The organism is Acinetobacter sp. ANC 5054 (assembly GCF_002135295.1).
Classification (GTDB): domain Bacteria; phylum Pseudomonadota; class Gammaproteobacteria; order Pseudomonadales; family Moraxellaceae; genus Acinetobacter.
Genome location: NZ_NEGG01000010.1, coordinates 57672 through 115342 on the forward strand (window position 1 = coordinate 57672; position 57671 = coordinate 115342).

Below are 57671 nucleotides of genomic sequence, written 5' to 3' on the forward strand. Positions count from 1 at the left end.
CATTCAGTCTTAAAAAACTGACATCTAAAATTACACCACTGATTTTTTGCTCAATCCTGTCAGTCAACCTTGCATCAAAGAATTCCTGCCAAAAGCGAATGACTTTTTCTGGCTTGCGTGAAGTCATTGCAACATGCCCCATGCCACTGGCATCGGTATAAAATCCGCTGACTTTTGCTTCTAAGGGCAGCTCAGTCCGTAGTTCATCGACGAAAATTTCTAATTGAATATCTTTGGGCCCACGTAAAGTCCAAAAAGCTTTTACACCCCGAAATTCAGCATCGACAGGGCTTCCCTGTTGATACTCAATACCACGGACATCAAAACGAGATAGCACTTCATTAAGCACAGCTTCATCTGCCAGTTGTACACCCAAATGCGTGACATCTTCTTGTGAGCCTTTTGTGATGATTAAGCGTTTTTGAAATTCATCAAGACGAAAACTCAAGCTTTGCTCAGTGTGTTCTGCTAAGCATAAACCCAAACATTTTTGTGCGAAGTCGATCCATTCATCGAACTTGTTGGACTCTGCCACCAAATAACCAATTTTCACTTTACCAAAGATATTCATAGGCTTACTCCTTAGCTAGTGGTCTGTGCAGGTGTATGAACAGCAAGGAAACTCGCAGTCACTGCATTAAATTGTTCAGCACGCTCCCACTGCACCCAATGTCCTGTTTGCGCAAAATAATACAAATCACAATGTTTCATGGTTTGACGTAAAGTTTCACCACCACTTGGTTTATTCACTTTGTCATTAGAACCCCACAGCACTAAGGTAGGAATATTACAACGCTTAAGACGTGGATCACGGCTAAAGTCCATTCGAATTGCTGCTTTTAAACTGTTCGGACGCTGTAAAGGTGGTGATGCAACCACTTCAGGGTCAATACTGGCTTGATAACGGAGTTCAATCAGATCTTCTGAAACTTGTGAGCCGTCATAAACCAAATATTCTCGAATAAACGTGCGAAGCTTTTCACGGGTTGGGCCTTCACCAGTGTAATAGTTCAGCAGTTGGTTTAAGCCTTTGGTGGGTAAACCACGTGTGGTATTGATTCCGCCCGGACCCATCAAGACCAAACCCGTTACACGCTCTGGTGCTTCAAGTGCCATGCGTAAAGCACATGCACCTCCCAGTGAATTGCCGACAATATGTGCTTTGTCAATTTTCAGTTGATCTAATAAACCCAGCATCACTTCAGCCAAATCTCCAAAGGGATCCGACCGTTTGACCCCTTTGCTTGACTGACCATAGCCCTGCATATCGGGCACGATGACACGAAAGTGCTGTGACAGCGCTTCAATATTTTTTGAATAATTTGATCGTCCAGTCGCACCTGCTCCACCACCATGCAACATCAACAGTGGAAAACCTTCACCAGCTTCACTGACAAAAACTTTACGTTGACCAAATTCGATAAAATAGCTTTGCATGCCATTTAAATGGACTTGCTGATTCATCTTAAATAACCTTATAAATACTCAATCCAAGATCATATTGAACATTAGTGTTCAATAAATCAAGTGTTTCGTTTGTCATTTTTTATTGCAAATAGGATTGAGTCTGATCAAATTATTTTATACATTAGTGTTCAAATAAATCATTTAGAGTATAAAAACATGGCGCTAAATGTGGTGTGTTTCCAGCGAGAGGCTCAAGTATGTTGGGGAGTTCAACAGCAAAAAGAGATTTTTATTTTAAATTTTGAACAACCAGAAACTATAACGACGGAGCAATTAATTGATCTAGGTATTGAAAAAATCCGCGAACGAGTGAATTGGGAAAGCTCGATTAATTCCGATGAAGTGCAATTTTTAAGTCCTATTAGCGCCAATCAAAAAGTAATTTGTCAGGGTGCAAATTATGTACAACACATGATCGATTCGGGCATAGACCCTAAACAAAAGAACTTTAATATGTTCTTTACCAAATCGAGCGCATCGATACATCACCCTGTAGGTGAGATTATCAAACCCAAACATGTTCAACTGCTCGATTATGAAATTGAGCTTTGTTTGGTGATAAAACAAAAAATTGAACATGAAATCCACATCACTTCGTCCAACTTACATGAATATGTGGCTGGGATTTGTATTGGTAATGACGTATCGGCACGTGATATTCAAATTCCTGAGACACAATTTTTTAAAGGCAAAAGCTATCGGACTTTTTGCCCTTTAGGTCCAGTCCTGTGTTTATTGGAAAAAGATGAATTGCATTATCTAAATGCATTAGAGCTGACCTTAAAAGTCAATTCACAGATCCGTCAGCAGGATTCCACTCGCAATATGGTGTTTAAACCCGCAGAGACACTCTCTGAAATGTCACAACTCATTAACTTTGCACCGGGTGATGTCGTGATGACGGGTACGCCTTCAGGTTGTGCTTTATCCATACCCTCACCCATTTTAGTGAAAATATCTGCTCTTTTACCTGAACAAAAAAAATGGGAACTTTTTATTCACAAACAAAAATCCAATGGTCGTTATTTATGTGTAGATGATCGTTTAGAACTGAATATTCGCAGTGCAGATCAACATATCGATTTGGGTACACAGAAACATCAAATCAAATTTTAATGATATACACGCTTAGGTGCTCTTATGTCTGTGTCAAACAACCACAATTTTAATATTGATGTTCATCATCATTTGATTCCACCAGCATTCACGCAAGCAATGCAAAAATATGGCATAAACCAAGTCGCTGGCGCGCCATTGCCTCTATGGAATGCAGAACGCTCGCTGGAAGCCATGGATTTAATTGGTACACAGACAGCAATAACGTCCTTGTCAGCGCCCGGTGTATATTTTGGTGATTTAAAAGAGGCCTGTGATCTAGCTCGTGCTTGTAATGAATATTCAGCCGAAATTAAAATCAAGTATCCGGGTCGCTTTGGTTCTTTTGCTGTTTTACCCATGCCTTTTACCGAAGCGTCTTGCCGCGAAGCCGAATATGCATTGGACATGCTTAAAGCCGAAGGCATCGTGCTATTGGGTAGTACTGAAGGAATATTTTTGGGCGATGCACAACTTGAAGAACTGATGCATGTTCTCAATGAACGTCTGGCGACTGTATTTGTTCATCCCAATATCCATGCTTCAAGCAATCAAGTGAATTTAAATATACCCGGATTTATTTTAGAGTTTTTGTGCGATACCACACGCGCATCTGTCAATTTGGTTGCTTCAGGCGTGTTAGAACGATATCCAAAAATTAATTGGATCTTGGCACATGCAGGCGGCTTCCTGCCATATGTCGCTTGGCGTGTATCTTTAAGTAATATGATGCCTGAATTGGCAGAGAAAATCCCCGAAGGTTTTTTACATTATATTCGTCGTTTTTACTTTGACACGGCACTATCACCTTCGCCTTATGCGATGGCTGCATTGAATGAACTGGTTGACCCAAGTCATATTCTTTTTGGCAGTGATTTTCCCTTTGCACCCAAACAATTATCAATCATACAAAAGCAAAATTTTGATAATTTGAAAGTCTTTAGTCCAGAAACTAAGCAAAATATTTTAGCGCATAATGCTTTGGCTTTATTTCCACAATTTCAAATCGATGAAAATCAATCGATTCCAGCATTACAACATTATTCATCAGCATCATTTTCAACACGTCTAAAACATCACTTAATGAAACCTATACTAAAAATAGGTGAAAATATTCGAAAACGATAAAGCTCGTTTGATTGTTTAAAACGGTTAAAAATGCAATCTACCATTAAACGATGCTGTTTTTTATTTCAACATTTCTTATTACTGAGGCAGTATTTAAAACGACTATTCCACAATAAACCTATTTCTATATGTAAATGTAGTCTTTGATTCTGAGTTAATCCGCTTTTTTGGCAGGCTCAGGTTCCTTAAACCTTTGCTGGGATGCTAAATAGGCAAGATATAAAATAGGTAAAATAAAAAATATGACGCTCCAAAAATCTAAGGAAACGTACAAGATTGCTCCAAGAAAGGCACCAGCGACAAACCCCATAACAATACTTAAGCTTTTCCACATTTTATGACGGTTGTCATGCGTTTTATTCCGCATATAGTTGGAGAGATCTATCCCAAATTGTGTGGTATTTCCAGTCATCATCGTACTGGGGCTCAGATGTTTAATCAGGGTTTTACTTGAAGTATTGCGAATCGCAAGCGCAATTAAACCTAAACCACCAGTAATACCGACTGTCCAGCTATTGGCATTTGCAAAGGGTTCAAAATATAAACCAGACAACATAAAGCCTGTCAAAAATAGCGCTTCAAATAGAAATAACATTGCTAATGTTTTATGTTTGCTATGAGTGGAATCGATGAGATATTTGGTAATTGCAACAGTTAAAATAAATAGCGGGATTGCTGCCAACTTTATCCATATCCCCTCACCATCTTTCACCCAAGCCGCACCTGCGAGAACTAAGTTTCCTGTCACATGCGCAGTAAAGAAACCAAACAAAGCAATAAAGCCAATGGTATCAATTGCACCACCAACCAGAGCTAAAACCACTGGATCACGGCATTCTTTCCATAAACTAAAAGTCCCATCATCATTATTCATTTTTATCTTCTCCTTATTTTGGGACTGGCTTTATTGGGTGTATTTACATATCTGAACGTTCTACCTAAATGCCAATCATTGAAATACTAGGAATATATAACGTTATAAAAAAATGTATATTTATTGGTTTAAGCAGCTCAAAACACCTAATTATTTTATTGCATGAAATCTCGCAGCAATGGTATGACTTTTTCACCAATAACCATTCCCAATAAACCAGTTAAAGCAACCAGTGGTGGCGCAGGTGATTTCACATTTAACAGGTAATATAAAATCCCTACCAATAATCCTACCGCAAGTGAGAGTAGATATAGTTTCATAGAAACCTCGGAACACGGTCATTGCGAACACAACAACCGTGTTGTCAAACAGGATGAATGCTTAAAATGCAAAACAAGAACAGCCTAGCGCTCCCCAAAATGACTTTTTATCTTTGTCATTAACAGGAACATCCATGAACCATGCATGATTATGTCCATGCATGCCGCAACTGGAGCTACATGCACAATCTGCAGATTGGCTTTGCAAAGGCTGTAATGAAGGCGCATTTCTATTTTCACTTAAACGCCAATGCCCCCGTAGCGTTTCACTGGTGACCAATCAGGTGATGCAGGCGGTAATGGTGGATCATCTTGCTTAAATTCAGCGCCTGCATAGACAACTTTTCCGCCTAAAATGGTATAAACTGATTCAATCCATTGTATGGATTCAGGCTCAACCGTAAAAAAGTCATCGGATAAAACCACCAGATCTGCCAATTCACCTGCTTGTAATGAACCTTTACTACTTTGCTCTCCAGAGAACCAAGCAGAGCCTTTGGTCCACAGTTCCAGTGCTTTTTGACGATCTAAAATATTTTTTTGGTCATATAACGGCATGCCACCCAGTGTTTTACCCGTGCTTAGCCAATATAAACACACCCAAGGGTTGTAAGAAGCAACACGTGTTGCATCTGTACCTGCACCTACGGGAACTCCAAGCTCTAACATTTTTTTCACAGGGGGTGTCGCTTTAGCAGCATCGACACCATAGCGCTGAACGAAGGTTTCACCCTGAAATGCCATACGGTGCTGAATTGCAATGCCTCCACCCAATGCACCAATCCTTTCGATATTTTTCTCAGAAACCGTTTCAGCATGATCAATAATGAAACGAGTCGCAAAAGGTTGTTTTTGATTAACACGCTCAAATACATTGAGCATGCGATCGATACTTTCATCATAGGTTGCATGAATTCGAAATGGCTATTTTTTTTCAGCCAACAATTCAACAATTTTTTCTAACTCAGCTTCCATTTTCTCCGGTAAATCTGGACGTGGTTCAGCAAAGTTTTCAAAATCTCCCGCAGACCACGTTAAATTTTCACCCGCACCATTCATTTTTAATAATGCATCACCATCACCAGGAAAGGTCATCTCCGTCCATTTTTCATAGTCTTGTAACTCTTCTCCAGCCTTTTGGGCAAACAAGTTATAAGCTATGCGTACAGTCATTTGGTCTTTGCCATGTAACTCATTAATCACTTCATAATCATCTGGATAGTTTTGTCCACCACCACCAGCATCAATTGCAGATGTAATGCCCAAACGGTTTAATTCACGCATAAAATGACGGGTCGAATTCACTTGATCGGACAACTCAAGTTTCGGGGTTTTACCTAGGGTTGAATACAAGATCGTGGCTGCGGGTGTTGCTAAGAGTAAACCTGTGGGTTCACCCTTTTCGTCACGCTGAATGGTGCCGCCCGGAGGGTCTGGTGTGTCTTTGTTGAAACCTAAAACGTTAAGTGCAGCACGGTTTAATAAAGCACGTGCATATAGATGTAAAACAAATACTGGAGTATCTGGAGCCGCTTTATTCAGTTCGTCCAATGTGGGCAGTCGCTTTTCGACAAACTGGAATTCTGACCAACCTCCCACTACTCGAACCCATTGCGGTGCAGGTGTATTGTCAGCTTGCTCTTTCAACAGCTTCAGTGCATCTGCTAGAGAAGGCACACCTTCCCAGCGCAATTCCATGTTGTAGTTCAATCCACCACGGATTATATGTAAATGGCTATCGTTGAGGCCTGGTATTACCCGTCGACCATTTAAATCCACTATTTTGGTTGCTGAATCAGCTAGACGCATGATTTCATCGGTGCTGCCTGTACGAAAAATCTTTCCATCTGCAATAGCGACGGCTTGTACTTCAGGAGACTTTGGGTCCAGCGTGGCTATTTTGCCATTTTTTAAAATGAGTGAAATGTTTTCCATGATCGACCTACCTCTATATGAATATGACTTAGTAGCGTTACCGAATGGTTGATGGAAGCTCTTGCGAAACTCGTGTGTTTTTGAAATTATTTTGCCGGAACTGGTGCTAAAACTTCATGCTTTGTTTTTGTACGTTCAGGTGCTTTATACACCATGGTATAAGCGTAATCCACACCCATGCCATAAGCGCCAGAGTGTTCACGTACAATATCCATCACTGCATCATAAGTATCTCGTTTCGCCCAATCACGCTGCCACTCCAGTAGAACCTGTTGCCACGTGACAGGGATCACACCAGCTTGAATCATGCGCTGCATGGCATAATCATGTGATTCTTTTGAAGTTCCGCCTGAAGCATCCGCGACCATGTAGATTTCATAGTTACCTTCAAGCATTGCGCTAAAGGAAAATGTGATATTGCAGACTTCGGTCCAAAGTCCTGACACAATGACTTTTTTCTGCTGATTTTTTTCTAATGCATCACGTACTTTTTGGTCATCCCATGAATTCATTGAGGTCCGTTCAAGTATGGGTGCATCGGGAAATACATCGAGTAGTTCTGGATAACTATGACCAGAGAAGCTTTCGGTTTCCACTGTTGTAATAGTGGTTGGTATATTGAATACCTTTGCTGCTTTGGCTAAAGCTACAACATTATTTTTCAGTGTTTGACGGTCGATAGACTGCACACCAAATGCCATCTGCGGTTGATGATCAATAAAAATAATTTGGCAATTGTCAGGGGTCAATAGTTCAAGCCGGGAAGGTTTCATTGTTTTTCCACCTTTATAAAATTGTTTTAATACATTTATAAAAGCATCGAAAATTGTAATGAAATAGACCCCAATACAAGGTATCTGTGTATTGAAAATGAATACAATCAGAAATAATTAGCTGACAATAATTCACATTATAAAATTGAATTTATCTGTTAAAACAACATAATAAAATGAAACTCTAAATGTAAAAAATAAAAATATGGACAGACTCGATTGTATAAAAACATTCTGTACTGTAGTGGAGAAAGGCAATTTCAGTTTGGCTGCGCGTGAAATGAAAATTAGCCGTGACTTGGTTGCAAAACGCATTGCTTATTTAGAGTATCATTTGCAAGCCACACTGTTCATACGTACTATACGCAAAATGAACTTGACGATGACAGGCGAAAAATTTTATCAACACAGTAAAATCATTTCGACAGAGTTTGATTGGGCAAAGCAGGAAATTAATAATGAACACTTTTATCCTGAAGGCGAATTAAAAATAAATGCGCCCCTTTCATTTACAGAAAATGTTTTAACCCCGATTTTCTCTAAATTTATTTGTCAGTACCCTGATATAAAAATTGATTTAGCACTTTCAGATCATTTTATTGATATTTATGAAAGTCAGTATGATTTAACTTTGCGAGTTGATGAAACGCCGATTGATGCCTTTGAAAACATTGTGATTAGTCAGCATTTACGCGGCTTTTATGCCACACCAAAGTACTTAAGTGAGCGAGGCAATATTTCAAACATGAATGATTTATTTGCTCTCAATATCTTAATTTATTCGCAGAATACAGATTCCAATAAAATTCAGCTAACACGACAAGGACAACCTACCTACCTGCAAGTATTCCCTAAATTTTGCTGTAATAATGGAAGCGTGCTGGTAGATTTAGCCTTAGACCATCATGGCATCATCTATCTACCTGATTTTTTAGTAGAAAAATACGTGAAGAATGGTCAATTGGTTGCATGTTTAGAAGAATATCGTTCGCCGCCACTGCATTTCTATGTGGCTTGTCCAAGTCGGCAAAAACTCGCAATTAAATCCAGACTTTTTATTAATTTTTTATGTGATCATTTGCATGCTAAATAATACATTTATTTTAAATTATAAAACTTAATAAAATACGTATAAACAACATGATTACGATTCTACGGCAATGCGTTAGGCAGTAATGATCATTTTTAAAAAATATGAAAGCCTCCTTAGAAGCTTTCATATTGAAGTTCAATTGAATGAATAAAACAAAATCATATTCGCTTTAGCTTGTTCCAGCGGGCATTATTCTTTTAAAGCAGAATTCACCGGCTTTTGCACATTGTTCAAGTTTTTCTTCGCCAAGACATCAGGTTTTAAGAAAGATGATGCAATGATAGCCAATACTGCAAAACCAGAAATATAAGCAATCACTAAATGTGTGCTACCACCACCAACACTTAATAATTTTGTTGCAATTAAAGGTGCTAAACCACCACCTAATACTCCAGCAAATTGAACCGAAATTGAAATACCGCTATAGCGAATTTCTGCTGGAAATTGACGTGCAAACAGTTGTGACTGCGGCGCATACATAATAGGGAAAACGACGCCAATTGCCAGAACAATTGCAGTCCAAACGAGCACTGGATCTTTGGTATCTAACATTGCAAAAAATGGATAACTATACAAAGCAAGGATGCAAAGTCCGAATCTGAACATATTGCGTTGACCGACTTTGTCCGATAAATGTCCACAAAGTGGTGTCATAATCATGATGACCCCAGCACCACAGATTGTGGCAAAAAGAATCTCTTGGCGTGCAATACCGAGCTGCGTTGTGGTGTAAGCCAGCGTAAATGTCGATGCTAAATAGAACCATGCATTTTCAGCTGCACGTGAGAAAATAATGGTCATTAATTCTTTAGGATGCTTTTTAAAAACTTGTAATGCTGGAACTTTAACTTCAACAGCCTTTTCTTTTACTTTTTCAAAATCTGGTGATTCAGGTACTTTGACACGGATATACCAGCCTACAGCAAGTAACACAATACTGGCTAAAAATGGAATACGCCAACCCCAGCTAAATAAGGCTTCATCAGGCAATAAAGACACCAGACCTAAAGCAATAGATGCCAGCATTAAACCGCCACCAGTACTGGCTTGTGGCAAACTGCCCCAAAAGCCTTTTTTACCTTCAGGCGCATGTTCAACAGCCATTAAAACTGCACCGCCCCATTCTCCGCCCATTGCCATCCCTTGAATGAAACGTAAAATAATGAGGCACACCGTTGCCCAGTAGCCAATACTTTCAAATGTTGGCAACAAGCCAATCATCACGGTTGGTATGCCCATCAGCATAAGCGTGACCAATAGCATGGATTTTCGACCAATTTTATCGCCGAAATGTCCAAATACAATTCCACCGAGTGGGCGACCAATAAAACCCACCGCGTAAGTTGCAAATGCTGCGAGTACACCCGTTAAAGGGTCAAGATTTGGGAAAAATAGTTTGTTAAAAATCAGCGCTGCGGCTGCACCGTAAATGAAAAAGTCATACCATTCGATGGTGGTTCCCACCATACTCGAAATACCCGCCAAGCGGTGTGAGGATTTCTTGTCCTCAGGACGTGTTCCTTGAATATCCTGCATCATTACATTCCTTATATAGATCTTTTTGAGTTCTAATCTGATCTATCCATGCTGGGTAAGATGGATTGATTTTGCTAACTTGCTGCTAACATCTCCCGATGAGTCAAAATGAGTGATTAATCATAGATAGAGGTAAAATAACTCCATGTCATTTCACCTCTAACCTTATGTAAATGCTTAAATGATCTCTGCTAAAATTTGATCTAAAGCTGGACTGTGCTGTTGCCATTTTGGCTGTTTGTCTTTATCGACAATCAGTGCTCGAACGCCCTCAATAATGTCGCCATGTTCAAACCAAACATCTTGTAAATGTCGCTCAACTTTCATGCATTGCTGTAAAGACATGCCGCGACCTGCATGCTGCAATTTAAAACTAATTTCTTTAGCAATCGGCGAGCGTTGTTTGAGGGTGTTTAGGATTTGATTTGCCCATCCTTGATGTTGCTCATCTTTCTCATTTTCAAGACTATTTTCAATCTGAGATAAATTTTCATACGCAAAATGTTTGCTGATGTTCTCTGCATTTTGACGTAAATGACTTTCAGCGGGATGCGTGATAAAACCAGCAATCAAGGTTTCAATATTGCGCTGATTTAAATCTGCGCTTTGGCTAAGGGCTTGTTCCAATGCCGACATTTTTTCACTCGGCACGTGGTAGTCAATCAAATCTAAATACAAAGCATCACTGCTACTCATTTGGTCGCCCGTAATTGCCAGATAAACGCCAATATCATCTAAACGCGACAAGAAATGTGTTGCCGCCACATCAGGGAAAAAACCGATGGCTGTTTCAGGCATGGCAAAACGTGATTTTTCGCTACTCACGAGTATGTGGCAAGCCTGCGCCAAACCGAAACCACCACCCAATACATAACCATCTAGCATGACAATCACGGGTTTGTTATAAGCACGTAATGCATTTAGCATCTCATACTCAGCCTGAAAATAAGCTTTATGATCTTCGGTGCCATTTTGATAACAATCGTAGAGATAGCGAATATCACCGCCTGCACAAAAGGCTTTCGGGCTATTTGACTTGATTAAGACTGCTTGAATAGTTTCATCGTTTTGCCATGCTTCTAACTGTGTACGGATGCCATTGATCATCTCTAAAGTGAGCGCATTTAAATGTGCAACCCGATCTAAAATAATCGTGCCTAACGCACCTTGGTTTTGAATAATTAAATTATTTTCATTGCTCATGAGCCACACCTCATTATTGATGTTTAAAGTTCGCAGCACGTTTCTCTACAAAGGCTTGCATGCCTTCTTTTTGGTCGAGCGTGGCAAAAATAGAGTGAAAAGTACGGCGTTCAAAGCGTAGGCCTTCAGCCAAACTGACTTCAAAAGCACGGTTAATGGACTCTTTAATCATCATGGTTGCTGCTCGTGATTTTTCAGCAATTTTTTCTGCAGCATCTAAGGTCTGTTGTAATAATTCTTCTTTGGCAAAAATGCGTGCCACCAAGCCACTTTGCTCTGCTTCTACTGCACCCATTTGCCGTGCAGTCAGGCACATTTCCATGGCTTTGGCTTTACCAATCGCAAGTGTTAAACGCTGTGTTCCCCCAATCCCCGGAATGACACCTAAGGTCACTTCAGGCAAGCCAAATTTGGCGTTGTCAGCACAATAAATAAAATCACACATCAACGCCAACTCACAACCACCACCAAGTGCATAACCACTGACAGCAGCGATTAATGGCTTACGACGTTGCGCAATTCGATCTGCAAGATGAAAAAAGTCATCAAAGTAAATATTAGGAAAGTTTAAGCCTGCCATTTCTTTAATGTCTGCACCTGCTGCAAAGGCTTTTTCAGCACCAGCAAGCACCATACAACCAATTTCATGGTCATGATCTAATTCATCCAAAGCACTGTTTATTTCATTGATGAGCTGCGAATTAAGTGCATTTAACGCTTTTGGTCGGTTCAGTGTGATGAGTCCTACACCATTTTTTTTCTCAAGTAATATTGTTTCAAATTGCATAATGAAATCCTTATTTATTTGTCTGTCGTATATTTGGTGATATTGATTTTTGGCTTCTGTTTATAAACTTCGTGCAATCACCAAACGTTGTATGTCACTCGTCCCTTCATAAATTTGACAAATACGTGCATCTCGATAAATACGTTCAATTGGAAAATCTTTTAAATAACCATAACCACCAAAGACTTGCAGTGCAGCTGAACAAACACGTTCAGCCATTTCGGATGAAAATAGCTTCGCCATAGAAGCTTCATTTAGGCAAGATTGCCCTGCTTCTTTTAAACGTGCTGCGTGGTGAACCAATTGGCGTGCCGCTTCAATTTCCGTCGCCATGCTGGCTAAGCGAAATGCCACTGCTTGATGCTCAAAAATAGGTTTGCCGAAAGTAATACGCTCTTTGGCATATTTCGTGGCTTCTTCTAAGGCTGCGCGCGCCAAGCCAACGGCTTGAGCAGCAATGCCAATGCGTCCACCTTCTAAATTAGATAAGGCAATTTTTAAACCATCGCCTTCTTTGCCAAGCATTAAACTTTGATGCACACGTACATCAGTCAATGCGATTTGGCAGGTATCCGATGCATGTAAACCCAATTTTTCTTCAGTACGGATAACCTCATAGCCAGCTGTGTCACGCGGAACAATAAAGGCACTCATCCCTTTCTTTCCAGCACTTGGGTCGGTCACTGCAAACACAATAATGACCCCTGCATTATTTCCAGAGGTGATAAATTGTTTAGCACCATTAATGACCCAATCTTCACCATCTTTAACTGCGCGGGTTTTGATGGCAGCAGCATCTGAGCCGGTATGTGGCTCAGTCAACGCAAATGCACCAATCATTTGTCCTTGTGCTAAAGGCACTAGATATTTTTGCTTTTGTTCTTCAGTCCCAAATTTTGCAATGGGCACACAACCAACTGAATTGTGCACGCTCATGATGGTGGATGTTGCCCCATCAGCAGCAGCGATTTCTTCTAGTGCTAAAACATAAGCTAAATTTCCTGTATTTGAACCGCCATATTCTTCAGAAACCAACATGCCAAGAAAGCCCAATTCACCCATTTGCGCCAATGCATTTTTTGGAAATGTGCCATGACGATCCCATTCACTCGCATGCGGTTTAACTTGTTCTTGGGCAAAACTTTTCGCCATGTCCTGAATGAGTAATTGTTCTTCTGTAAATTGCATTTCATATTCCTTTATATTTTATAGCTTTAGATCTGATTTTTTGGGTTTAGACCACGCCATACATTCAGTGATTTTTTAAATATATGCGATTGCACTTTTGTCTAAACCCAATACAAATACTTAATTAATTGATGGCAGCTTGCTGCTTCGCAATTTCTTGATTACGCAATAGGAAACGCTGAATTTTGCCGCTTGGTGTTTTAGGCAGTTCCGTTACGAATTTCACTTGACGTGGATAAGCATGAGCAGATAAGCGTTTTTTCACAAATTGGCTCAATTGTTCTGCCAATTCGTCAGAGGGTTGACTTCCTTCTGCTAAAATCACAAAAGCCTTCACAATTTCGGTTCGTTCAGGATCAGGAACGCCCACCACAGCCGCTTCAATTACGGTGTCATGTTCTAATAATGCGCTTTCCACATCAAATGGGCCGATGCGATAGCCTGATGTGGTAATGACATCATCACTTCGCCCAACAAAGCTCATACTACCGTCATCATTTAATTCAGCAGTATCGCCAGTTAAATAATAATGCTTCAAAAATGGTGATTTACGGCTTTCTTTATAACCGCCAAACCACATCATTGGAGATTGCTCAATATCAACGGCAAGAATCCCCGGTGTATTGGCAGCTAATTCATTTCCTTGATCATCTATGACCGCTACGCGATAGCCCGGACTTGCAAAGCCTGCTGCACCCGCACGAACTTCATGTGCTAAGCCATGATGATTACACACCACCATACCGACTTCCGTCTGTCCATAATGGTCAAAAATTGGGGCATCCAATACTTGCTTAAACCAACGGAAAACTTCTGGATTTAGTGGCTCGCCCGCACTACTCACAACGCGAAATTTTCCTTTCAAGGTTTCCATCTGCGCTTGGTCTGCTGCCATCATCATGCGGTATGCCGTTGGTGCGCCAGCCAGATTATTCACCTGATAATCGTTCACAATCTGACATAAACTGTCGATGCTAAAACCACCTTCATAAAATATGATGGCATGACCCAATAGCAATGGCCCAGTGATCCCGTAGTACAAGCCATATGCCCAGCCTGGATCAGCAATATTCCAAAAATTATCTTCTGGTTCTAAGCCAATCGCATCTTGCATGTAATTTCCAAATGCAATTAAGGCCTTCAGTGGGACTTCCAATGGTTTTGCAGCACCAGTTGTGCCTGAAGTAAACATCAACAAAAAAGGGGCTTGGATATTTTGCATGACCAATTCACATTGCTCAGCTTGTGTATTTAACACATCCCAAAAGTTTAAATCCTTGGCTTGTACGCCTAACCCATCAAGATCTGCAACTGTGACAATTTGAGGGCAATGCTCAACTTCATCCAGTTTGTGCCGATTGCCTACATCTGTAATGACCAGTTTACTTTTGGCCAGCTGAACACGATGTTCAATCGCTTTAGGTCCAAATGCAGTAAACAGTGGCTGATAAACTGCACCGATACGCCATGCAGCTAAAATCACTACTAATAGTTCAGGTGTTCTTGGCAGTAGACCTGAAACGCGATCTCCACGTTGTACACCTTGTGATTTAAGAAAATTGGCAAATTGGCTAGACCATTTTTTAAGTTGGCTGAAGGTATATTGCACTTTACGACCGTCTTTACCCTGCCAATAGATTGCAACCTTTTCACTGTCTGCTTCTGCATGACGATCACAGCATTCATAACAAGCATTTAACTGCTCTACTGAACCTGATAACATTTTTTTTGCAGCATGATTTAAATCAAATGCTGTTGCTACATCCTGATAGTTCAACATTTTGTGACCTCTGCCTAAATTTGTTCTTATTCATGACACGGTTTAAATTGCTTGCCCCATCCTTTGGGGCAAGTATTAAAGCAAAATCTATTTAGCCTCGTTGGGTAAATATTGTTGAATAATGCTCGAAAAATCCAAATTCCCATTGCCTTGTAAGCAAGATTGTTGGTACATCTGCTGCACCAATCCACCTAAAATAATGGGTTGTTTGGCTTGACCAGCGGCTTCAACTGCGAGTCCTAAGTCTTTCAGCATAAGTTGAGTGGCAAAACCATCGGTATAACCTCTACCTGCTGGAGCATTGGTCGAAATTTCTGGCCATGGGTTACAAATTTCAGAACTCCAGCAACGACCACTTGAACTGTTCACTACTCCTGCAAGTGCTTGTGGATCAATGCCAAGTTTTGCACCCAGTGCCATGCCTTCAGCAACGGCCGCCATAGAAATGCCCAAAATTAAGTTATTACAGATTTTTGCAATTTGACCTGCACCGACATCGCCACAATGCACGATGTTTTTGCCCATATGACTAAGCACGACTTTGGTCTTTTCAAAGGTGGCGTCATCTGAACCCACCATAAACGTCAGCGTTCCAGCTTGAGCACCAATTGTGCCGCCAGAAACAGGCGCATCACAAACGATAATATTTCGCTCACGCCCGGCTGCAGCAATCTCTTTAATAGTTTGTGGATCAATCGTACTGCTATCTATACACAGGCTTCCTACCTTCAGCACAGCGAGCACACCATTTTCACCTAAATAAACATCTTTCACATGTTTAGCAGCAGGCAACATGCTAATAACGATATCTGCATCTTTAGCTGCCTGTTGTGGACTGTCGCAGTGAATTCCTCCCGCTTCAGTAAAGTGCTGAATCGCAACTTCACTGAGGTCAAATCCATAAACCTTTAAACCTGCTTTGAGTAGATTTTGGGCCATTTTGCCGCCCATATTTCCTAAACCAATAAAAGCGATATTCATCCTTGAACTCCTAAATTAGCGTAAGTTAATTGTAGTGTTGACTTCACTTTTTTCTTGCGTGTCTTCAAACCAGCGGCTGGTAATGGTTTTGGTTTGGGTATAGAACTGGACTGCTTGTTTGCCGTATGGACCTAAATCCCCAAGTTTTGAACCACGAGAACCTGTAAAGCTAAAGAATGGAACAGGTACAGGAATTGGAATATTGATACCCACTTGACCAATATCAATCATGTTTTGGAAAGTACGCGCCGTTGCACCGCTTTGGGTAAATAGTCCTACGCCATTACCAAATGGATTGGCATTAATCAGTTCAATGGCTTCTTCTAAGGTATCCACATGGATGATTGCTAAAACTGGACCAAAAATTTCTTCTTTATAAATACGCATATCTGTACGTACTTGATTAAATACAGTTGCGCCGACAAAGTTGCCATTTTCATAGCCTTTCACCACAACATCACGACCATCAAGCAAAAGTTCAGCACCTTGTTCTACGCCGCTGTTGATAAGGTCTGTGACTCGTGCCTTAGCGCGTGGTGAAATGACTGGCCCGATATCGGTATTCGGTTCATGACCTGCATTTACTTTTAATGTTTTGGTTTTTTCCACCAATTCATCGACCCAATGTTTGGTCTCGCCAACAAGTACTGCAACTGACAAAGCCATGCAACGCTGACCCGCAGCACCAAAAGCTGCACCGACTAAGGCATTTAATGTTTGCTCTTTATTGGCATCTGGCATGACTACTACATGGTTTTTTGCCCCCATCATAGACTGCACACGTTTACCATGCTGACCTGCAAGATTGTAGACATGCGTGCCGACAGCTGTAGAGCCGACAAATGAAATCGCTTTAATGTCTTGGTGTGTACATAATCGGTCTACAACTTCTTTACCGCCATGTACGACATTGAGCACGCCTGCTGGAACACCTGCTTGTACAGCCAGTTCAACCAACATCATGGTCGATAAAGGATCTTGCTCTGAAGGTTTCAACACAAAGGTATTGCCACATGCGATCGCCATTGGGAACATCCACAATGGAATCATCGCAGGAAAGTTAAATGGCGTAATACCCGCACACACACCTAAAGGTTGCTGCAATGTGTAGGTATCAACGCCACGCGCAACACCTTCGGTATATTCACCCATTTGCAATGTGCCGATCGAACATGCATGTTCAACAACTTCAAGCCCACGCTGAATATCACCTTCTGCATCTGCCAAAGTCTTGCCCTGTTCAGCAGTGAGGACAGCCGCAATCTGTTTCATATTGTCACGAATCAAATCCTGCAACTTCAGCATAATGCGCATACGGGCTTGAATTGGCGTTAAGCGCCATGTTTTAAAAGCCTCTTGTGCTGCGGCAATCGCAGCATCAACTTCCTCTAAAGTTGCCATCGGTACACGACCTAAAACTTCTTGAGTTGCAGGATTAACAATATCTTGCCAATCTTGAGTTTTAGATTCTAAAAATTGACCGTTAATAAGTAACTTAGCCGTCGTTGACTGAATATTTGACATTGTGTTCATAACCACTCCATGGGCACTTTTATTGTTGTTGCAGTTTTTGAAAATATCTAAAAGTCGTATTTTCTGGATTTGTATTTAAACTCAGACTAGCAAAGAATTTTTTGACCACAAATAGAAAATCATGCACGATCAATGTGCAAATATGCACAAGGAAAAAAACTAAAATGAAAGTGGATTGGGATCATTTGCAATATTTTTTAGTTTTGGCTCGTGCTAAGACACTGACCAATGCTGCCCGTTTAATTGGCGTTGAACACAGTACGGTATCTCGGCGTATTCAGGCTTTGGAGCTGGCACTAGGTACACCCTTGTTCAGACGTGAGGCTACGGGTTATGAACTCACTGTCGAGGGTTTAGCATTGGTTCCGCGAGTGGAAGAAATGGAACAAGCGTTCATCCAAATTGAAAAGCCACATCAGCCATTACAAGGGCGTGTGCGAATTGGCACACCTGAAGGATTTGGTACAGCATTTTTGACCCAACTCTTGGCAGAATTGTCCAAACAATACCCCATGCTAACCATCGACCTAATCCCTGTTCCAAAGATGATTAAACTGTCACATCGTGAAGCTGACATCGTTATTTCAATCGATCGCCCGAAATCTGGGCCGTATATCATTACCCGTTTAACCGATTATTGTTTAAAAATATATGGTAGTAAAAACTACTTAAATGAAACCCAAGCCATTCATAAACTTGAAGATTTAAAAAACCATCGATTTGTAAATTATATTGATGATTTAGTCTACAGTCCTGAATTGTATTGCTTAGAGCGGATTCCATTACAACTGAATGCGAATTTTCGTAGCAGCAGTATCTTGGCACAACAAATTGCAGTGAGTGCTGGTGCTGGATTGGCAATTTTGCCCAAATTCTTAGCCGATGAAAAAACTGAGTTAACACAAGTTTTAGGTGATGAAGTTCGATTTATTCATACCTTTTGGATGCTGACATTGGTCGATTTACAGCATGAACCACGTATAAAATTGGTCTGGGATTTTTTAAGAAAACAAGCTGATTTATATCAACATTTATTAATGGACTAAAACTTATCTACAGTAAAAAGGATGCTGAAACTGTTATTTCTGCACCCATTGAAGACTCAATTCTTTCAACATGAAGTAATACTAGATACCTCGCTTCAATATAACTGACCCACTTACTTAAAATTTAAATGAAAGAAATCATTAATGAGAGCGACAAAAGTTTGCACGCTTGGCGATGTATTTAAGCTTCGCTTACTTAAATAAAGATTGATCGTGGGTAGATCAGCCTCTAGTTTTTTCACAATAATGTCGAAGTTCCATCTCATTTCCATATTTAACTGCTGAATACCTAAACATTTTAGATATATCAAACGATAAAAATATGATGTTTGTATAAAAAAAGAGGCTGACATTACACCTCTTTTTAAATCAAATTCACTTGTAATTTAAATTATTTACGCTTTTTCTTACCACTGAGTATATCAATCGCTTTGGCATAATGTGTCGGTGCAATACGCTGAATCAGATCGATAATTTTTGCATCATTACCAATCAATACACGGCGTTTATCCTGTCGTACAGCATCTAAAATGACTTGTGCAGCAACTTCAGGCGGTGTTTTTAACACTTTATTAAATGCTTTACTTGCCTTCGTTGGGTTCATGCCAAGTGAACGAATACTGTCGCTCATGCGTGCACTATTGGCAATATTGGTTTGAATGCCCCCTGGATGTACACATGTTGCACTCACCCCTGCATTTTCCATATCCAATTCTTGACGCAGTGATTCTGTAAAACCACGTACCGCAAATTTTGTAGCATTGTAAGCGCTTTGGGTTGGCTGAGCTGTTAGACCAAATAGACTAGAAATATTGATAATATGTCCTTCACCGCTTTGCTTTAAATACGGTAAAAATGCTTTCGTCCCATAAACGACGCCCCAGAAATTGATATTCATAATCCATTCGATTTCGTCATAACTCATACCTTCAACCGTACTAGCAAGGGCTACGCCAGCATTATTAAAGATCATGTTGATTTGTCCAAATTCAGCTTGGGTATCTGCGGCCCATTTTTCTACCGCAGCGCAGTCAGATACATCGAGTGCAGTTTGCGTCACTTTAACGCCTGTTGTTTTTATAAGATCTGCAGTTTGCGCTAAACCTTCAGTATTACGATCACTAAGCGCTAAATTTGTCCCTGCTTTTGCCAGTAAAATTGCCAACTGTTGACCAATACCTGAGCCTGCACCAGTGATTGCAGCAACCTTTGCGTTAAAGTTTTTCATGAGTGATCCTTTGTTTTTCTTGAATATGATTAAAACTACTTATTGCTGAATTGAGTTTGATTCAACCGATGGTTACGATAATTTCAATATTGGTGTAGATTCAAACGGTTAGATTACTGTCCTTAAAGCCTTACGAAAATTGGCATATAAATACTCGTTTTCGTTCGAAGATCATCATAGATTCAGAATCTATTGAATTAATTTAGCATAAGCTTAAAAGCCTAATAGCTATGAATGAAATGATTATTTTTAATGAAGACTTATGAATTTTCTACATGATGCTCTTGCATCAATAGTCCCATAAATCATTATTTTAGATCCTTAGAAAATCATCAACTCAATTGCTGAATGGTCAATGACTTATTTTTTTGAATATTTGACAAATGATCATGAGTAAAACTGATACAAATTACTTTTAATATAACCATAGCTCAACATAACTGCTATTTTTCTACACGATTAAGAAATTCTACATTCAAAATCAGTATATAAAATCCACAAAATATACTTATTTATTTGGCAGTATAACCATTGAAGACAGCAATCTAATCTATGCTCAATTCAATAGTCTTGTATCTTGCTTATCACTCCTAAAATATGGAATTTAGCTTGATACATCTCTAAACATGTTATAGAGGTTCTCTAAAATGATAAAAACAACTCTGAGTGTAATTGGTTTATCTCTGGTATCAACGCTTGCTTTAGCAGCCGACCCATTGCATGGTACAAAATGGAAAACCATTGATGATCAAACCAAAAAGCCTTTATCCATTGTTCAGTTTAATGAAACATCGAACGGTGTTTTATCAGCAAAAATTGTTGATGTACTCACCCCAGGTGAAGCAGAAAGCTGTAATAAATGTGTAGGTAAATACCACAACAAGCCATTACTGGGCGTACAGATCGTAAATGGGCTCAAAAATACCGGTAAACATACCTATGACGGTGGTAAAATTACCGATCCAAAAAATGGTAAAACCTATAGCTTCAATGCAAAAATGTCCAATGATGGTAAAACATTACATGGTCGAGGCTATATTGGTGTATCCGCACTAGGTCGTAGCCAAACATGGATTCGCGTAAACTAATTTTATAGATCTTAGATTAGCATTTGACGTGCAACACCATGTTGTTACCATAATATCTGACTCGGACTTTTAAAGCCGAGTCTTTTTCAGGGGATTACCGTTTGTCCATTCTACTTTGGGCACATCGCCATGATAGCCAATTAGGTCTCTGGAATAGTATTGTTGCTGAATTTGGTCTATTAAATCTTGTCCACGTAAGTAGCTAGTCGTCACTTCTAATCCCTAATTAGTTATATCAAACAGTAAAAAATTAGCAAGGATCAAGCAATTAGTGCGCCAAAGTATGACAAACTAATTAATATTTATTACTTACAAATAAGGATTAATTAATGGTCTAGAAATAAAGGATTTACCTAAATCTGTATTAAAAAACTCATTGGCTTCACAGCCTACTCTTAAAGTCATCTCTAAATTAGTTTGTTTAGCCCATTTTTTTCCATTATATTTTAAGAAAATTTCTAGTAGCTCTGTAAAATCATGCCCTTTTACTGTCTTATTTATATCTTTAATTTCACTTTTAAGAATATCAACCTGATCAAACAAATCAAACAAGTAGTCTTTTTTGGGTGATCTTAACTTTAAACTTTCTTTAAACTCAAAATCAAGAAATGAAAAATCAGCAATATTAATAAATGGTTCCAACATTATTCCATCAAGCACACTAGTATTAAGCATATTTTTCTTTACAATTAACTCATCAGCTAGCCTATAGATTCCTATTTCAAATGCTAAACTTAATAAATTAGATTTCAATAAATTAGCATCTTCTTCTATATCAAACTCATTTAATAATTTCTGAAATGCTTTTGTGTGTATTAAAAACATCTCCAAGTCATTATAAAAAAATAAATTATTCAAATTACAATAACCATGATAAAAAACATTTTCATACTTTTGTATTTTATTATTAACTAGAAAATCATAATCTATATCCATAATAAAAAAACATTTTGTAAAAATACAATATGGACTATTCATAGAGTCAATCAATAATTTTTTTACAAGTTTTTTCCCAGAAAATCCATCAAATCCAATTCTATTATTAACCAATCCTATGTTTTTTAAAAACCGACTATCTTTTTCACCTTCGACAAATACATATAAATCTTTTTGCTTAGATCTAATATTTTGCTGCGCCTTACTTAGAATAAATTTCGGATTTTTAGCTGTATCTTTTACAGTTGGATATTTTCTCATTCAATATCACCAACTAGTTCGGCTAACTCAATAACACTCTCCCATTTCTCACCTATTAGAGATGGTGAATGTGTAGCTATAATAATCTTCAGCTTATTAATAACTTTAATTTCATTAAAAATCTCAATTATTTTTTCTTGCCATGCTGGATGTAGTGAAATTTCAGGTTCATCAATTAGAACTAAGGTATTTTCTTGAGTCTCAAATATTAGTTTTCCAATGAGAATTAATAAATGTTGTTCCCCAGAAGACAATCCTTCTAGCCCAACACTGTTATCACTAAAAATAATCCCTTTTTTTCTATCAACTTCGATTTGCTTAAATAATAACAATTCATTTACAGCGTCAGTAAATAATTGTAATTTTTCACCTAATTTTTGAAACTTACGTGATCGTTTAACAACATCATTTAGATACTCATCTAAAACCATTAAAAATGGTCCATTTTTTTGTAAATCATCTTTTGTAAACTCATTAAATAAATTCTCATCCAAATCAAGATTTACACTACCAAAAATTTTATTATATTTATTATTATATAAAACCAATTCTTTTACTTTTGAATTTACACTCCCAATAGAAATATCTTTATCTTTATCAAGTCTTAAACCACTTAAAATTCTTTTATGAAAAGAATTCTCCTGATTTTTTGATAAGGTATATTGTTCATTAACAAAATTATTAATTGTTTTTGCTATATTATTTGACAGTTCTTTAATTACTAAATTCTTTTCATCTTTATTTTCTGTATAAAGTCTATTTGTTGAAATAAAATCAACTTTATAACTTCCAATAAAGTCATTTAACCACTTCATATTCACATCAATTGAAATATCCGCGGTCTTTTCAATCTTAATTTCATCAAATAAATCAATATGAAAATGCCGCCCCATAACTCGTCTTTTTTTAAATTCTTTAAAGTCAAATAAGAATTCTTCCTCCCCATCAAAAATTCTTAATACTCTTGAATCTTTATCATTTTCTTTGTTAATTGTTATTTCTTTTGATTCATTTTTAATTTTTATTAAGTGAAAATTTTCCTCATAAAGTTCATTAAACTTTTTATTAAAAAAGTTATTAATAATTCTTAATATTGTCGATTTCCCAAATCCGTTTGGTGCGGTTATTAAAACTAGATTTTCTCTTTGGTCAAATTTTAGATCTAACAGATAGTCAAAGCGGCCAAACAACTTTTCAATTTCTATAGTAAGTATCATTATATGCCCATCTACATAATTTAAGCATATAATATGTAATACTTTAACTCTTTTAAAGAGTTAAAGTGATTATATTTAAAATTTAAAAAAGGAAATACCGCTGCGCCATGGGCAACACTTCCGCTGGCTCACACGTTAAATGTACACCATCTGCACGGACTTCATAAATCTCAGGATCGACTTCCATCACTGGACAGTAAGTATTTAACTTCATGTTTGCTTTGGAAATATTACGCGTATTCTTACAAGGTGAAATTAACTTATTCAATTTCAGCTTTTCTGCAACGCCATCATCAATAGCGGCTTGCGACAAGAACGTAATGCAGGTGTTATGTACACCACGCGGATACGCGCCGAACATCGGACGATAATGCACTGGTTGCGGCGTTGGAATAGACGCATTAATGTCCCCCATCGGTGCAGCTGCAATCATCCCGCCTTTGATAATCATCGACGGTTTGACTCCAAAAAATGCAGGTTTCCAAAACACCAAGTCTGCAAGTTTGCCTTCTTCAACTGAACCAACTTCATGGCTTAGACCATGGGTAATGGCAGGGTTAATTGTATATTTGGCGATATAGCGTTTTACACGGTTATTGTCCGAATGCGGTGTGTCACCCTCTAGCGGCCCGCGCTGTACTTTCATTTTATGTGCTGTTTGCCATGTGCGCAGAATCACTTCCCCTACACGCCCCATCGCTTGCGAGTCAGATGACATCATGGCAATTGCACCCATATCCTGCAAAATATCTTCCGCAGCAATGGTTTCACGTCGAATGCGACTTTCTGCAAATGCCACATCTTCAGAAATAGCAGGATCTAAATGGTGGCAAACCATCAACATATCCAAATGTTCATCAATGGTGTTGATGGTATAAGGACGTGTCGGATTTGTTGAAGATGGCAGTACATTTGACTGACCAATAGCTTTTAAAATATCGGGAGCATGTCCACCACCTGCACCTTCGGTATGATAAGTATGGATGGTACGGTTTTTAAAAGCGCCTAAAGTTTCTTCTAGAAAGCCACTTTCATTGAGTGTGTCTGTATGAATAGCAACTTGCACATCAAACTGATCTGCAACCGTTAAACAATTGTCGATGGCAGCTGGTGTTGATCCCCAATCTTCATGCAGTTTTAAACCGACAACGCCTGCTTTAATTTGCTCCGCAATGGGTTCGGGCTGGCTTAAATTCCCTTTGCCTAATAAACCAATGTTCATGGGCAAGTCATCTATGGCTTGCAGCATCGTAGCGATATGCCAAGGTCCTGGGGTAACGGTAGTTGCAGATGTACCTGCTGCTGGGCCTGTACCGCCACCAATCATCGTGGTTGTTCCTGACATAAGTGCAGTTTCAACTTGCTGCGGGCAAATCCAGTGAATATGCGTATCAATACCGCCTGCTGTTAAAATCTGCCCTTCACCGGCGATGACTTCCGTGGCTGCGCCTAAAGGTATAGTAATGTTGGGTTGAATATCAGGGTTACCAGCTTTACCTATTTTCCAGATTCGCCCATTTTTTAAGCCAATATCTGCTTTAACAATGCCCCACCAATCTACAATTAAAGCATTGGTAATGACAGTATCCGCAACATCATTTGCCAAAAGCTGCGACTGTCCCATACCATCACGTATCACTTTACCGCCGCCAAATTTTACTTCTTCGCCGTAGATAGTCAGGTCTTGTTCAACTTGAATAAAGAGCTCAGTATCGGCTAGACGGACACGGTCACCTGTTGTGGGACCAAACATTTCCGCATAGGCACGGCGTGACATTTTCATTAAATTATTTCCTATCCTAAAATGGGTGGCTTAAGTGTTTTTTCATCGGAATATATTGAATACCCCAGTTTTTCGTTGACTCACTTGCCACTTCAAAACCAAATTTTTTATATATCTCTAAAGCAAAAAAGCTTGAATTCACTGTGATGATATCAGGATCATTTTTTAGAATTTCATGCTCTAAGAAACTCCACATTTGACGGCCATAGCCTTGTCCCTGATATTCAGCTTTTAAAAAATAATGCATGACATGTGATGGCTCGATATAAGCTAAGTTTCCAACAATTTCACCATTCATTTCTGCTACAAAATAATGAATAAGTGGGCGTTGAAAAATATCTTTCAGCATATGTGGCTTAAATCTTTCACGTCCTTCATCACTTGAAATGACATCATCAACAAAAGGTGCAATTACAGCAGCAATCGCTTCAACATCGTTAATATTTGCTGGACGAATTTTTAACTTAGTCATTTTATTCTCTTATACTTTTTAATCACTTATGGCATTTATACTTAGCAAAAATACTTAGCACTCACAAGTGATTCGGCATGTAGAGTAAAACAAAGCTATTCATCCAGCTTGCCCATGACACGACCCGCAAAGCCATACACTTCACGCTTACCTGCCAATGCAACCAATTCAATATCTCGGCTTTGCCCCGGCTCAAACCGTACCGCAGTTCCAGCAGCAATGTTCAATCGAAAGCCTTTTGCCTGCTCACGATCAAACTGCAACGCATCATTGGCCTCAAAAAAGTGAAAGTGTGAACCAACTTGTATAGGTCGATCACCTAAGTTAGCTACACGCATCTTGACGATTTCACGTCCAACATTCATTTCAATATCTAGATCTGGACAAATAATTTCACCGGGAATCATTTTATTTCCTTTAAATTAGACAATAGGTTGATGCACTGTCACCAACTTCGAACCATCAGGAAATGTCGCTTCCACTTGTACTTCAGCAATCATCTCTGCTACGCCATCCATCACATCTGCACGGCTTAATAAGGTTGTACCGTAATGCATAAGATCGCTCACACTCATGCCATCACGTGCGCCTTCAAGCAAAGCCGCCGAAATGAATGCAATGGATTCTGGATAATTCAGTTTTAAACCCCGTGCTTTACGCCGCTCGGCAACCAAGCCTGCGGTAAAAATCAGGAGTTTGTCTTTTTCTGTAGGATTCAGTTCCATATCTGTGTCCTAAAATTCTGTAATGTATAATGCAAAAATTGTGCAAGCTTGAGTCATTATTTAGTGTTCTCCCGCCCATTGGGAGGGAGTTAGAGGGAGGGTTGATTTAGAAATGAATAAGGGCATATTCCATTCAAGTCCGCCAAATTCGTGGAAACTCTTCATCTAAGTCATACCAATAGCGTCTTAATTTGGCTCGAATTGCCGCAAAAGCATCGTGGCAATGCCGCACATCATTCCCTAAATAACGTGCGCAGATGACATCCCCTAAAAGCGTCAGCGTTACAGGTACATTCATTCGCATCATTAATTCACGAATCAGTTCGATATGTTCACTCAATAACGTTTGGTTCCTTAAATGTAGTGGTGCGATACCCCAAAAACTTGCCATGACTGCATGACCATTCATACCTAAGCATGAAGTCAGCCAGCGATCTTTGCCTTTAAAATTCAAACTATCTGCCACAAGTAATTTGTCTGCACGAAACAGCCTAAATATATTTTGATAGTGCCCTTGTTGAAAAATTTCACCACACGCTTGACGACCAATCACCAACATATCCCAACCGATAAAACTCGCGCTTTCATCTAAATGAATATGCGTTTCAGAGTTAGCACAAGCACCATCAAACAGCATGGTTTCTTGTGGTAGCCATTCAAAAATGGCCTGATCTGCGACATGAATATGAATGTGTTGATAGGCCTGCTTTCCATTGGTTTTGTACCACTTTCCCGCACCGGGTGTGGTCACCAATGCATGTGCCTGAGTATCCACTTTCATGTCAAAGGTCAGATGATCGCCACCTGCAATACCTGCGGGTGGATGGACGATAATGGCGTGACAAACTCCAGTTTTTTCAGGCCAAAGCATCTTTTGTATACGTACTGGGCCATGATGTTTACGGTGTTGCAGCACTGTACGAGCTGCTTCAGCTTGATATTCAAATCCAAGCTCCAAAGCCGCATACCATAATTGTGTTGGCGCATTTTTTATCATGCTGAGACCAGTCAATCGCATCTCCAAATCAGCTTAATATTGTGCATTAAGCCAAACCGATGACAGCAACAATTGCTGTTAGCGTACCAACGATTTGCTTACCATAAGGCAGATATTTTTCAATGAATGACCCAAGCGCCAAACCTAGACCATAGATTGACGCCATGGCAGTGACCATTCCTAAAATGAGTAAAGCTGCATGACCACTTTGACCCAATTCTGCACCATGTGCTATGCCATGAAAGCCAGCTAAGGCTGCTGCAAGGATTGGAACGGCTTTGTGCGCTTTGCTCCATAAAGCAATTGCGAGCAGAATTAATGAGAAAATAATGCCGTTTTCAGCCAATGAAGTTGGCAAATTAATTTGCGCACCCACCAAAAAACCGACAACCAAGGCAATGGATAAACCTACTATCCCAAGCGCTTTCCAGCGTCGATGTGCAGTCCAAATCAAAACGCCAAATGCCAGTGCCATCATCAAATGATCAAGCCCTGTAAATGGATGAACAAAACCACTGATCAATGCATTTTGACCACGTTCGTGCTCATGTCCGTGTCCGGGATGCGCCATGACCGATAAAGGTAAAAAGGCCAAAGACACCGCAGAGATTTTTTTGAATATTTGCTGCATGTGTACTGTCCTTAAGCCTTAAATAAACCTTGTTTCTCAATAAAATTGATGATGTCGTTTAAGCCATCTTTGGTTTTCATATTGGAAAATAGAAAAGGTTTTTCACCGCGCATGCGTTTGGCGTCTTGATCCATCACATCAAGATTTGCACCCACCATTGGCGCAAGGTCAGTTTTATTAATAATTAATAAATCAGACTTGGTAATACCCGGCCCACCCTTACGCGGAATTTTCTCACCACCAGCAACATCAATCACATAAAGTGTCAGATCAGATAGTTCAGGGCTGAATGTCGCCGCCAAGTTATCGCCGCCACTTTCAATAATGATCAACTCTAGTCCATCAAATTTTTCGCACAAATCATCAATGGCAGCTAAATTAATCGAGGCATCTTCACGAATAGCTGTATGCGGACAACCACCTGTTTCCACACCCACAATTCGTTCAGGAGACATGGCTTCATGACGTGTCAAAAAGTTTGAATCTTCTTTGGTATAAATATCGTTGGTCACGACTGCCATGTTGTATTTTTCACGCAGTGCCTGACATAGGTTTAAAGTCAACGCAGTTTTTCCCGAACCAACTGGGCCACCAATACCTACGCGTAATGGGCTACGTTCTGTCATGAGAAAGGTCCTTTATTTTTAAGATCTGAATAATCGTGAATATTGTGTTTCGTGTGCCATGCTCAACATGGCATATTTAGGTAGAGCACTACTCAACTCAAAGTCTTGCAACGCCATCGCATCTTGAATGGCTTGCGGAATGAGTCTGTGCAAATGCCATAAAATTCGTTGCCCACTCATTTGCCCAAGGGGTACGGTTTTAACTGCAGCCAAGACCTGATTTTCCAGCACAGTAAAGGTATATGCAGTCAACACTTCAGCCACATTGAGCTTTAGCTCACCACAAAGCTGTGCGTAAATGGGCACAAAACCCAACTGCTTTTTCAATTTCACAGGCTGTTTCAATACATCACGTATCCACGCATTAAGTGAAAATGCCAACTGTTGTGACTCGGCAAGTAACTCTTTAGATTCACGACTTGCACGGTAAAATTGTGCCCAATCATCAAACTGCTCAGCTTGGTCAAAATGTTCAATCAAGCGCTTTAATAACGGTAATTCAAACCGTACCAACAGCATTTCCAAGACTTCTTCAAAGTAAGCAATACTTGATGCTTCATCATGAATCAGACCTTGATCAATTGCGCTTTCAACCCCTTGAGAATAGCAATATGCACCGATCGGCAACGTCGTAGAAGATAAGGTCAGCAGACTTAATAACTGTGAAGCCTTAGTGACTGACATGATGCAAAGCCTTAATTGGGCTTAAACGATGATCATGCTGATGCTGTGCATATGCCCCACTTTCAGGCTCAAAAGGATGTAGGGTTTCTTCAACTGTTAGCCCCAAGCCGATAATCATTTCAGCTAAAACATGGTCTGGTTCAAAATATAAAGCCGTAGGTGTCAGCATTAATGGCACATGGCGATTCCCCAAGTGATATGCAGCTTTTAATGAATCAAAGCTATTATTTGCTTCAATTTTCATTAATTTTTCAGGCTTGGCATCTACGCGTAAAACATCACCTTGTGGTGTCGCAATAAATGAGCCATGTCTTAAAATTCCTGTACGGGGTAAATCTGCACCAATCTCGTGCCCATCAAACAAAGTTGCACGAAATCGGCTCTTTTGTCGTGTATCAAAAGTGAGCTCAATCACAGCTACATTTTCTTGTACGACATTTGCTTCAAGTCTTTCCGTATAAATTTTCATATTTACCCAATTTGAATTTATCTTTTATTGATTCATGTACTAAATTGATGCCAAATTCAGCATTAAATGAATTACTTGCATTAAAATAAAGCACTATTCATGCCAATATTATTTTTAGGCTTATATAAGTATAAAAATGAACTGATATAAAAAATCCCCCGATAACGGAGGATTTGATTATGTTTGAAAAACGCTAAAGGCTAGTAAACATCACGGCGATAACGACCTGATTTACGCAAGTCATTCAACTGATCTGCACCTAAAATTTCTTGTAGTGCTTCATCCACACCTTGTGCCATATTCAAACTGCCGCAAAGATAGATTACAGCGCCTTGTTTCATCCAAAGTTTTAATATTTCAGCTTTGAGACGCAAAATATCTTGCACATATCTTTCGGTCGAATCATCACGTGAAAATACTCGGTTCAATTCAGAAATTTTTCCAAGCTGTTTTAAGTTTTGCAATTCTTCAGCGAAAATATTGTCATGTGCCAACTCTCGTTCACCATAGATCAACCAGTTTTGATAATGTGCATCGGCAATACGATGTTGAATGTGACCAAAAAGTCCTGCTATCCCAGAACCATTTCCAATGAAAATGGCAGGTTGAGCACCAGCAAGCAACTGAAAACTTGGATTTGATCGTACATGTGCACTTAAGCTTTGTCCAAGTTTTAATCCTTGGGTTAACAGTCCTGAACCTAGTCCAAGTTCATTGGCTTTATGTTCTTGTCGTACCACCAAAGTAAGCTGTTGCTCTACACAAATATTGGCAATTGAATATTCACGTAGTGGCAAAAGTTTAAAGCGATTTAACCACTGCGTTAGATCTTGATCATAGGTTCGAATAGGTAATTCACGTAAATTACGCGCACGTAACTGTTCCAGTTGAATTTGATTCAACTCACTATGAAGCAAATGAAAATCGGTCAAATCTTGATTGCTATTTTCACATTTAATTACGAGAATATCCCCCGATTGCCATTGCAACGCTTTCGGACAATCAAATACCACTTGATAGAGCGGTTGCCCCTGACTGCCTTCATTCAACAATCGACGTGACTTTAGCTGAATGCTCTGCCATTCGCGCTGTTGGGTACTGATTTCCAGATCTTGCTGAAAATGCTGTGCCAACAAATTGTTCCAATGAGACAAATCATCCTGAGACATTTGATCGACAGTGACTAAATCAAACCATGGCTGTGCTTGATTTTGCTGCAAATATTGATTGAGTCGATAACCAAACTCACAATAATTTGCATAACGACGGTCACCCAGCGCCAATATGGCATATTGCTGCTGAGATAAATCCAAAGCTGACTTTAAAATATGCTGATCGAAATGCTGTGCTTGATCTGGCGCATCACCTTCACCATAAGTACTGACCACCCAAATCATTTGCTTGGCAGCTTGTAATTGTTCAGCACTAAGATGCTCAGTACTGACTAATTCGACTTGATTGGCGTGACTTAATTGCTCAGCAGTTTGCGTCGCGATCTGTTCAGACTGCCCCGACTGCGTCGCATATACGACCAAAAGTGAGTCGGGGGAAATGGACTTTCCCCGTTTTGATTTTGACTGCTTTAACATCAAATATACGATAGCAATCACATATAAAATGAAAAGTAATGCAAAGAATATGAGCAGTGTAGTTACAGCTTGTGTCATGAAAATGCACCTACACCGCAGTCCAAATGAGTAATATCAATACCGCCAGACTTGTAGCCGTCAGTAGCAAATGCGTCAATAAACGAGATTTGATACTTAAAAATAAAATGAAGCCTGCGATCGACAAAAATAGAATGACAATTGCACTAATATCAATTAGCCAACTCCATGCCGTTCCCGAATTTTTACCACGGTGCAAATCATTGATTAATGAAACAGTGGATGCAGGTTTGGTGGTCACTTCGATTTCGCCTGTATCGAGCATTGCCCAGACATCAGTTGAGCCAGCAGGACTTTCTAAGCGAATCATCACTTCATTGTCCATGACTTCGCTACTTTGAAAACGTCCCACTACAGGCTGTTTGGCACGGACAAAATTTAAAATCTCCGTACTTGGGTTTTCTTGTGCTTTCGCTTTGCTAATAAGTTCAGGACTCATGGTCACAGTCACTGTATTTTCGTCTTTTGCTGGCTCAAACCAACTCGGATTATTTAAAAATAACCCAGTCAAAGCGAAGAATATTAAAATTAAAAAAGCAAAAGCTGATAACCAACCATGCACATAGCGTGCATGGCGGTAAAAATCACGACGTTGGTACACTTAAATAAACCTTCAATCCAACTTGATTAATGAACTTTTTGGAAGTTCATATTTACAGCACCAATTTCAGCTTGCGCTGCGAGGTTTTGTTTGCTTGGTTTATTACCAACAGGCAAATTAATCGTTTGATACGAATGGTCGCCATGTTCACGCGAAGTTTCAATATGCACAGTGTATTGACCTGCTGCGACAGCACGACCATTGTCATCTTTACCATCCCACGCAAGTTTATAATTACCTGGGTGACGAGATGGTTTAGCAACAGCATCCAAATTGGTCATTTGACGACCGTAGCGTTTCCACCAAACATAGTTTGAGTTGATCCATTTATCATCTTTACCCCATACAGCTAAGGTACGGACGATTTTTTTATTGGCATCCGTCACCCAAACTGAAACGTATGGCGCGCGGTATTTTTCAACATTGATTTTTGGAATGGTTAAATCAATCACTGCTTGATAACCTGCAGGCCATTTTGCAGAAGCGCCTGCGGCAACCGCTAACATTTCAGGTGATTGTGCTTGAAGTAAATTATTCCAACCCGCAGATTGGAAGCTATCACCATTTGAAAGCGTCATTTGCGCTTCATAACCGATTAAGCTTTCAATCAGTTCAATCCCTTCTGCAGGGGTCATTGCTGCAAGTGCAGTTGCTAAGGCATCCGCATCTGCTGCACATTTGCCAACAACCACACATTGTTCAACTTCTTGAAGGGGTAAACCTGTTTTTGGGTCTAATAAATGACTTTGACCAGCGAGGGTACGATAACCTTTACCTGAAAAAGCAACCGCTTGATCATTTAAATTTAACACTTGAGATGGTACAGCTAAGTCATGATGGTTGAAGGCATCTTGTACACCAATGCTCCAGCCTTGTTTTTGTGGCGCATTGCCCCACACACGAATATCACCGCCAATATCGACCAAAATGCCGGCTATTTCAGGCACATGTTGGCGTGCAGCAACCAATGCACGGTCAATGATATAACCTTTGGCATAGGCATCAGGAGCTATTTTCACATCAGCATTTAATTGAATAGATGTTTTTTCTTGATTGATTTGCACCGCATCTGATTTAAGTTCTTTTAAAACAGCAGCACGTGTTTCATCATCCAGCTTCACCACACCTTGAGATTTTTCCCACAGTGCAATGAGTTGACCTAAACGCGCATCGAAAGCACCGCAGGTTTTATCACGCCATACTTCACACGCTGCAATCACTTCAATCAGCTCAGGTGATGCATTATTTACAGCACCTTTTTCATTTAATGCAGAAATTTCACTGTCAGCTCGCCAAACCGAAAGCTTTTGATCCAATGCTGCAATTTCTTTTTGCATAGCATCAAGTGCTTGATTGGCTTGTTGCTTAGACACACCTGTAATAATCACATCTAGCGATGTACCTAAAACATGATCTCGATGGAAACGATGCGTTTGCTGTGCTTCATGTTCCGCAGGTACGGCACTGCTTGTTTGTTCAGCAGCGAATGCCTGTAAAGGAGATATCAATGCCAACGCCATAACCAATGGTGTGAGACGAAATGCCTTACGATGTGGGTAATCTTTGTTTACAGCAGAAGTCATTCTGACTCTCCTAAATATTTTTTAGAATTATTATTGATAATGATAGTAGTTATCAAGTAGATTATGTCAGATTATTTTAATTTTATTTCCTGTCGAGTTCGGAAAATGAATAACTGGTTAAAAATTGCTTTATTAACATCCCTTCCGGTTTTATCTCATGCACATACCATGAGTCCTTTTTTATTACCTGAAGTCTTTGATACCAATGCTGGCCAGAACATCAGTTTCCAAAGTGCCATTACGATTGAGAAGTTTTTTATTCCTGGGATGAACTTTAAAACCAGTTATGTTGTAACTGAACCAGATGGTCAGCAAAAACCAGTTACTGCGGCTGCGACATTAAAGCGTTTTAATATTGCAGAAATGGATATGCCTAAAGAAGGTACATACCAAATCCGCACACAAGATGCTGTTGGCAATAGTGGTAAATATGCATTAGTTGATGGTCGTTGGTTACGTGTACGTCCTGCCCGTGCGCCAAATCCACAACAACAAGCAACTCGTGCAGCAGAACCTGCAAAAGCTCCAGCAGCTGCTCCTGCAAATAATCAACCACCTCGTATGATTGCAGCAGATCAAGTCCCAGCCAATGCACAAACACTTGAAGTGACCAATCACCTCATTGCTGAAAGCTACGTGACCAAAGGCAAGCCATCTCCTCTTCCAAAACTGACTAATAAAGGTTTTGAAGTGAAACTTTTGACACATCCAAATGAATTGTACGAAGGTGAAAGCTTAAAACTACAAGTTTTAGTCGATGGTAAACCTGTACCAAACTTAGAATTAGATGTGTTCAAAGGTGCGAGCAGCTATGAGCCAAATGAGAAACGTGAAATGCCACACGTTTCAACCAATGCTAAAGGCGAAGCCGAAATTAAATTTAGCGATGATGGTATCTATCTGATTACCACCTCATACCCAGAAGCTAATCCTGACGCGACGAAAAAACCTGCAACTGCAAACTACACATATGGTTTGACAGTTCAAGTTAACGAGTAAGTTCTGAGCAACTGAAGTAATTCATTCTTAGCAATGAATATTTGAGTTGAGAGTGTTTATAAACCACTTTAAGCTAGCAAATTTAATATTGCCGAGTTTTAAAGTGGTTTTTTCATGCGTGTAAATTGTGAATGTGCATATAGGTGATATAAAAAAGATATATCATTTAGAGCAACTCAGAAGCGCTCTCAAATATTTTTATAATTTTTACCATTTGAATAAATATTATTTAGAAACCTCCCACCTCATTTTTATAATCATTATACTGTTTATTATTCATTGTTAACTTAGCCACACTTTTAAGCTCATGTCCAAAAATCTAGCGACACTGATTGGTTTCAGTGCGATTCTACAATGGTCATCGATTGTAGGTTTATTGAAAAAAATTAGTTTCAATATTGGACCTGATCTTGCCGTGCTATTTATGTATACATTTAGTGCAGTCATCCTATTACTGCTGTTTCGCATCCCAAATTTAAAGCAAATTCCACGTCATTATTTAATTTTTGCGACAGTTCTATTTGTGATCTATGAATTGTGTTTCTCATACGCAATTGCATTGGCTCAAACTGCTCAACAAGCCATTGAAATTAGTTTAGTGAACTATTTATGGCCAAGTTTGACGATTCTGGCACTGATTTTATTTAAAGAATTGAAGTTTAATATTTTGGTCATCATTGGTTTATGTATTAGCTTGGGCGGAATTATCTTAATTCAAACAGGTAATGGCAGCTTTAATTGGCAAACCGTATTTGCCAACATTCAAAGTAACCCGATTAGCTATATTTTAGCGTTTATGGGTGCTAGCCTCTGGGCGCTCTATTGCGTCATCACGAAAAAATACAGTCATGGACATAACCCAATTTCATTTTTCTTTTTGATGATTACAGTTGTACTTTGGCTAAAAACATTGATCCTTCATGGTGTGCCAAACATTCCAGAGATTGATTTAACCACGGGCATGTATATGCTGATTGTTTCAACTGTGACGGCTTTAGGCTATGCAGCTTGGAATGTGGGGATTATTCGAGGCAATATTACGATCCTTGTCACACTCTCCTATTTTAGTCCTATTTTTTCATCCGTGATTTCGATGATGATTTTACAAACTCCACTCAGTATGAGTTTTTGGCATGGTGCAATTTTAGTGACGCTAGGTTCTTTAGTTTGCTGGGTTTCGACCAGTTGGCCACAGATTAAGGCAAAATTGCAGCAGTTACATGGCTAAGTTTGAGATAGAACATATTCATTTTAGAGTTAACATGAGTACAGCAATGACACAAAGCATATGGAAGATTTGAGTGGGTGCGAAATATAAAAAGTATTTCCAGCCACCCGTTAAAAAAGCGTTAATACTTTTAGAAAGAGCGTGCGCGAATAACCCAATAACAACGGCATAAACTAACGTTATATTTTGTATATCACCTTGCATCACAACTGTTGCTATGGCGGCATGGATCTCAAAAAGTGAAGCCAACAAAGTACCTAGAACCAACCCTTTATCACCTAGCAACACTGTAAATCCATACACCATGACCTGAATTGCTGTTAACGTGACAGCAATAATAGCCGCTTCTTTTAAACTGAACATCCGAGTATCTTTAGCTAGATTTTCAACAACACCATTAGAAGCATCGTCTTTTAGATTTTGAGCATCTTGGTGATGTGAATATTCATTCACCTGACTTTGTTTGGTGCTGCTGTAAATCAGATAAAAAGCCACGATGGATAAAATCACCATCCCCATAATTGAAGGTAATAGGAGTAATTTAAACCAAGCGAAACTGACACCAAGGACAATAATCAATAATTGCGCTAAGGTTGCAACACAAGAAAAAAGTCCTGCACCAGCATTGGATTTAGCCGAGGCTTTCCCTGCTCGTACTTCCATACCCAAACTTGCAATAGTTGCTGTACTTGAAACAAATCCAGAAGCGATTGCAGATAAAATAATAGCCTTATTGGCAGACAATAAGCGTTTCGCAATATGCGCTAAGGATTGGACCACTAAAATTAAAATAAGTAGTTTAAAAATGACATAGGGGTTTAAAACTGCGCCCCAAAGTTCACCATTGGGCATCATCGGAAGTGCGATCAGTATAAGCGCTAATAAGAACAAGCCATCACGCAATTCATATTCTTTAATCCAACTGCCTGCAAAATTATGCAGTACGGTTTTAGTCATAAGAATAATCGTGAGCACCACTGCTAAACTGGCAGCTAAAGCAATGTTATATACACATGCCGCGCCTATAAAATAGGTCATTACAAAAGCAAGTTCTGTGGTAGCACCAATATCTTTTTGTTGTTTAATCAAACCATAATAACTAAAGAGGCCTACCGTAACTGCACCAACCAAACCTACAGTTAAATGAATTAAAAAACATAAGGCACCCAGCAACGCACATAAAGTAAAAGAACGTAAACCTGCGAAACTTTGTTCACCACCTGCATTATTTTTACGCTGGCGCTCTAAACCAATCAGCAGCCCACAACCTAGTGCCGAAGCCATAATAGTCAACAATTCATGAAACTCTAAAGTTTGCAAAAGTGTTTCCAATAACTTGACCCTCACTCATGAACACTCAAAAAATGGATGATATTCTTTTGATACTCATTTTAAACTTAGCAATTTTTGATCTACTTTTCTATTTTAATTTTTTAAATTTTATTTAGTTTACAGCACTTTAATTACATAGAGGATTATGGAAAATATGGATGTATTTTTTTAATGACTTTCTACCTCAGGATAAATAAAAGTATCTTTTTCTCGTTTTTATATGTGAGCACGAGTCACTCAAAAATAGTATTAAGCAGCCAATAAGAAATGAGCTGCTTTAATTGACACAATAAAACTTGCACCTCAATTCACTTGAATTAAGCCCAAATGACCAAGATCGCTGCAATCACGACTAGCCCTAAGCCCCAATGATCTGAACGTGCCAATTTTTCTTTAAAGAAATAAGCAGAAATGAGCAGGCTAAATAGAATTTCAATTTGACCCAGTGTTTTTACAATCGCAACGGTTTGCATACTCATGGCAGTAAACCAGCCCAATGATGCTAAGAAACTGCAGACACTTACGCGAAATGTAAGCCCAATGCGTTGCCACATCGCCAACAGGGTTTTTCTGCTGAATAGACCAAGATATAACAGCATGATGCAACATTGAAAACCAATCACGCTGAATAAGACCCAAGCTGCGCGATGTAAAACAGGCAAATTGGTTAATTCTAGACTTGCCTCACGAACCAACAAAGATGTGATAGCGAAACTTAATCCACTGCCCACTCCTATGCATAAAGTGGTCAAAGAAAGTTTTTGTAATTGACTACCTTTACTTAATAGAAATACCGCCACACCACCAATTAAAACACCTATCCAGCCAAGAAAACTTAAGTGTTCACTTAAAAAATTACAGCAACTATAGCGGCTAGTATCGCTTCACTTTTGGCTAAACCCACACCAATGGCATAATTTTTTTGTTTAAATAACAACACCATCAATATGGTCGCAAGGATTTGACTTAATCCTGCGATAGCAATATAGACCCAAAACTTAGAGGTGAATGTTGTGGCGGTTTGTATGGGATGCTGATGATACAGCACAGTCAGATAGATCAAGGCAAATGGAAAACCAAAAATAAAACGTGCCAATGTCACACCATAGACATCGACTGTGGTACTCAATTGCTTTTGAAATGCATTTCGCCAAGACTGCATAAACGCAGCCATGAGAGTAAATAAAATCCAAACTGGAAACATAAAATATGAATAATGGATAAGTGCAAATTTAATTTACGCTTTTCATCTTTTTAAATCGACCATATTGCTGATTTTATTAATTGAACTTTGTTATCAATGATTGAATAATTTTTTATTTATACTGCCTTATAAAGTAGTTTTTTATATTGATCATTTGCTTAAAATGAAAAGCCCTAAAAAATATAATATTTCTTAGGGCCTTTCACATGATATTTACAGGTCTAATCAATACACAGCATCAATTAGCTGTCTAATAAAACTGAACCAAATTTCTCACGTAGATCTTTTTTCAACATTTTACCTGTCCCGCTAAGTGGAATAGCATCGACAAAGATCACTTTATCTGGCACCTGCCATTTAGCAACTTTATCGGCATAGTAATCCAATATTTCAGTGTCGGATAAATCTACATCTGGTTTTTTTATGGCAATTAAAATTGGGCGTTCATCCCATTTCGGATGTGTTGCTGCAATCACTGCGGCCATGGCAATTTTTGGATGACCCATTGCTAAGTTTTCAAGTTCTACAGATGAAATCCACTCACCGCCAGATTTAATCAAATCTTTCGAGCGATCGCTGATTTTAAGAAATCCATCTTCATTTAAGGTTGCAATATCACCCGTGTCAAACCAACCATCTGCAGTCAGTGCAGACTCTGTTTTACCAAAGTAATTATTGATGATCCAATGCCCTTGGATTTGTAAATTACCTGTGGTTTCGCCATCACGTGCAACTTCATGCGTACCATTTTCTTCATCGGTAATTCGTAAATCCACACCAAATGGTGGACGACCTTGAGACAAACGAATTTGTAATTGTTCATCTGCTGACAAGTATTGATGTTTCGCTTTAAATTGATTTGCAGAACCCAATGGACTGGTTTCGGTCATCCCCCAAGCATGGATGGTTTCGCAGTTAAACTGTTCTTTAAATACTTTTAGCATCGCAGGTGGACATGCTGATCCACCAACGACATTACGTGTAAGAGTCGGTAGCTGACTACCCGCTTGCTGTGCAGCATTGATCAGACCCTGCCAAATTGTTGGCACACCCAAAGCAACCGATACTTTATAACGATCTATCATTTGAGTCAGACTCGCACCATCAAGCCCTGGGCCTGGTAATACCAATGTACATCCAACCATCGCTGCGGCATAAGGTGTGCCCCAAGCATTCACATGGAACATAGGTACTACTGGCATCATGATATCGCGTGCAGATACATTCAGCGAATCTGGCATGCAGATCGCATAACTATGCAATACGGTTGAGCGATGGCTATACAACACGCCTTTTGGATTACCCGTTGTTCCAGAGGTATAGCAAAGTGAACTTGCCGATAACTCGTCTAGTTCAGGCCAAGCAAAGTCAGGACCCTGTGCAGCAATCAAATCATCATAAAATTTGATGTCAGGAAAATCTTCTGCAATCGTTGCATCTGCTGCGTCTAGGCAAATATAGTGTTCAACCGATTTTAATAGCGGTCGAACTGCTTTAACTAAAGGTAAGAAGGTTTTATCAAATAAAAGTACGCGGTCAGAAGCATCGTTAATAATAAAAATGAGTTGTTCAGGAAATAAACGCGGATTAATGGTGTGACAAACAAAACCACTCCCTGAAATGCCATACCAAGACTCTAAGTGGCGATGATTATTCCAAGCAATAGTCGCAACTCGATCACCTAAATTCAGCCCCAATGACGCTAAAACGTTAGCAAAGCGTTTTGAGTTCTCATGAACTTTGCCCCAAGTGGTTTCGGTAATAGTGGTATCAGTATTTTTAGAAATAACCAAACTATCCGCATGATAACGTCCAGCATGTTCAATCATGCTACTAATCAACAGCGGTTTAAACATCATATTACCAAGCATTCATTGCTCCCGAATTATCCATAGTACGTTTATTTTTAATTCCGCAAATCTCTGCAGACTTGTGGATTGTTTAAACTTTTTTAGTTCAATATCCAACCAATTTATAGTTTATGAGCACTAGATATGAAAACGCATATCCAAAACTGATGCTAATGTTTTAACCTGAATTTCAAACAGAATCCACTGTTTTATTCGTCATATTGTTAAGGCTTTAGTGGTATAAAATGCTAATAAACTCAGATCTATTTTTTGTTAAAAACCATATTATTATTTAAAAAATTTCTTTTATGTCTTACATATTCCACCGACAAAAAAAACCAGCTCTTGGTGAGCTGGTCTTTTACAAACGAAGTAAGCTTTTAAAGCACTTCAAACTCGATTCGACGGTTTTTCTTACGGCCTTCGGGCGTTGTGTTATCTGCTACAGGTTTGTTTGCACCCATACCTTCCGCAGTTAAAGTGGCCGCATTAATATTTTTTCCAATGAGATAATTTTTCACCGCATTCGCACGCTCTTGGCTAAGGCTAAGATTATTTTCAGGATTTCCTGAACTATCTGTATGTCCAATAATTCGAACTTTTTTACCGCCTACACGGTTCAGTGCTACTGCCATTTCATCTAAAATCTGTACACCTGATGTCGCTAGAATCGCACTACCAGATTCAAATTCAATAATTCGATTACGAAGTGCAGCATCGATAATAGCTTGTTCTGCTTGATTGACTGATAGCTGAGCATTGAAACGGTATGGCGCTGCGACTAAAGACTGAAATTTAGTGGTAGTCGGTTGAATATCATTTTGATTTGACATTTTTCCACTTAAATCGACCTGTGTCCCGCGTACAGAAAGTTTGCCTTGTTTAACCTTTTTTAGATCATCGTTGATCATTTGACTAACACTATTGCCCCAGCCATTCGGTGCAGTGACTGCGCGAACTTGAATTTTATCAACGACATTTTCTTGACCATAAGTCATATAAGCTTTATTTAGAATTTCCTGTTTTGTGGTCTCATTGGGAACAGCACCTTCAATCACAATCGGCTGTGCCCAAAGCACGGTAGAAAATCCAAAGATACAAGCTGTAGCAAGTAATTTCGACAACATTGGTTTGGTATTCGGCATGATTATTCTTCTATAAAAGTCTGTCTAAAGAGTTTAATTCCATGAATCAGACTAATCTGACGTTCACTCAATGACTGCTCTAATACAGCCAAACCCGCATTTTGTTCTAAATACGGATCAATCCACTGTGCATCGATGAGTGATACCCAATGATCACTGTCCATATTTTGAGTAAATACATCGCTTAAGGCTGTAATATCTGCACCTTGGAAACCAAAGAGCAGTACAGGTGAATCACTATGTAAAATACCCATCAGTAATTCAGCATCTTGGTTTTCGACAAATCGGCTAATCAGATTGACCCAAAATGCTGCAATCTCATAGCAATAGCTGATGTTATTGATGGGTAGAATCAATACTTTATTCAGCTTTGACGTGCCTTGACGGATAATGGGTTGTAGCAATAAACCAAGACCAATCATACTTTGTGCAAGCTGATACGGTGTGAAATTCAATAAGCGTGCAAAAGAATGCAAAGTGTGCTGTTCATAAAAAGAAGAGCTTTCTTCAGTCCCAAACACCTGAATTTCATTGCTCAATTTCCCCAGCTTATCTAGCAAAATATCTGGATCACGAATCGAACGCATTACACGGTTTCGCTGATATAAATCAATCAATGTTTGTTTATACCGATATGGTGCGTACAAGATATTATCAAATGGATCATCAATTTCTAAAAGATGCGCCAACACCATCGGAAACTGTCGTTTCGAACTATCTTCACTGCTAATTAAATTCGCAACCAAAAAGCGCCGATCTTTTGGACTGGCAATAAAAAAGTCCAGTGATGGCAAAGTTGTGTAAGCAGCATTGAAATTATCCGAGCGCATGGCATATTCCAGCGCCTCAGTAATCCACTGATCGATTAACTGAATCAATGAATATTGTTCACGACTTTTTAAAAAGTCACCACGCGCAGGACATTTTCCATAATACAAAGGTGTCGTTCTGACTTCATACATAGGCACACTCCTTATTGTACTGCGCGATGGTCGTAACTGTGGAATTATCTGAATTGCTCATCATGGTGTTGCATTTCCTTGTACAGCACTCATAGGTGAGTTTGCAGGAGGCGCTACAGGTGCCTGACCCGCTGGCATGGTTTGCGCAGCGACTACACGAACACCCTTATTGGTCACAACTTGGTCAACCAAGGTCATACCTGAGTAGCCTGAACCCGTGGTTGGGCCAGAAGCACTACCGCTCACTAAACGGAAATTCACCTTCACAAATATTTTAGGATTTTGTTTGCTATACCAAACCATTTCAAATGCATTGCCACCTTTTTCAGTACGCTGTGCACCTTCTACCAAGCGGTTAATACCGTATTCACCCGGTTCATCAAAAATCGTGTGCGTTTGGCCCTCTAAATCAATAGCAGTAATACGTGCCCCCGGAATTGCGGTTTTATTTGGCCAGACAAAATTCACCCATTGTTGTACACCATTTTCATAAACCATACGTTGTCCATCAATATCAATGGTATACGACAGTAGTTGTGGGTTTTCCAGTGGATAGAACTGGAAGTTAGACTGATTTGTTGCTGCTGGCGCTGCTTGCGTCAATTCACCTGTTGCAACACCATTACTTGGTGCTACATAACGTTGGAAGTTGGCAACAAATTGAGGATTTAAGCCAATACCTAAATCTTTCCATGTCTTAGTGGTCAAGGTATAACCACGACGAATCACTAATGGATCTAAATATTCTTTCACAAAACGCGCAATACTACCGTTTTCACCAAAAATTTGGCTGATTTCATTGCTGGTTGCTTGCAAAGTTGCGTTGCTATTGAACGGATATTTAGGTGCTAAATTCGTGCTAAATGGTTGATACGCTTGCATTGCCCATAATTTATTAATTTCATTTTGAGCAGGTATTAACAATACTTCAAATGACTGCGTCACGGGTTGCATAAAGAGTTTTTGAATCATCTGCTGATCTAACTCTTTTAGACCTACAGACATTTTTTCATCAACAAACTTTTGGGTACTGTTAAAGACTGAGCTTTGGTCATTAATGGTTTGTTTTACCAAGGCCATACTTGCAGGCCCCATATCGCCACTGCTTTTCAGATCATTATATTTGCTACGTATTTGGCTTAACGACAGCATGTATTCATCCATAATGGATTTATTTTGCTGGTCATCACGCTTACGTACCAATTGATAGAACACATCAAATTCTTTGGCTATGACACCTTGACCTGCTTTAGATGCAACTTGCTGTGCTTGTTGTGCATCGTCACGGCTAAGGACTTTCCGTTTAAACCATGCAATGAAGCCTTTTTGTGGCGCTGCAAGTTCAGCTTGCACAATTGGATTATCCCAGTTGGTTTCTTTAGCGACACGATCTACCAATTTTCGAATTGGAGAGTTTTCAGGTTCACCTAAAATATCGGTAAAACGTGATTGCTGAGCAACATCAGTACCTTTTGCATAATGCATTGCATTCAAGAATTTACGCCATTCAGCAATATATTCTTGTTTATACAACTCGGTTAATTGCTTACTGATTTGATCAGGACTTCCACTGAAAGTTAAGTCATCAGAGCGGTTGGAATTGAGCACCCAATCTTGCGTATCCGTTGGATTATTTGCAGCTTGGCTGATTGCATCTTTAACATAATCATTCCAAGCCTGATAAGTAAAGATCCCCGGCAATGCATAACTACCCAACATACTGTTTTGTGCGCCTTCCCCCACAATTTGTTTCACAGTTACAGCAGGGAAACGCACCGAGCCACGCATTTTTATTTCGTTATAAACACGATCACGAGCAGGAATACCCATCGTAACGGCAGTCAATAATTGACGCGTCTGATCAACCAAAAGTGTATCCGACTCTAACTGTGGGAATGTTGGATCATTAGCCAAAGTCATTGCATAAGATAAGACTTGTTCAGCCTTTTGAATCATTTCACCACGCGGCATTTGACCACGGTTCGAATCTAACCATGAACGCCAGAAACGTGTCACTTGGTCACTTAGATGGCTTGATTCAACATATTTATGATTGCTCAGCATCAAATAAGCTTTCAACGCATTATAAGCATCTTGTGGATTGCTATCCGATGGCTCTAAATAGGGTTGATTGCTTTTTACCGCCTGAGTAATTTGAACATTAACGTGATTTTCTTTTAATGTAGCTTCATTCGATTTTACACGTTGCAAATATTGTGCAATATTTTGCTGTGATGGCACTAACACCAACTGCTGAATACCACGTAGATATTCAGTTTTTAATTTTTCACGAATCTGATTACCTTGATACAAGCCGAAACTATATTTCAATGGACGATCTTCATCAAAATGATCCAGTTGTTGCAAGTGACCTTGTAAAATCAGCAAGGCATCAAGCTGCGTTGATAACTCACTACCATTTTGACTTTCCATTTGCACGACTTTATCTAAATCGGCTTGGACTTCTGCCACCAACTGTTGGTTATTTCGATATGACCAAATCCATAAACCCAACACCATAGCAACCAATAGTAAGGCGCCAATAAATGCCATAAAACGTTGGCGCTTACGCGTTGGATTAATATGCTGTTTGACCAGATTTTTATCTTTTAAAATAACAGTCGAGAACAAACCTTTCAGGAAGTAGCCATGATCTTGTGACACAGAATTGGTAGGAATACCAAAGTCACTGTCCGTACTCTTCACTAAGTGGAAATCATCTGCAATTTGCTCAGTCATTGGACTTTCAATGACACCTTCTTGCAATGCACTGGTGAAATAAAAACCACGGAACACAGGTTTAAATTGATACGGATTTTCTTGAAATAATGTACCAATAAATGTTTTTAAAACAGGTTTAAGACTCTTAAATTCCAATGGAAAGGTCATGACACTCGGTGAAATATTTTGCGAGTGACGACGACTCAAATGCGTTGTGCTAACACTTTTTAAACCATCATACAAAATTGAATAGTGCTTTTCGAACATTTCAACGGCATGTTCCGAAGAGTTCGGATCATAAGGTAAGGTCGCACCCCACACTTGGTCGAATTCATCTTTATCGTAACAATCAAAGAACTCGGTAAACCCTGCAATTAAGTCCATTTTAGAAAAGACGATATAAACAGGTGCAAAAACTTCTAGACGCTCTGTTAAATCTTGAATGCGTGCACGCAAATTTTTCGCTAATTTAATTGATTTTTCAGGACTTTGACTGACCAATTCCGCCACAGAAACAATCACAATCAGACCATTAATAGGTGCTTTAGAACGGTTTTTCTTTAAAATATTTAAAAAGCCCAACCATTCAGAATGATCTTCGGCATAAACAGAATAACGTCCCGCAGTATCGAGTAATACACCATCTGTTGAGAAAAACCAATCACAGTTACGTGTTCCGCTTAGTCCTGCTGAAACCATTTTTTGATGGGTTTCTTCAAATGGAAAGCGTAAACCTGAGTTATAAATAGCAGAACTTTTACCCGCAGCAGGATTACCAATCACCATATACCACGGTAATTCGTACAATGCTGCACTTCCTTTTTTATCCCCCAATTTGGATTTACGGATAAGTTGAATCGACTCTTTGACTTGTTGATTGATCAACGAGAGCTCTTCTTTATTTTTTTGCTTGCCGTATTCAGCTTCTGTATCTTTCGTAATTGCGTCAGCTAATTCATCACCTTGTTGTTTATGACGGTAATGCTGAACCAGCTCGTAAATACCCCAAATGATCAATCCAAGAATATAAACAGCGACAACGATATAAAAGGTTTTTTGCGGAATCGAGTTATGCATGGCCATAATGGCCACAAAAAATGACAAAGCCACCATCGCTTTAGGATTGGTGACATACTGCCAAACATAACCGAGTATTGTATAAAATAATGTGTTCACAATTTTCTCAATCTAATTTAATTCTATTTAAATCGTTTCTGGTTCAAGCTGCTCTTCTTCTGAAAATGCTTGAATAAAAGCAAATGTTGACTCTTGATCCGTGCTGTACATCATGGCGGTTAACTCTTCTGGCAGGTGCATACCCAACATAAAACCAAAGATTTTGGCTAAATGCTGTGTATCCCCAAGATTTTGTTTTGTATATAAAAAATGATAAGTTTCAGTCGCAGTTTCATCGAATTTATTTTGTAGCTTTTTCACCACTTTCATGTCTGTGGCATCATCTAACATAAATAAGAAAGGTTGTTCTTGATTAAACTGTGGTAAGTCTTTTAACTGTTTTCGTTTAAAACTCTGTGCAAAATCAGTTTCATTGGTCACAACATTCAATACTTTTTTCGGCATTAAATTTTGAATATTGACTTGTGTATTTGCTAGACACCAACTCGAAGCATATTCAGCCGCGATATATTGCTCTTGCAGCCATATTTTTTCATCGACACACTCTTGATCAATTTCTGAGTCAACACTAATGACCAAGCTCACTTGACTAGTTTGATGAGAAATTTGTTCAAGAATGCGTAACCACTCGGTATAAGCGACACTTTTCCCAATGAAATGTGCTTCGATATGAATTTGTTCTGCAATGACGCCATTACTCTCAGACAACTGATTTTTAATGTCATTGAGATAATCGTCACTCCACTGATGGACCAAATCTTCTGCAAGTAAAACATGAATATTTAGGCGATTTAAACGTGAAACTGGGGCTTGAGATTGTGCAACAGAATCCGAGTCAACTTCTTGTGCGTAATTTGGATTAACCCAAGCTGGATGCATACGATATTGGTAGGCTAATTCGCTGTCATAAAACAACGTAGACTGTTTTAAATGATCAGCAATCAAATACAAACTTTCAGCATGCTGTTCCAATTGCTGTTGAATTAAAGCTTGAATGCGTTTTTCCCGCATGGTTGTTACATTAAAATCCGTCTCTTCATCGTCTGAAGTCAATTCATCCAAGTCTTTGATCCGATATGACAATACTGGCAAACCGTAGCCATTCAACAGATTTTGGTCTAACTCAGGACTTTTGAATTGCTGAATATCTTCAACAATTTGTTCATTTTCACCATAGCTATGCCATGCTGCAGATGAAAAGACATTAATGCTTATCTGTTGAATTTCTAACGGTTTCGGTTTGGCTTGCTCAATTGCTTCAAGTTCTTTTTGTTCCGCCTGTTCCTCAGCTTTTTTTTGTGCTTCTATTTTTTGTTCTTTACGAAATTGAATACCTTTGTATATGAAATATGGCGATAAAATTAGCGCACATAAAACTAAAGGCAATAGGAAAAAGTAAGATATTAGATCTATTGCAGAGGGATCAAATCCTGTATCGCGCCAGTAAAAAATGATACATGCAGTGCACAATAAAAATAGTGTCGTAAACGTACCAATGATTAATTTAATCACAAGAATTCCCCATTAAGGCATAACAGGTTTCAGCATTATCTTCCTGTTTATTTGGCTGTAAAAAAGCCCCCTGTCCTAAACCGATTCCGCTCAAGGCGTTTAAACAAACAGGTTTCATTTCTTCTTTTTTTAAAATCAAGCGAATATCCATCATTAAGGTTGGACTGCACCACGTTTGAATCATTCTCTTCAACTTTTTGCTTCGCGCTTGATTAGGTAAATAGCTCAAGTAATCTTCGTGAGAAAGTGGACCGATCACAATTTCAATTTTTTCATCAATTTGTTTTACACTTTCACCGCAAAAGGTATTTAAACCCAACAAACTCGGCTGACTACCACCCAAGCACGTACGCTGCTCTTCTTCAAAAACAAATGTTTCAGGAATGAATTCGCGCACCGTAAATTCATGATTAAAAATACAACTCAACATGGTTTTCAATGCGTACGCTGTATTATTTTGTCCCTGCATTAATCCTGAAAATTCAGCAAAGTAATCATCTAAATCGGGTTGTTCGTGTTGACTACGAACATAACCATTTAAGGCATGTAAAATATCTAAATAGTGGTTATCTTCTTCAATTTCATAGCGAATAGGTAAATGGTAATTGATACTGGCATCAACATAATGCGCTGTAAGTTTATGGTTAAAAAGACCTAAAAATTTCTGCGTTTCTTGGCGTTGTTGACGTGCACTGAGTTTAATTTTATTGGTATAGCTATAAGGTAAAGCGCCTTGGATACCTGTCAATCCCACCATTAAATTGGTAATTTGAACTTTGTTATTCTCTAAATTTAAAGCCTCAATTTCTGTATTTGGAAAATTAAGATTCAGCGAACTGTCAAACTCAAAATCATTTGCCCAATGGCTTTGTGCTTTTCCATAAGGCGCATGCCTTAACAGTCGTGTCGCTTGTATAAACTCATAAGCGGTAGGTTCTTGAAAAAGTCCCTCAACTACAGAGCTTTCTTGCCACCAACGTTCTGAACGCATTGGTATAACTCCTGTTGAGTGTTCGCATCAAAAACCAAGACATCGACAAAACTATTCATATTGACCTTTAAATTAAAAATATTGGTCAATAATTGACTGAAAATATATAGACTATGCCCTCTGAATATATCTGCATCAATTTCTAATTTAACTTGAAGTCCACGAACAAATAATGGAAAAGGTTTACTTTCAACGAGTTTTTGTTTCGTTGAAAATTGAATATTTTTAATCGAATCAATAATAATTTGATTTTCTTTCGATGTAGGTAAGTTATAGAGCTCTAATAATTCCTTAATATGGGCGACCGTATCACCTTTCATTAAAGACATATTATTGAGTGATAAATGAGAAATGACACGCCACTGCTCTTTCTTATTCTGTTCAAAATAATGCGGAATCGATGGACGTTTTAACATTAAGGCACGACGCGCCAAATTACTGTCATTGAGCGTTAAAGCATTCTGATCTTTATTATAACTTTCATAAGGTAATTCACGATTACTACATAAAAGTTCAGTACTAATAAAATCAGATTGGGTACTATACGGATCTAATGAGCGTGAGACAATTGAATAATTCAGTTCCTGATATTTATTCTTCATCTGCTGTGGATTCAAGCTATAGAAAAACTGAACTTTATCTTGGTGATAATGGCTCATCGCAAAGAACGGTAACACTGGATAATACACTTCATCCTGATTACTTTTTTCACGCACCATATTCATTTTTACAATTGAATATGCTTGATAATATTCAGGATGATGCGCATCCGTGATTAGTGGATATTCCATACGCTTATGATTAATTTTTTGTGGTTCCGCCTGCTTTTTAAATAAATTAACGATCGGCGTTGAAAATAATTTAAAGTTAGCTGCGTTGAGTTCAGAATAATTACGTATAGACGCTTGATCATTCAGGTTCAATTTAAAATGCATTTGCACTTCAAATTCACTATGTTCCAAACTCAAGTATTTAATGAAATCGAGATTAAGTTTTAGAAAACTAAATTTTTCTGGAACGCAGAAGTATTCCATCAACAAACGATAGGCGTGATGCGTATGCTGATCTATAGGAAGGACGCTTTGAATTTCATCAAAACCCATGACTTCAAATGGATTAGAAATATCAAAAACATGCAGCCCTACTCGAATTGAAAAACTGGTGCTCGATTTAAAAATACTGTCGAGCACTTGGAGTGGAAAATTCGAAATGGCATCCAAAAAAATCGGCAATTGTTCTTGCGCCAATAATGCATGTTTATTTGAAAAAATTTCAAAACCTAAATTCAAGGTCGCATTTTGATTTAAATGCATATGCGCAGATGGATGCGTTTTGAAATTTAATTGTTTTAATTGAATCGGTAATAACACCACATCTTGTACGGTTTGATATTCACATTGAACACCACGGGTACTTTTAGCTTTTAAAGTTGTCGCTTTAGGAATCGGGTGTCGTTCTGTCAGTTGCTTAATTTTATTAATATCTTCAAAGCTTACAACCGAACATGCTGGAAATGGTTTTAAATATTGAGGAAACATGACCTCAAAAATGGAACGAGTAAAAACGTCATAGCTATCTGCGAGCTTTTTATCAATACGTGCAGAAATTAAAGAAAATGCCTGAATTAAACGTTCAATATGTGGGTCGTCAATCTGTTCTTGATTTAAAGACAAACGTTGTGCAATTTTTGGGTATTTACTGGCAAACTCACGGGACTGTTGTCCAAATTCCTGTAGTTGTTTTTCGTAATACGGTAACAGCTCTTCTATCACAGATAACCCACTTGATTAAACTCTTGGTGAAATAACATATTGTTGTGTTGTTGGTTTTAATAAAGCATCAAAAACGACAGGTTCATATAATGGATGAATATTGAGATAGGCTTGAATACTCAAACACAAAGCTCCCATATTATGACCATCCATTAACATCTCGACTCGAATCTGTTTGAGTCTTGGCTCATGTGCTGCAATCGACTGTTCGATTGATTGGCAAATCTTGTCACGATCAGTTGGATTTGCCGTCGACAAACCTACAAAGTCAATAATCCCAAATTGTAAAATGGACTTTTTAGCTAAGGGAAAATCATCAATAAAATCATCAAGTTTTGCTACACGGCTATTCAATAAATCTTCTAAGTCGGAAGCCACTGATTCGCGTAATTCTTGCAAAGACAAACCTTGAGTTTGCTGTGCATCTATAGGAAGTAGACGGTCAAATAAAGTTGTTCTAAAACCGTAAGGATAGAGCTGATCGAGATTCATATCTTCTTATAAATATTAAAAAAATTAAAATAGAGGCTAAACAAGTTAGCCTCTATCTGAATCCATCTATTACGCTGCGTATGATGCAGTGTTATTAGACAACGACCATTTCTTCGTTACAGCACCTTTCGCTGTACCGTTAATGTCTTGTTGGTTGTACGTCCACTCAACAGCAGCGTATTTCAAACCAAACGATTCATGCGGGACACCTTCATCATTTACTGTTGGCGTAACGCTTGAAACGAGTACATGTTTCAATTTAATTTGAAGATATTTAATACGTTTGTCGCCATTTGCACGGTAGAAATCAATCTGAACTTCGTCAAATGTATAACCCGCAGAACACGCTTCCCAAAGTTTTGGGCTGGTCGCATCAAGGTCTTTCACAAAAAGCATATCCGAATGTTCTACACGTTCTGCAGTATGACCACCAACACTTGAAGATGTTGCAGATTTTGGTTGACGAATATTGTGCGTCCAAGAATTTACTTCTAACCAACTCTTATGTTCAGCATCACGTGATTCGCCATCTACTTTGTACTTACCACGAAATTGAATGTATATATCTTTCATTGTTCTCAAAACCTATTTTATTTAAAGTTATTATAAAGTTGTCTCAAAAATTAATTTGAGGACTGAGGCAACTCGGTCACAAGTCGTAAAGAAACAGACAACTCATCCAACTGGAAATGCGGTCGTAAAAAGACCACAGATTTGTAGTGACCCGGTAATGCAGGGTTTTCTACAACTTTTACAGAAGCTTCGCGTAATGGATATTGCGCTTTTGCTTCTTGAGATGCACCATCATCAAGTAATACGTACTGTGATAGCCATTCATTTAAGAATGTTTCAACATTACCTGCAGAGGCAAAACTACCCACTTTGTCACGCATCATTGCTTTTAAATAATGTGCAATACGTGAAACCGCCATGATGTACTGGATTTGACTTGATAAAGCAGAGTTTGCATTTGCAGTATCGCTGTCATATTTCTTTGGTTTTTGAGCAGATTGCGCACCAAAAAACGCGGCATAGTCAGTATTTTTGCAATGTACCAATGGGATAAAGCCTAAATCACTGAGTTCTTTTTCACGACGGTCCGTAATTGCAATTTCAGTTGGACATTTAAAAACAACTTCACCATCGTTGGTTTTAAAGGTATGTACAGGTAAGCCTTCGACTAAACCGCCACCTTCAACCCCACGAATGGCAGCACACCAACCATGCATATCAAATGCATTGGTCAAACGTGTGCCAAATGCATAGGCTGCATTCATCCATAAATATTCATTGTGGTTTTCGCCTGAAACCTCTTCAACATAGTTAAAGCCTTCAGTTGCAGTACCTTCTTTTGGATGATAAGGCAAACGCCCCAATACACGCGGCATCGTCAATGCAACATAACGTGCATCATCGCTTTCACGGAATGAGCGCCACTGTACATATTCGGCTGTTTCAAAGATTTTTGACACATCACGTGGACGGTCGATATCAGTGAAAGACTCTAGTCCTAACATATTTGGACTTGCAGCAGAAATAAACGGTGCGTGAGCAGCAGCAGCCACATGCGAAATTTGTTCAAGCAAATACATATCTGAAGGTGTACGATCAAACTCAAAATCACCGATTAAAGTTGCATAAGGTGCGCCACCGAATGAACCATATTCTTCTTCATAAATTTTCTTAAACAACGTACTTTGGTCAAAATCAGTCGCACCCTGAAAATCCTTGATTAACTCTTTTTTCGTTGTATTTAACATACGAATTTTTGTTAATGAATTCGACGGAGTTTCTTGGCAGAAGTAATATAGACCACGCCATGTTGACTCAATTTTTTGAAATTCTTCATGATGCATAATTTTGCTAAGCTGCGAAGAAATTAAAGCATCAATTTCAGCAATACGCTTATCAATTGATAAGGTCATATTCTCAGAAACAGTAATAGTTCCTGCCATGACTTCTTTCGCAAGTTCACCGATTAAACTTTTAGCACGATCATGTTCTTGATCTGTACGTGCGATTCGACTTTGCTCAACAATAGAATCTAAAAGTGAATATTCTTCGGTTTCAAGATTTGTCGCAGTTGCAGTATTAAAATTACTCATTTCCCGCCTCCACGCTTAATTTGCGAATTTGGTCAGTATTATTTAAGACTTCATCAAGCAAGTCTTCTAAGCGTTCATTATTCGAAATTTTATTGCGCAAATCCGATAAACGCTCACGTGCAGCAACCAATTTTTGTAAAGGATCAACCTGTTGCACTACATGTTCAGGTGTGAAATCCGCCATACTTTTGAATGTTAAGTCGACAGACATTCTGCCGCCTTCTTCAGTCAAAGTATTCTCAACTTGGAAGTTTGCACGCGGTGCAAGAGATTCCATTACTTCATCAATATTGTCTAAATCAACATTAATAAATTTTTTATCTTTTAATTTGGTTTTTTCGACTTCAGAAGCTGCGGAGAAATCACCTAAAACCCCGACAACAAACGGTAATTCTTTAATTTCCTTACCATCACCGACTTCCACGTCATATGTCAATTGCACGCGTGGAGGACGAATACGTTGTAGCTTTTTTTGCACACTTTCACGTTTTGCCATGAGTGTTATTTCCTTGTTATTTATTTTTTCAATGTATCAAAAGGCGATGAACCTGCTGCTGGTTTTCTCACCGGAGTAGGAACTGTTTGTTTCACATGTGATTTGACAGTTGTGTTCTGCTTCGCTTGTGTCGTTTTCTTTGCTTGTGTATTGGTCTGTTTTTTAGTTTTTGGTTGACTAGATTTTTTAAACTTCACAGTACTAGCCACCGTTTCAACACTTTTTTCATCCAAATCAGAACTGATATATGCTTTTTTATCAAGTGATGGCTGAATATAACGAATGTTATCAGCAAGAACTTTTGCTGGTGAATAAGTACTCTCATCCAAAGTGCGATTTTCATTATTACGCATTTGATTCAACGCATTATGAGAGATAGCCACACCTGCCAAAAATGTTACATCTGTTAAATCTGGAGAGTAATAATTATTTAATCTGAGTGAGTTTACAACTTGTAAAGCTTTTAAATTATAACCATTCACCTGATATTTCTTTGCAATATCAACTAAAATTTCATTTTTAAGTGCGCTATTTTTTTTATTTTTCTTGTCACATAATTGGTTGTAATAACTAATGATTTCTAAATCAGTATCACCTAAAGCTAGCGGATAATCCTTTACACAGGACTTATTTACCGTCGTCACCTCATCCTTTGCCAAAGCTATCTGGGAAAAACATGTCGCTAAAATTAAGGGTGTAAAAACACAAATTTTTTTCAAAATTGCCTCTGGTCTATCCATACACATGAAAGAAAACATAGTTTATTTGGAGAAATCACCACTTATGTTCTGTGGGTTTTCTCTTCGTTTATAGAAAAATATTAAGGTGCGCAAATTTAACAAAATATAACAGCATGGAGTCAATACAAAATTCCGCAAAAAGCGACCTAGTTTGTCAACTATTTGTTTTTTTTTGTTTCTTTTTTTTAAATTAACTTTTTCATTTTTTAAATTTCTCTGTATTATATCGCCTAAAGTTAGACGCCAAAAAAGCGCAATGCGTTGATTTTAAAAATTTATTTTTATAGCAAGAATAATGAGATCACAGTTCACCATTTAATTTTTTTGTACTGTGTATTTTAAATCTGATGAGTTTTTTATGAATAATTTAAAAGTTTTAATTACAAAACTATCCCCTCATGCACGTATATCACTTGAAAAATCCGCCAATACTTGCATTAATCAACAAAATTACGAAATAGAAATAGAGCACTTTTTACTCGAAATACTCAATCAAAATGATAAAAATGACCTTCAAATATTACTTGAAAAGTACAAAGTTTCACGTGAAGGTTTAATCAACGATCTGAAGGAAAGCATTTCACAGTTACCAAAAGGTAATACTCGTACTCCTATTTTTGCTAAATCTATTGTGCGTTTACTTGAGCAAGCATGGTTACTGGCATCTGCTGAACAAAATCCTTTAATTCGAAGTAGTCATTTGCTTGTTGCATTTTTGACAGCGCAAGATCTTTACCAAATTGCAATACGCGCCTCAAGCTTATTTGAACTTTTACCAATCGATACGATTAAGCACAAATTCTTGGACCTCTGTGCGAAAAGTGTTGAAAATGAAGATTACACCAATGAAGTGAATGATCATCAAAATAGTCAAAGTCTTCAATCACCAGCTTTTAAAACGCCTGCCTTAGATCAATACACCATTAATCTAACTGAAAAAGCTAAAAATGGTGGTATTGACCCTGTGATTGGTCGTGAATTTGAAATTCGTTTGATGCTCGATATTTTGATGCGCCGTCGACAAAACAACCCTATTTTAACTGGTGAACCAGGTGTAGGAAAAACGGCTGTTGTTGAAGGTTTGGCTTTAAAAATTGCAACCAATCAAGTCCCAGATGCACTTAAGAATGTCAGTATTCACACGCTAGACATGGGCTTACTTCAGGCTGGAGCAAGTGTAAAAGGTGAATTTGAGAATCGATTAAAACAAGTCATTCATGAAGTTCAAGCCTCTGCTCACCCTATTATTCTATTTATAGATGAAGCTCATACATTAATTGGTGCGGGTGGCCAAGCAGGTCAAAATGATGCTGCAAACTTACTTAAACCTGCGCTTGCACGCGGAGAATTACGTACGATTGCGGCAACCACTTGGGCTGAATATAAACAATATTTTGAAAAAGATGCTGCATTAAGTCGTCGTTTTCAAGTGATTCAAGTTACCGAACCAACGGAAGACGTTGCGATTGATATGCTTCGTGCCATGATTCCTGTTATGGCAAAGCATTTCAGTTTACAAATTGATGATGAAGCGATTGTCACGGCTGTCCATGCTTCACATCGTTATATTACCGGTCGCCAACTGCCAGATAAGGCGATCAGCGTACTTGATACAGCTTCTGCTCGCGTCGCACTAACGCAAAATGCGCAACCTGTAAAATTAGATCAACTTCAAGCGCAGTTACATAACCTTAAGCTTGAACTGGCAATTTTAGAAAATGAACACAAAAACATCCCTATTCATCATGAGCGAATTGAAGCTTTAAATCATGAGTTGATTACACTAGAACAAGAAATTCAGGCGACTGAAAAGCAGTGGCAAACTGAACTTGATCTTGTTCGCCAAATTCAAGCATTTGAAAACGAAGCTGTCGATAACGCTGAATATATCGAGAAAGTGAGCGGACTTCGAAATGAACTTGCTCAATTACAAGGTCAAACACCCTTAGTATTTGAACGTGTGAATGCTCAAATTATCAATGAAATCATTTCTGACTGGACTGGTATCCCAGTGGGTAAAATGGTTAACGATGAAATCAAACAAATTTTAAAATTAGAAGACCAACTAGAACAGCGTGTAATGGGACAAGATTATGCGTTACATCAATTGGTTCAAGGCATAAAAACTTCTAAAGCAAAATTAGAAGATCCGAACAAACCACAAGGCGTATTCATGCTTGTTGGCCCAAGTGGTGTAGGTAAAACTGAAACTGCCCTAGCCCTTGCCAATGAGCTTTATGGTGGTGAATCACATCTCATTACAATCAATATGTCTGAGTATCAAGAGGCACATACAGTTTCATCCTTAAAAGGTGCCCCTCCAGGCTATGTTGGCTATGGTCAAGGGGGTGTATTAACTGAAGCTGTTCGTCGTAATCCATATAGCGTTGTTTTATTAGACGAAATTGAAAAAGCACATAGTGATGTTCAAGAGTTGTTCTACCAAGTCTTTGATAAAGGCACATTAGAAGATGGTGAAGGTCGTTTGATCGACTTTAAAAATACGACAATTTTATTAACATCAAATGCCGGTTCAAGCGCCATTATGCAAGCCTGTGTGAGCCAACCAGTTGAAGAATGGCCTACGGCAGAAGAATTGATTGATGTATTAAAACCAGCTTTATACAAGCAGTTTAAACCTGCATTTTTGGGTCGTATGCGTATTGTGCCTTATTTCCCACTACATGATGACTTACTGGTCCGTATTATTCATCATAAATTAGGAAAAATTACAGCACGTATTCATAAACAATATGGAACTGAAACTCGCTATACAGATGATTTAGTTGAATTATTGTTAAGCCGTTGTACAGAAGTAGATAGTGGCGCACGTAATGTTGATAACATTTTAAATTCGAGTGTATTACCCTCTCTTGCGACTGAGCTATTAATGGCAATGAGTGAACAAAAAATTCCATCACTTATCGAAATTGATGTAAAAGATGATGACATTATTTATTTACTTGACCCAAAAGCTAAACTTACTAAAAAACGCAATACCAAGAAGCCGAAAACTGTAGAAGCCTAAGTTAGGAAATAAGTAGAATATGAGTCTGGAACTCGAAACATTATTGCAACCCATTTCTGAGGATCAACCTTGTGGGAGTGATTATTCATTTTCGAATGATTTTCACGCAATAAAAAAAGCTAAAACGCAGGATGATCCATTACTTGATCAAGGTGATTGGATCGCCGAACCCAAACAAGCGGATTGGGGCTTTGTTCATCAAAAATCATCCGAATTGTTATGTGAACAAACGAAGGATATCCGACTCTAT

The 57671-nt window shown here is 38.7% G+C and carries 49 protein-coding genes and 3 pseudogenes (2 of these 52 cut by a window edge); 9 read left to right on the forward strand and 43 right to left on the reverse strand.

Annotated features, from left to right (window positions below; all coding sequences use genetic code 11):
• Both B9T33_RS11095 and B9T33_RS11100 read right to left on the reverse strand, forming a co-directional pair.
• On the reverse strand, window positions 1-571 hold the 5' portion of the coding sequence (locus B9T33_RS11095) for a VOC family protein (protein WP_086178966.1). The gene continues 407 nt to the left of window position 1, outside the view; 571 of the gene's 978 nt are visible here — the first part of the coding sequence; the start codon lies at window positions 569-571; its stop codon lies off the left edge, out of view.
• An 11-nt stretch (window positions 572-582) separates the two neighbouring features.
• Window positions 583-1464: an alpha/beta fold hydrolase gene (locus B9T33_RS11100; protein WP_086178967.1), complete on the reverse strand. Its 882-nt coding sequence runs from the start codon at window positions 1462-1464 to the stop codon at window positions 583-585.
• 159 nt (window positions 1465-1623) lie between these two features.
• On the opposite strand from B9T33_RS11100, the gene B9T33_RS11105 reads away from it, so the two are divergent.
• Together B9T33_RS11105 and B9T33_RS11110 are read left to right on the forward strand one after the other, a co-directional pair.
• The gene (locus tag B9T33_RS11105; RefSeq protein WP_086178968.1) at window positions 1624-2583 is read left to right on the forward strand and encodes a fumarylacetoacetate hydrolase family protein; all 960 of its coding nucleotides are present in this window, start codon (window positions 1624-1626) and stop codon (window positions 2581-2583) included.
• Window positions 2584-2607: 24 nt separating this feature from the next.
• Complete coding sequence (locus B9T33_RS11110) at window positions 2608-3690, forward strand: amidohydrolase family protein (RefSeq protein WP_086178969.1); 1083 nt, start codon at window positions 2608-2610, stop codon at window positions 3688-3690.
• Between the two features lie 154 nt (window positions 3691-3844).
• Here the strand turns inward: B9T33_RS11110 and B9T33_RS11115 are convergent, their stop codons facing one another.
• The 4 genes and pseudogenes from B9T33_RS11115 to B9T33_RS11130 all read right to left on the reverse strand — a co-directional run bounded on the left by B9T33_RS11115 (window position 3845) and on the right by B9T33_RS11130 (window position 7592).
• On the reverse strand, window positions 3845-4564 hold the full coding sequence (locus B9T33_RS11115; RefSeq protein ID WP_086178970.1) for a YoaK family protein: 720 nt from the start codon (window positions 4562-4564) through the stop codon (window positions 3845-3847).
• 155 nt (window positions 4565-4719) lie between these two features.
• Window positions 4720-4884 carry a DUF1427 family protein gene (locus tag B9T33_RS11120; protein ID WP_086178971.1) on the reverse strand — a complete coding sequence of 55 codons (165 nt, stop codon included), beginning with the start codon at window positions 4882-4884 and terminating at the stop codon, window positions 4720-4722.
• A 61-nt stretch (window positions 4885-4945) separates the two neighbouring features.
• Window positions 4946-6819: pseudogene (locus tag B9T33_RS11125) on the reverse strand (amidohydrolase).
• 86 nt (window positions 6820-6905) lie between these two features.
• A complete protein-coding gene (locus tag B9T33_RS11130; RefSeq protein ID WP_086178972.1) occupies window positions 6906-7592 on the reverse strand; it encodes a hydrolase in 687 nt (228 codons plus the stop codon).
• Between the two features lie 205 nt (window positions 7593-7797).
• On the opposite strand from B9T33_RS11130, the gene B9T33_RS11135 reads away from it, so the two are divergent.
• The gene (locus B9T33_RS11135; RefSeq protein ID WP_086178973.1) at window positions 7798-8685 is read left to right on the forward strand and encodes a LysR family transcriptional regulator; all 888 of its coding nucleotides are present in this window, start codon (window positions 7798-7800) and stop codon (window positions 8683-8685) included.
• A gap of 189 nt (window positions 8686-8874) precedes the next feature.
• Here the strand turns inward: B9T33_RS11135 and B9T33_RS11140 are convergent, their stop codons facing one another.
• The 7 genes from B9T33_RS11140 to B9T33_RS11170 form a co-directional block, all read right to left on the reverse strand.
• Window positions 8875-10221, reverse strand: a complete 1347-nt coding sequence (locus B9T33_RS11140; protein ID WP_086178974.1) for an MFS transporter — start codon at window positions 10219-10221, stop codon at window positions 8875-8877.
• A 177-nt stretch (window positions 10222-10398) separates the two neighbouring features.
• Window positions 10399-11424 carry an enoyl-CoA hydratase/isomerase family protein gene (locus tag B9T33_RS11145; RefSeq protein ID WP_086178975.1) on the reverse strand — a complete coding sequence of 342 codons (1026 nt, stop codon included), beginning with the start codon at window positions 11422-11424 and terminating at the stop codon, window positions 10399-10401.
• A 13-nt stretch (window positions 11425-11437) separates the two neighbouring features.
• Entirely contained in the window at window positions 11438-12211 is a 774-nt protein-coding gene (locus tag B9T33_RS11150) for an enoyl-CoA hydratase (protein WP_086178976.1), read from the reverse strand.
• A 60-nt stretch (window positions 12212-12271) separates the two neighbouring features.
• Window positions 12272-13399 carry an acyl-CoA dehydrogenase family protein gene (locus B9T33_RS11155; protein ID WP_086178977.1) on the reverse strand — a complete coding sequence of 376 codons (1128 nt, stop codon included), beginning with the start codon at window positions 13397-13399 and terminating at the stop codon, window positions 12272-12274.
• Between the two features lie 124 nt (window positions 13400-13523).
• Window positions 13524-15179 carry an AMP-binding protein gene (locus B9T33_RS11160; RefSeq protein ID WP_086178978.1) on the reverse strand — a complete coding sequence of 552 codons (1656 nt, stop codon included), beginning with the start codon at window positions 15177-15179 and terminating at the stop codon, window positions 13524-13526.
• Window positions 15180-15266: 87 nt separating this feature from the next.
• Entirely contained in the window at window positions 15267-16160 is an 894-nt protein-coding gene (mmsB, locus tag B9T33_RS11165) for a 3-hydroxyisobutyrate dehydrogenase (protein WP_086178979.1), read from the reverse strand.
• Between the two features lie 15 nt (window positions 16161-16175).
• Entirely contained in the window at window positions 16176-17693 is a 1518-nt protein-coding gene (locus tag B9T33_RS11170) for a CoA-acylating methylmalonate-semialdehyde dehydrogenase (protein ID WP_086178980.1), read from the reverse strand.
• 164 nt (window positions 17694-17857) lie between these two features.
• On the opposite strand from B9T33_RS11170, the gene B9T33_RS11175 reads away from it, so the two are divergent.
• Window positions 17858-18739, forward strand: a complete 882-nt coding sequence (locus tag B9T33_RS11175) for a LysR family transcriptional regulator (protein ID WP_086178981.1) — start codon at window positions 17858-17860, stop codon at window positions 18737-18739.
• A gap of 391 nt (window positions 18740-19130) precedes the next feature.
• Here B9T33_RS11175 and B9T33_RS11180 read toward each other — a convergent pair whose 3' ends face one another.
• The gene (locus B9T33_RS11180; protein WP_086178982.1) at window positions 19131-19967 is read right to left on the reverse strand and encodes an SDR family NAD(P)-dependent oxidoreductase; all 837 of its coding nucleotides are present in this window, start codon (window positions 19965-19967) and stop codon (window positions 19131-19133) included.
• 650 nt (window positions 19968-20617) lie between these two features.
• Here B9T33_RS11180 and B9T33_RS11185 point away from each other — a divergent pair.
• Entirely contained in the window at window positions 20618-21055 is a 438-nt protein-coding gene (locus tag B9T33_RS11185; protein ID WP_416202595.1) for a DUF2147 domain-containing protein, read from the forward strand.
• 96 nt (window positions 21056-21151) lie between these two features.
• Here the strand turns inward: B9T33_RS11185 and B9T33_RS16380 are convergent.
• The 15 genes and pseudogenes from B9T33_RS16380 to B9T33_RS11255 form a co-directional block, all read right to left on the reverse strand.
• Window positions 21152-21268, reverse strand: a pseudogene (locus tag B9T33_RS16380) (allantoinase); the annotation flags it as partial.
• A gap of 96 nt (window positions 21269-21364) precedes the next feature.
• Complete coding sequence (locus B9T33_RS11190) at window positions 21365-22252, reverse strand: hypothetical protein (protein ID WP_086178984.1); 888 nt, start codon at window positions 22250-22252, stop codon at window positions 21365-21367.
• On the reverse strand, window positions 22249-23469 hold the full coding sequence (locus B9T33_RS11195; protein ID WP_086178985.1) for an AAA family ATPase: 1221 nt from the start codon (window positions 23467-23469) through the stop codon (window positions 22249-22251). Before B9T33_RS11195 ends, B9T33_RS11190 begins: the two co-directional genes overlap by 4 nt.
• An 82-nt stretch (window positions 23470-23551) precedes the next feature.
• A complete protein-coding gene (ureC, locus tag B9T33_RS11200) occupies window positions 23552-25252 on the reverse strand; it encodes an urease subunit alpha (RefSeq protein WP_086178986.1) in 1701 nt (566 codons plus the stop codon).
• Between the two features lie 16 nt (window positions 25253-25268).
• Window positions 25269-25724: a GNAT family N-acetyltransferase gene (locus B9T33_RS11205; protein WP_086178987.1), complete on the reverse strand. Its 456-nt coding sequence runs from the start codon at window positions 25722-25724 to the stop codon at window positions 25269-25271.
• Window positions 25725-25819: 95 nt separating this feature from the next.
• Window positions 25820-26131, reverse strand: coding sequence for an urease subunit beta (locus B9T33_RS11210; RefSeq protein ID WP_086178988.1), 312 nt, complete (start codon window positions 26129-26131; stop codon window positions 25820-25822).
• A gap of 15 nt (window positions 26132-26146) precedes the next feature.
• Window positions 26147-26449 carry an urease subunit gamma gene (gene ureA, locus B9T33_RS11215; protein WP_086178989.1) on the reverse strand — a complete coding sequence of 101 codons (303 nt, stop codon included), beginning with the start codon at window positions 26447-26449 and terminating at the stop codon, window positions 26147-26149.
• Between the two features lie 133 nt (window positions 26450-26582).
• The gene (locus B9T33_RS11220; protein WP_086178990.1) at window positions 26583-27446 is read right to left on the reverse strand and encodes an urease accessory protein UreD; all 864 of its coding nucleotides are present in this window, start codon (window positions 27444-27446) and stop codon (window positions 26583-26585) included.
• A 46-nt stretch (window positions 27447-27492) separates the two neighbouring features.
• Complete coding sequence (locus tag B9T33_RS11225) at window positions 27493-28077, reverse strand: HupE/UreJ family protein (protein ID WP_086178991.1); 585 nt, start codon at window positions 28075-28077, stop codon at window positions 27493-27495.
• 11 nt (window positions 28078-28088) lie between these two features.
• The gene (ureG, locus tag B9T33_RS11230) at window positions 28089-28703 is read right to left on the reverse strand and encodes an urease accessory protein UreG (protein ID WP_086178992.1); all 615 of its coding nucleotides are present in this window, start codon (window positions 28701-28703) and stop codon (window positions 28089-28091) included.
• A gap of 18 nt (window positions 28704-28721) precedes the next feature.
• Window positions 28722-29387 carry an urease accessory protein UreF gene (locus tag B9T33_RS11235; protein ID WP_086178993.1) on the reverse strand — a complete coding sequence of 222 codons (666 nt, stop codon included), beginning with the start codon at window positions 29385-29387 and terminating at the stop codon, window positions 28722-28724.
• Window positions 29374-29856 carry an urease accessory protein UreE gene (ureE, locus tag B9T33_RS11240; protein WP_086178994.1) on the reverse strand — a complete coding sequence of 161 codons (483 nt, stop codon included), beginning with the start codon at window positions 29854-29856 and terminating at the stop codon, window positions 29374-29376. Before ureE ends, B9T33_RS11235 begins: the two co-directional genes overlap by 14 nt.
• A gap of 200 nt (window positions 29857-30056) precedes the next feature.
• Window positions 30057-31523 carry an NADPH cytochrome P450 oxidoreductase family protein gene (locus B9T33_RS11245; RefSeq protein ID WP_086178995.1) on the reverse strand — a complete coding sequence of 489 codons (1467 nt, stop codon included), beginning with the start codon at window positions 31521-31523 and terminating at the stop codon, window positions 30057-30059.
• 10 nt (window positions 31524-31533) lie between these two features.
• The gene (locus tag B9T33_RS11250; RefSeq protein WP_086178996.1) at window positions 31534-32124 is read right to left on the reverse strand and encodes a PepSY-associated TM helix domain-containing protein; all 591 of its coding nucleotides are present in this window, start codon (window positions 32122-32124) and stop codon (window positions 31534-31536) included.
• A 26-nt stretch (window positions 32125-32150) separates the two neighbouring features.
• On the reverse strand, window positions 32151-33707 hold the full coding sequence (locus tag B9T33_RS11255) for a DUF2271 domain-containing protein (protein ID WP_086178997.1): 1557 nt from the start codon (window positions 33705-33707) through the stop codon (window positions 32151-32153).
• A 105-nt stretch (window positions 33708-33812) separates the two neighbouring features.
• Here B9T33_RS11255 and B9T33_RS11260 point away from each other — a divergent pair, with 105 nt between their 5' ends.
• Entirely contained in the window at window positions 33813-34706 is an 894-nt protein-coding gene (locus B9T33_RS11260) for a DUF4198 domain-containing protein (RefSeq protein WP_086178998.1), read from the forward strand.
• 307 nt (window positions 34707-35013) lie between these two features.
• Window positions 35014-35934, forward strand: coding sequence for an aromatic amino acid DMT transporter YddG (yddG, locus tag B9T33_RS11265; RefSeq protein WP_086178999.1), 921 nt, complete (start codon window positions 35014-35016; stop codon window positions 35932-35934).
• Window positions 35935-35952: 18 nt separating this feature from the next.
• Here yddG and B9T33_RS11270 read toward each other — a convergent pair whose 3' ends face one another.
• The 14 genes and pseudogenes from B9T33_RS11270 to B9T33_RS11335 form a co-directional block, all read right to left on the reverse strand.
• A complete protein-coding gene (locus B9T33_RS11270; RefSeq protein ID WP_086179052.1) occupies window positions 35953-37218 on the reverse strand; it encodes an MgtC/SapB family protein in 1266 nt (421 codons plus the stop codon).
• A 365-nt stretch (window positions 37219-37583) separates the two neighbouring features.
• Window positions 37584-38470, reverse strand: a pseudogene (locus B9T33_RS11275) (DMT family transporter).
• A gap of 242 nt (window positions 38471-38712) precedes the next feature.
• Window positions 38713-40341 (reverse strand): long-chain-fatty-acid--CoA ligase, encoded by a 1629-nt coding sequence (locus tag B9T33_RS11280; RefSeq protein ID WP_086179000.1) that lies wholly within the window; start codon window positions 40339-40341, stop codon window positions 38713-38715.
• Window positions 40342-40700: 359 nt separating this feature from the next.
• A complete protein-coding gene (locus B9T33_RS11285; RefSeq protein ID WP_086179053.1) occupies window positions 40701-41447 on the reverse strand; it encodes an OmpA family protein in 747 nt (248 codons plus the stop codon).
• A gap of 20 nt (window positions 41448-41467) precedes the next feature.
• Window positions 41468-42427 (reverse strand): type VI secretion system-associated protein TagF, encoded by a 960-nt coding sequence (gene tagF / locus B9T33_RS11290; RefSeq protein WP_086179001.1) that lies wholly within the window; start codon window positions 42425-42427, stop codon window positions 41468-41470.
• Between the two features lie 60 nt (window positions 42428-42487).
• Window positions 42488-46324 carry a type VI secretion system membrane subunit TssM gene (tssM, locus tag B9T33_RS11295; protein WP_086179002.1) on the reverse strand — a complete coding sequence of 1279 codons (3837 nt, stop codon included), beginning with the start codon at window positions 46322-46324 and terminating at the stop codon, window positions 42488-42490.
• Window positions 46325-46351: 27 nt separating this feature from the next.
• Window positions 46352-47797 (reverse strand): hypothetical protein, encoded by a 1446-nt coding sequence (locus B9T33_RS11300; RefSeq protein ID WP_086179003.1) that lies wholly within the window; start codon window positions 47795-47797, stop codon window positions 46352-46354.
• Window positions 47790-48788: a type VI secretion system baseplate subunit TssG gene (gene tssG, locus B9T33_RS11305; RefSeq protein ID WP_086179004.1), complete on the reverse strand. Its 999-nt coding sequence runs from the start codon at window positions 48786-48788 to the stop codon at window positions 47790-47792. Before tssG ends, B9T33_RS11300 begins: the two co-directional genes overlap by 8 nt.
• Complete coding sequence (gene tssF, locus B9T33_RS11310; RefSeq protein ID WP_086179005.1) at window positions 48752-50560, reverse strand: type VI secretion system baseplate subunit TssF; 1809 nt, start codon at window positions 50558-50560, stop codon at window positions 48752-48754. The genes tssG and tssF overlap by 37 nt, the downstream gene beginning before the upstream one ends.
• A 15-nt stretch (window positions 50561-50575) precedes the next feature.
• A complete protein-coding gene (tssE, locus tag B9T33_RS11315) occupies window positions 50576-51052 on the reverse strand; it encodes a type VI secretion system baseplate subunit TssE (protein ID WP_086179006.1) in 477 nt (158 codons plus the stop codon).
• A gap of 69 nt (window positions 51053-51121) precedes the next feature.
• The gene (locus B9T33_RS11320; protein WP_086179007.1) at window positions 51122-51625 is read right to left on the reverse strand and encodes an Hcp family type VI secretion system effector; all 504 of its coding nucleotides are present in this window, start codon (window positions 51623-51625) and stop codon (window positions 51122-51124) included.
• A 50-nt stretch (window positions 51626-51675) separates the two neighbouring features.
• Window positions 51676-53157, reverse strand: coding sequence for a type VI secretion system contractile sheath large subunit (gene tssC, locus B9T33_RS11325; protein WP_086179008.1), 1482 nt, complete (start codon window positions 53155-53157; stop codon window positions 51676-51678).
• Entirely contained in the window at window positions 53150-53653 is a 504-nt protein-coding gene (gene tssB / locus B9T33_RS11330; protein WP_086179009.1) for a type VI secretion system contractile sheath small subunit, read from the reverse strand. Before tssB ends, tssC begins: the two co-directional genes overlap by 8 nt.
• A 20-nt stretch (window positions 53654-53673) precedes the next feature.
• Complete coding sequence (locus tag B9T33_RS11335) at window positions 53674-54399, reverse strand: hypothetical protein (protein WP_143224011.1); 726 nt, start codon at window positions 54397-54399, stop codon at window positions 53674-53676.
• A 352-nt stretch (window positions 54400-54751) separates the two neighbouring features.
• Here B9T33_RS11335 and tssH point away from each other — a divergent pair, with 352 nt between their 5' ends.
• Both tssH and tssA read left to right on the forward strand, forming a co-directional pair.
• Complete coding sequence (tssH, locus tag B9T33_RS11340; protein ID WP_086179011.1) at window positions 54752-57421, forward strand: type VI secretion system ATPase TssH; 2670 nt, start codon at window positions 54752-54754, stop codon at window positions 57419-57421.
• A gap of 19 nt (window positions 57422-57440) precedes the next feature.
• Window positions 57441-57671, forward strand: partial view of a type VI secretion system protein TssA gene (tssA, locus tag B9T33_RS11345; RefSeq protein WP_086179012.1) — the 5' portion only. 897 nt of this gene lie beyond the right edge of the window; only the first 231 of its 1128 coding nucleotides appear in the window; it begins with the start codon at window positions 57441-57443; its stop codon lies beyond the right edge, outside the window.

Coding starts and splice junctions, on each gene's coding strand:
- B9T33_RS11100 (WP_086178967.1), bottom strand. CDS start 1,464: ATGAATCAGCAAGTCCATTTAAATGGCATGCAAAGCTATTTTATCGAA.
- B9T33_RS11105 (WP_086178968.1), top strand. CDS start 1,624: ATGGCGCTAAATGTGGTGTGTTTCCAGCGAGAGGCTCAAGTATGTTGG.
- B9T33_RS11110 (WP_086178969.1), top strand. CDS start 2,608: ATGTCTGTGTCAAACAACCACAATTTTAATATTGATGTTCATCATCAT.
- B9T33_RS11115 (WP_086178970.1), bottom strand. CDS start 4,564: ATGAATAATGATGATGGGACTTTTAGTTTATGGAAAGAATGCCGTGAT.
- B9T33_RS11120 (WP_086178971.1), bottom strand. CDS start 4,884: ATGAAACTATATCTACTCTCACTTGCGGTAGGATTATTGGTAGGGATT.
- B9T33_RS11130 (WP_086178972.1), bottom strand. CDS start 7,592: ATGAAACCTTCCCGGCTTGAACTATTGACCCCTGACAATTGCCAAATT.
- B9T33_RS11135 (WP_086178973.1), top strand. CDS start 7,798: ATGGACAGACTCGATTGTATAAAAACATTCTGTACTGTAGTGGAGAAA.
- B9T33_RS11140 (WP_086178974.1), bottom strand. CDS start 10,221: ATGCAGGATATTCAAGGAACACGTCCTGAGGACAAGAAATCCTCACAC.
- B9T33_RS11145 (WP_086178975.1), bottom strand. CDS start 11,424: ATGAGCAATGAAAATAATTTAATTATTCAAAACCAAGGTGCGTTAGGC.
- B9T33_RS11150 (WP_086178976.1), bottom strand. CDS start 12,211: ATGCAATTTGAAACAATATTACTTGAGAAAAAAAATGGTGTAGGACTC.
- B9T33_RS11155 (WP_086178977.1), bottom strand. CDS start 13,399: ATGCAATTTACAGAAGAACAATTACTCATTCAGGACATGGCGAAAAGT.
- B9T33_RS11160 (WP_086178978.1), bottom strand. CDS start 15,179: ATGTTGAACTATCAGGATGTAGCAACAGCATTTGATTTAAATCATGCT.
- mmsB (WP_086178979.1), bottom strand. CDS start 16,160: ATGAATATCGCTTTTATTGGTTTAGGAAATATGGGCGGCAAAATGGCC.
- B9T33_RS11170 (WP_086178980.1), bottom strand. CDS start 17,693: ATGAACACAATGTCAAATATTCAGTCAACGACGGCTAAGTTACTTATT.
- B9T33_RS11175 (WP_086178981.1), top strand. CDS start 17,858: ATGAAAGTGGATTGGGATCATTTGCAATATTTTTTAGTTTTGGCTCGT.
- B9T33_RS11180 (WP_086178982.1), bottom strand. CDS start 19,967: ATGAAAAACTTTAACGCAAAGGTTGCTGCAATCACTGGTGCAGGCTCA.
- B9T33_RS11190 (WP_086178984.1), bottom strand. CDS start 22,252: ATGAGAAAATATCCAACTGTAAAAGATACAGCTAAAAATCCGAAATTT.
- B9T33_RS11195 (WP_086178985.1), bottom strand. CDS start 23,469: ATGATACTTACTATAGAAATTGAAAAGTTGTTTGGCCGCTTTGACTAT.
- ureC (WP_086178986.1), bottom strand. CDS start 25,252: ATGAAAATGTCACGCCGTGCCTATGCGGAAATGTTTGGTCCCACAACA.
- B9T33_RS11205 (WP_086178987.1), bottom strand. CDS start 25,724: ATGACTAAGTTAAAAATTCGTCCAGCAAATATTAACGATGTTGAAGCG.
- B9T33_RS11210 (WP_086178988.1), bottom strand. CDS start 26,131: ATGATTCCCGGTGAAATTATTTGTCCAGATCTAGATATTGAAATGAAT.
- ureA (WP_086178989.1), bottom strand. CDS start 26,449: ATGGAACTGAATCCTACAGAAAAAGACAAACTCCTGATTTTTACCGCA.
- B9T33_RS11220 (WP_086178990.1), bottom strand. CDS start 27,446: ATGATAAAAAATGCGCCAACACAATTATGGTATGCGGCTTTGGAGCTT.
- B9T33_RS11225 (WP_086178991.1), bottom strand. CDS start 28,077: ATGCAGCAAATATTCAAAAAAATCTCTGCGGTGTCTTTGGCCTTTTTA.
- ureG (WP_086178992.1), bottom strand. CDS start 28,703: ATGACAGAACGTAGCCCATTACGCGTAGGTATTGGTGGCCCAGTTGGT.
- B9T33_RS11235 (WP_086178993.1), bottom strand. CDS start 29,387: ATGTCAGTCACTAAGGCTTCACAGTTATTAAGTCTGCTGACCTTATCT.
- ureE (WP_086178994.1), bottom strand. CDS start 29,856: ATGAAAATTTATACGGAAAGACTTGAAGCAAATGTCGTACAAGAAAAT.
- B9T33_RS11245 (WP_086178995.1), bottom strand. CDS start 31,523: ATGACACAAGCTGTAACTACACTGCTCATATTCTTTGCATTACTTTTC.
- B9T33_RS11255 (WP_086178997.1), bottom strand. CDS start 33,707: ATGACTTCTGCTGTAAACAAAGATTACCCACATCGTAAGGCATTTCGT.
- B9T33_RS11260 (WP_086178998.1), top strand. CDS start 33,813: ATGAATAACTGGTTAAAAATTGCTTTATTAACATCCCTTCCGGTTTTA.
- yddG (WP_086178999.1), top strand. CDS start 35,014: ATGTCCAAAAATCTAGCGACACTGATTGGTTTCAGTGCGATTCTACAA.
- B9T33_RS11270 (WP_086179052.1), bottom strand. CDS start 37,218: ATGGCTTCGGCACTAGGTTGTGGGCTGCTGATTGGTTTAGAGCGCCAG.
- B9T33_RS11280 (WP_086179000.1), bottom strand. CDS start 40,341: ATGCTTGGTAATATGATGTTTAAACCGCTGTTGATTAGTAGCATGATT.
- B9T33_RS11285 (WP_086179053.1), bottom strand. CDS start 41,447: ATGTTGTCGAAATTACTTGCTACAGCTTGTATCTTTGGATTTTCTACC.
- tagF (WP_086179001.1), bottom strand. CDS start 42,427: ATGTATGAAGTCAGAACGACACCTTTGTATTATGGAAAATGTCCTGCG.
- tssG (WP_086179004.1), bottom strand. CDS start 48,788: ATGCGTTCAGAACGTTGGTGGCAAGAAAGCTCTGTAGTTGAGGGACTT.
- tssE (WP_086179006.1), bottom strand. CDS start 51,052: ATGAATCTCGATCAGCTCTATCCTTACGGTTTTAGAACAACTTTATTT.
- B9T33_RS11320 (WP_086179007.1), bottom strand. CDS start 51,625: ATGAAAGATATATACATTCAATTTCGTGGTAAGTACAAAGTAGATGGC.
- tssC (WP_086179008.1), bottom strand. CDS start 53,157: ATGAGTAATTTTAATACTGCAACTGCGACAAATCTTGAAACCGAAGAA.
- tssB (WP_086179009.1), bottom strand. CDS start 53,653: ATGGCAAAACGTGAAAGTGTGCAAAAAAAGCTACAACGTATTCGTCCT.
- B9T33_RS11335 (WP_143224011.1), bottom strand. CDS start 54,399: ATGTGTATGGATAGACCAGAGGCAATTTTGAAAAAAATTTGTGTTTTT.
- tssH (WP_086179011.1), top strand. CDS start 54,752: ATGAATAATTTAAAAGTTTTAATTACAAAACTATCCCCTCATGCACGT.